Source organism: Streptomyces sp. NPDC060000 (assembly GCF_042737375.1).
GTDB lineage: Bacteria > Actinomycetota > Actinomycetes > Streptomycetales > Streptomycetaceae > Streptomyces.
Map to the genome: position 1 here is coordinate 78,182 of NZ_JBHWUU010000014.1, position 45,095 is coordinate 123,276.

Here is a 45,095-nt window from a genome sequence, read left to right on the forward strand (position 1 = left end):
CGTCAGGCCGTTCGGCACCCGAACCCGCACCAGCGGCCGCAGCCCCCGAACCCGGCATCATCGGCATCATCGGCATCCCCGACGCACCGACACCATCCGCCTCACCCGACACACCGGCCGACGGCACCGACACCGACGGCACCCCGCCCGACTCCACGTCCGGCAGCACGGCACCCGCACCCGTCAGACCGGCCCCACCCGACGGCGCACCCGCAACCGGAGCGACGTCGTCGAGCGACCCTGTGGAGGCGCCTCCGGCCCACGGCACCACACCCTCACCACCCAACAGACCCGCCGCGTCAGGCCGTTCGGCACCCGAACCCGCACCAGCGGCCGCAGCCCCCGAACCCGGCATCATCGGCATCATCGGCATCCCCGACGCACCGACACCACCCGCCGAACCGGCGGAGGCCTCCGGGAGGCCAGGGGAGGAGACGAGGCTGGAGCTCGGCATCGAGGACAGGGACGAGTCGGCCGGCGCACTGCTGAGGCCGGTGGGCAGACCGGACACTCCGGTGCCGGAGAGGTCGGCTGCGCCGATGTCCGGGAGCCCGGTGGTGCCGGTGCCCGAGAGACCGGTTGACGTGGTTCCGGGAAGGTCCGGCAGCGACGCGCCTCCGGTCCAGGCCTCGGGCAGCTCACTCAGTCCCTGGCCGGTGTTCGACGAACCGCTGCCACCGGTGGACGTCGACGGCAGGGCTCCCAGCGCGCCCGTGGGGACCACACCGCCCATGGAACCGGCGCCCGCCGCCCCGGTGGACGGGTTGAGGACTTCGTCCAGCCCGGGATTCAGTGCTCCCGAGTAGGGATCGATCGTCGCTGCGGCCCCACTCCCCCCGCCGGCGCTCAGGTCGGGCGTGGCCGCCGCGCCGGTGAAGGGATCCGCGCTGCCCCCCGCACCTCCGGAGCCCAGGCTTGCCAGGTCCGGCGTACCAGTACCTGTACCGGTCTCACCGCCCGTGCTCAGGTCCGGGGTCGTGATCCCACTCCCCCCGCCGGCGCTCAGGTCGGGCGTGGCCGCGGCGCCGGTGAAGGGATCCGCGCTGCCCCCCGCACCCCCGGAGCCAAGGCCGGCCAGGTCCGGCGTACCGGAACCGGTTCCCTCGCCCGTGCTGAGGTCCGGCGTCCCCGTACCACCGGTGAACGGCGCCGCACTGCCGGTACCTCCGCCTTCCCCTCCACCGGCACCGCCGTCCAGGCTCGACAGATCCGGAGAGCCGGTTCCGCCGCCACCGCCGCCGCCGGTGCTCAGATCGGGACCGCCCGTGCCGCCCGAACCACCGCTTCCCTGCGTCCCGTCGGAACCGTCGCCCGAGCTGCCCGGGTCCTTGGTGGGTGACACGACGGGCTTGGGCTGCACCCGGCCCAGGGTCTGACCGACCTGGGCGTAGTTCGACGCGAGCTGCTTCAGCTGGGCCCGCATGTCGTTGGTCATCATCTCCACGAGCTCGGGCTTCTGACCGATCGGCATGAGCCCGTTCGCCATGGGTTTGACACCCAGCCGGGCCGCCTGGTTGGCATACCAGGCGTCGATGGCATGGATGTTGGCCTGGGCGACGGTCAGCGCGTTGGCGCTCCAGACGAGATTCTGCCCGACCGAACTGCCGGTGGACCCGCCGCCGAGGGCTTCGGCGTTGGCGGCCACCTGCTTGGAGAAGGTCGTCATGGTGTCCATGAAGGTGTCCGCCGCGGCGCCCTGCCACGGGGCACCGCTCCCCCCTGCCAGCGCCTTGGACTGTGCGGCGAGGCTCTGGCCGACCATCGTGAGGACTTGCTGGACGTACTGGAAGTCGTTCGCCGCCTCCACCAGGCTCTGCGGGTTGGCCGTACCGGAGGCACGCGCGTCGCCGCCGGCGCCCGGCGTCAGATTCGAACCGCCGGTGATGGCGGCCATGATCTGCTTCCAGTCCCAGCTGTCGTAGTCGGACGGGGAGCCCTGGACGCTGGGGTCCGCGTAGATCCCGGAGTCGTCCTGGTGGAATCCACCTTGGTTGTAGTCGGGCATAAGCCTGCGCTCTCGTCTGAAGCCTCGGCCTCCGGGACGACACGTCAACGATCGCGGAAGGACCGGGCACGGAATTCATGACGCGTGCACCGCTGTCGGCGGTATTGGGAAGTTCCGATACCGCCGACAGCGGTGTGGTCCGCGACTAACTTCCGGTACCTGTACCGGTACCTGTACCGGAACCTGAACCGGAACCTGAACCGGTACCTGAACCGGTACCTGAACCGGTACCTGAACCACTGGTCGAGACGGTGCCGCCGCTGTCGTTGGCCAGTCTCTGGAAGTCCGCCGACGCGTCACTCAGCATCCCCTGGAGATCACTCGTCTTCATTTTGGCAAGATCATCCACAGAGGTGTATTTTTTGCTCATCAGCTGCGCGCCACGACTGATGTCCGCCAGCCCCTCGGCGAGGTCGGCGAGTACGTTGTAGTACCGCTGCTGGAGACCGCCGCCACCGTTGGGTCCCGAGGTCTGGGACCGCAGTTGGTAGGCGTCGTAGAAGGCACCCGGCTGCACGGTGGTTCCCGAGCCGGCCGCCATCCGTTCCCGCGCCGCGACGATCGTCGGCACGAGGGATTCGATGTTCTTCGCGAACAGGTCCAGGGACGCGGTGTCCACCACCTCCCTGCCGCTGCCCCCGCCCGCGCCCTTGGGCACCGATGGCGGGTCCGGCACACTGCCCCCCGCCGGCGCGTCGGGGACGTCCGGCCGGTGAACGCTCGTCGGGTCCCACGCCTGCGGGGTGACAGTGTCCGGAGTGGAGGGATCTACGGGAGTCACCGGAACCTCGGCCATGGTTACCTGCCCCAGAGCTGAGTGCCGTACTTGACCGCGCCCGCGTACTCCTCACGGCATTGCGCCGCCGCGATCTGAGCATCCTTCGCCAGACGCTCCATCTCCGCGGTGGCCGTGTTCCACTCGGTCTTGTGCGCGTCGAACAACTCCTTGACGGAGCTCTGCCATTCGCTGAGTGCCGAGGTGTTGCCCGAGGCGAACTCCTGGTTCAGGGTGCTGATTTCGTTCTGAACCGTCGTCAGCTGTTCCAGCACCTCGTTGAAGGCCGCCCAGTTGATCGTGTAAGTCGGCATGCGTTTCCTCCTGTTCAGATGATGCGCGGTGCCGTGCGGGTCATCCCCGGTCGCCCGCGCGAATTCGGCGGGTGAGGGCTAGAAACCCACGAGTCCGACGGGCTGCGCCATCGTGGCCCCGACCTGCGCCGTCGTACCGGTCGTCGACTCATGGGTGGTGGAGAGCTGCTGCCCGTTGGCGACGATGCGCTCGTGCATCTGGTCGAGAACGTTCCCCACGACCTTGTAGTTCTCCAGCCAGGCGTTGAGCGCGTTGGTGAAGTTGACGCCGGCCTGCCCCTGCCAGCCCTGCTCCGCCTGCTGGGCCAGGCCCGTCATGGTCTGGTAGGACGCGCGGTGATTCTCCAGAGTCTGCAGATGGACATTCGCAGACTGATTCATCCCTCCGAGGTCTACGGCCTCAATCCCGGAAGCTGTCGACATGTGGTTCTCCTTTGTGTGGATTTGCCGGATCAATGGGCTTTCGCTCTGTACGTCTTATCCTGCCCCTCCCCCTGATGGGCCGACAGCGCAACGGCTCTGTCCTGCCCGCTGTGACACGCCCCCTGCCCTTGCGCCCCGGATCACGCCACCGCCACCGCGCCGGCCCGGTCCGGGTCCGGTTCCTCCAGCAGGGCGGGCAGGTCCGCGGGTCCGATCACCCGGGAAGCGGCCGCGTCGGCCAACTGGTCCGCGCTCCAGTGGGCGCCGAAGGCCCCGCTGCGCGGCGGGGTTTCGGCGAAGCGTTCCGCGAGGGCGTCGACGACCCCGTCCGTCACCTCGAACCCGGTCGCCGTCAACCGCCGGACCGCCAGCCGCGCCAACTCCCGCGGTGTGTACGGAGCGAAGTCCAGGCGGGCCGCGAAGCACTCCGCCAGCCGGCCCCCCGGCGGGACGACCAGCAGGTCGGCCAGCAGCTGCGGATCCGCGGACAGGGCCAGCGCCGTGTCGGGACGGCGCGGAACCGAGTCGGCGAGGGCCGTGACGAGGGCGGTGCGCTCCGCGGCCGGCCGCTGGGTGAAGAACTGGTCGAGTTCGAGCAGCAGCAGGCCGCCGGCCGCCTCGTCGAGCAGCCCCGACAGGTATGCCTCGGCCTGGCCGGGCCAGCGGGCCGGCATGACCGACAGCTGGGCCCGGTGCACCGTGCCGGTCGGCAGGACGCCCGACTCGGCGAGGGCCCTGGCGTAGAGCACCGCGACCGCGTCGCGACCGCTGCCCTCCAGGCCCGCGAACACCAGGTTGGCCGCACCGGCCGCCGGGCCGCCGGCCCGGCGCGCGGCCGCCAGGGCTGCCAGGCGGACCTCCAATGCCTGCCGTACCTCGTCGAGGCCGATCAGGGCGGCGATCCGCGCGGCTCCGGCGCTCTGGGGCGAGCCGCCACCCGGGACGTCGTCCGAGGCGGACTCGGAGGCGTCGGCCTGGGCCGGCGGGGTCGGTTCGGCGACCGTCTCCACGTCCGCCTCGGTGAGCCGGCTCAACTCGGAGTCCTTGCCCGGGGCACCGACGGCCAGGCGCGACGCCTGCTTGCTGATCATCGTCTCGAAGAGCTGGCGCGCGACCCGGCCGTTGCCGAACGTGGGTCCCTTGGGGATGCGGTCGAAGTACCGGCTCACCCCTTCCAGGGCGCCCTCGGTCAGCTCGTAGTAGTGCTTGCCGCACAACCCCAGCACGATGGTGACCAGTTCGTCCACCGTGTAGTTGGGAAACGCCACAGTCCGTGAGAAGCGGGACGCCATACCCGGGTTGGAGGCCAGGAACTGGTCCATCTGAGCGGAGTAGCCCGCCACGATGACCACGATCTCGTCCCGGTGGTCCTCCATCAGCTTCATCAGGGTCTCGACGGCCTCTTGGCCGAAGTCCGGGCCGGTGCCCTTCGACTGGTTGGTCAGCGTGTACGCCTCGTCGATGAACAGCACGCCGCCGAGCCCCCGGTTGAAGACCTCGGTGGTCTTGATGGCGGTGCCGCCGATGATCTGCGCGACCAGGTCGGCGCGGGACACCTCGACGATGTGGCCCTTGCTCAGGATGCCGAGCTCGGCGAGCACCGCGCCGTACAGCCGGGCCACCGTGGTCTTTCCCGTGCCGGGCGGGCCGGCGAACACCAGGTGACGGCTCATCGGAGGCATGGGCAGGCCCATCTCCTCGCGGCGGCGGGTCATCTTGTTGAGGTTGATGAGGCCGGTGACCTCCTGCTTGACGCTCTCCAGCCCGACCAGCGCGTCCAGTTCGGCCAGCGGTCCGGTCCCGGTGTGCCGGGCGACCGGCGGCCGCCGGCCCGTGCCGGCCTCGCCCGTGGTCTGCGACTGGTCGGGCTCCCAGTGTGGGACGCCGTCCCCTTCCCCCGGGGAGTCCACCGGCGTGTCCGCGCCGCTGACGTTGACGACGGTGAGGCGGGACCCGGGACGCATCCGGTGAAGTGCCTGACCGCCGTTGTCGCGGATCTCGCAGTCCTGGACGCGGACCGGTTCCTCGGTGTTGACACGGATACCGTCACCCGCGTTGTCGAACACCACGCAGTTGTCCAGCTCGGCCCGCGAAGTCGCCTGAAGGTGCACCCCATGACCGCGGGCACCGTGCACCCGGCAGCCGACGGCCCTGACGTTGCCTCCGCCGGCCACCCGCACGCCGTCCGTGTCGGACCCGGTGACCTCCGTGTCCTTCAGGTCCAACTCCGCGTCTGCGCCGACGAGGACACCGGAGTCCCGTACCACGCAGGCCTCGGCGACGGCCGTCGCGCCGGTCAGCGCCAGGCCGGGCCCGTCGGCGGCGCTCACCCGCAGGTCGTGGAGCCGGCCGCCGGCGCCGGCGCTCAGCTCGACCGCCGCACCGGCCCGCTCGGTCGACACCTCCGACCCGCGCACGCTCAGACGCGCCCTGTCCTTCGCCAGGACGCCGGCGGAACCGGCGGAGACCGTCAGCCGCTCGGCCTCGACCGAGGCACCGTCGGTGGCCACCAGACCGCGGTCGGTACCGCGCACCGTGAGTGTCCGCAGCACCGGCCGGCTGCCGCCGTCCACCAGGACGCCGATCGGCGCGCCGGTGATCTCGCAGTTCTCCAGGAGCGGGCTCGACGCCTCGGTGATCCGCAGCCCGGTCCGGGCCGCACCGGACAGCGAGCAGCCGCGCAGCGTGGGCTCCGAACCGCCGGCGATCAGGACGGACTCTCCGCCCGATCCGGTGAAGGAGCAGTCGGTCAGGGTGGTTTCGGCGCCGCTGGTCAGATAGGCGTCGAGTCCGGCGCTGCCGGACACGGCGACCTTGCGCAGCTCCAGGCGGCCGGTCTGCTCGGCCACCACGGCCGGCTGGGCGCTGCCGGTGATCAGCGTGTCCTCGACCACGCAGTGGGCCTGCCCGTTGACGCAGACGCCGTTGCCGCCGGCGCCGTCGAGCCGGCAGTCGCGCATCGTCAGCCGTCCGCGTTCGGCGACCACCACCGCGGACGAGAGTGTCCGGCCGATCGTGGTGCCCTCCACCACGTTGGCGCCGGCGGAGGTCACCACGATCCCGGCTCCGCCGGGAGCGGTCACCTGGCAGGAACGGGCGATGAGGGTGCCCTGGTGCCAGGCGAGGATGCCGGCCCAGGCCTCGCCGGAGATCGCGCACTCCTCCAGGGCGGCCTCGCCACGGCGCACCTCGACGACCGGGGTCTGCTCGCCGCCTCCCTCCAGTACGAGCCCGGTCAGCCGGGCCGCCTCGGCGTCGACCACGACGGCGCTCGCCGTGCCGCCGTCGACGCGGACACCGAGGGACCCGGCGGCCAGCGTGACGACGCGGTCGATGACCAGGGCCTCCCGGTAGGTACCCGGGGAGATGGTGATCAGCGCGCCGTCGACGGCCGCGGCCAGGGCCGCGCCGATCGTAGGGTAGGGGGCCGAACCGTCCTGGGCGACCAGCAAGATCTGCCGGCTCATGGTGTTGTCCTCTTTCCGGGAGTGGTGCCTGGAGTGTCCGGGGCGGCGTGGCCGGAGCCGACCATCAGTCCCGGCGGGCAGCCGAACCGGCCAGCACTCGCGTCCGGGATCTTCCGCGCGGACTCCGGCTCGACCGCCCGCCAGACCCGTTCGGCCTGGTCCAGCCCGGACAGGGCGATCTCGTCCAGTGGTGTCCGCTCGGTGTCGACCCGTCCGTCTGCACCGACCTCCGAAGGGGACAGTTCGCGCAGCAGCACTCTTCGGCGCGCGCCGTCCCGGGCGGCCAGCACCTTGAAGCTGGTGCCGGGCAGGAACAGCACGCGGTCGGGCAGGTCGGGGTCGAGCAGCGCGGTCCGGCGGGCGGTCATGGACCAGATGAGGAAGTCGACGTCGCCGGGCAGGGCGGGCGCGGCGTCGGTCAGGGCCCATCCGAACGCCCACTCGGTGACCAGCCGACGGTGCGCGTACCAGGCCCACTCTGCCTCGTCGAGGGTGGCGCGCAGCAGGGTGGCGCCCCGGTAGGAGGGCAGTCGGCGCAGCCCGGCGGTGACACAGCGGGCGAGCGGCACATGCGGTCCGACGTCGGCGCCGCGGACGGCCCGGTCGAGCAGGGCCCCGTCTCCGCGCAGGTAGAGCCGGGCCGCCACCAGGTCGGTGACGGCGTCCTCGGTGGAGGTCTGTCCGGTGCCGCGCAGTCCCGGCGACTGCGACAGCACCCGGGTCACCGCGCCGGCACCGTCGTTGTACTGCTGCCGGAAGGAACTGCGCAGCCACTCGCGTTCCCGGGCGATGCCCTTGCGTGGCGGGAGCGCACAGGCGGCGGGAGACGGCACCGGCTGCGGCCGCGGTCCGCGTCCGGGTGCGGGTTCCGGCCCGGTGTCGGCGTCGGCCGTTCTCGGCGCCGGCGCCGCCTGCGCCGCTCGCGGTGCGACCGGTGCGGGGGTGGACGGCGGCCTACGACCCGCGTCGGTGCGGTCCCCGGCGACCTGGGCACCGCCCGTCGGTGCGGCGCCTGCGGGGGCCGGAGCGGACACCAGTCTCAGCGACGGCATGGTCGGCCTCGGCGGGGCGGGGTCCGGGACGTCAGGCGTACCGCCGTCCCGGCCGGACTCGGACGCCGGGCCGGGGCTGCCGCCGGCGAACGGCGGGGCGGCGCCGACCTCCGACGGGGCCGCCCCGGCGTCCGGTGCGCTCCCGGCGGTGCCGTACGGCTCAGCCGGAGAACCCTCGTCCGGGGACGGCCGCTCCCGCGGGACGCGCGTGCCGGGCTCCGCCGCACCGGTCTCCGTCGCGGCGGAGCCCGAGACCTCCTGGATCGATGCGCCGAACGCGATCGCCGGCGACACCTGTCCCCGTGGCGCCACGAACCCGGCGGACGGTCCGCCGAGCGTGGCCGGTTCGGGCGTCTCCGGGTGCGCCGTGGCCTGCGCCGTGGTGGTGCCGCCCCCCGGTCGTACGCCGGATGGCGTCTCCTGCGGGCGCGGAACCGCCGTGGCGGTCACGTCGGCCGGGCGGACCCGCCCCGCGTCCGGCTCGGGCACCGGCGCGCGGGTGCCATGGCCCGGATGGGACGCGGCCGCGACCAGGGGAGCGGGCACCTCGGACCCGAACGCCGTGGCGCCCGTGTCGGGTTCGGCCGACGTGGACGGCTCGGCCGGCACCGCGAGCGTCAGGGCCGCCGGCGCGGGAGCCCGGGTCGCCCGGGCCATCTGCGGGGCGGGGATCAGCCTGGCGAGGCCGCGGGTCACCGGGTCCATACGGCACAGCAGGCTCTCGGCCAGTTCGCGCATCCGCACGGCGGCACGTGACACCGTGCCGAAGACAAGCTGGAAGTGCCGGGGGTCGACGGCGGCCGAGCGGATGAGTTCGGCGTCGGCGGGCTCGTCGGGAGGGCGTATCCACAACCCGCTGGGCACGACCTCCAGTACCGCGTCGTCGGCGTACCGATAGACGCCGGGAGCGATCTGGGGGATGCCGTCCACCACCGGACGGTGGCTGAGCACGGAGGGAGCGGTCGCCCGTCCCCCGGTCATCCGGGCCGGGAGGTATTGCAGTTCCCGTGCGAAGGCGGCCCAGCCGAGCGCCCCGTCGGCGTCGAGGGCGTGGACCTCGGGCGGCTCCCAGGGGGCGCGGGGCACCGGCAGTCCGTTGTAGAGCACCACCGGGGAGCCGAGCCGATCGGCCAGTGCCTGGCCCGGCACGCCATCCTCCGGCACGGCCAGCGGCCCATAGGGCACGAACCGCACCTGGGAACGGGCGCCGGGCAGCACCGACTCCCAGAACCGGGAGACGTCGTCGAGCGGCACGGCTCCCGCCCCCGGGTGGCCGAGGACGACGGTGAGCAGATCGCGTTGGCAGGCCAGCCGGGCTTCCAGCCGCGCGCGGTGGTGTGTGAGCCGGACCTCCTGTTCGGTGAAACGCAGCCACACCCCGCTCGGCAGCGGATCGGCCACCACCCGTTCGCTGGTGCTCCAGGGCTGGTCGGCCACCGAGAACTCCCAGCTGGGCTGGGGGAATCGGCGGGACACCGGAACGGCGGGCCGGCGCGGCTGAAGCCGTACCCATCCGGATCCGCCGTCGACGGGATCGACGGGAACGTAGAGGACTCCGCCGGCCGCCGGGACCACGGCGCCGTCGTGTACCAGCACCGTGCGGTCGAGCCGGTCGGCCAGCCACTGTCCGACCGGCAGCATTCCGCCCGGCAGCCGGCGGCCGACCACCAGCCGGTATCCACCCGTGCGCCGGCCGAGCAGGCGGGCCAGTTCCGTCCAGGTGGCGTCGGTGGCGTCGGCCGGCAGATCGAGGACCACCAGGTGGTGCTCGGGGTCCGCGGGCAGTCCCCGGGCGAAGGCAAGGGCCTGTTGGTCCAGCCCGCCCTTGAGGTTGACCAGCAGAGCGTCGCCGGCCCGGTGGCTCTCCAGGTCCAGTGCCTCCGCGGCGCGACGGGGTTTCAGTCCGAGTGCCATATCAGTGGCCCTTCGACGCGGCGCCGGACGGAGAGGCGGAGCGGGCCGGGGAGATCGGCACGGCCGTGAGGGCACGCGCCCGGGACAGCGGCGGGCCGGTGGGCAGCAGGTCGAGAACGGCCCGCGGGACCGGCCGGACCTGACCGCTGCCGTACCCGAGCGCCGAAAGGGCGCTGTCGTCCACGAGCGGGTATTTCACCCCCAGTTCGGTCACCAGGTAGTACTGCCGGGCGACGCCCTGTGACGGCAGCGGAAGGGCCTCGACCAGCAGCCCCTTTCCCACCGGGACGGCGGCCGGGCCCGCGGCGGCGGGCGGTGCCGGTTCCAGCGTCACCGAAGTACGCACCGTGGTGCCGGCCGTCCGCTGCCGCAGGCACACCGTCCGGTCCCCCGGCCGGACGACCGGGCCGGACAGGAAGTCGGGCAGCCGGTGCAGCAGCGAACGGTCCTTGGAGCCGGGAGCCGCGGCGACGTCGGCGCGGCTCACCTGTCGCGGTGCGGCCTGGCCGGGGCCGGTGGCCAGCAGCGCGAACTCGGTGCGGCTCAGCGGGGCGAGGCCGTCGTCGCGCAGGACGTAGTACTGGGCCGGACCGGTGCCGTCGGCGGCGGTGGAGAACACCTGGCCGACCCGGGTCGGCTCCCCCCCGATCTGCGGACCCGGACTGTCGCGGCCGGGCACGGACGCCGGGCCGGCGGTCGGCCCGGCGGGCAGCGCGGCCAGCCAGTTCTTCGAGGCGGCGACCGGGTCCTGGCCGTCCAGTTCCAGCGCCACCAGCGCGGAGCGGCCGTCCAGGCGGTACCGGGTGCCGTTCCACAGCAGGTACGCGGTGCCCTCACCGTCGCGCAGCAGAATCCGGCGGCCCGCCGAGGAGCGTTCGGCGGCGGACTCCTCGGTCGGCGCGAAGTCGATCGTCTCACCGCTGTTGTGGCCCGGCGTCAGGCACCGGGAGAAATCCCCGGTGAGCAGTGCCGTGGCCTGCGGCACGTAGTCCGGTGCCCCCGCGATACCGACCTCGGTCCCGCGCCGCACCCCGGTGAGGGAGTTGCGGGAGACGGTGTGCACGGTGGTGCCGTCCTGTGAACCGGCGGCGCCGAGCAGCGCGGAGGCATAGTTCGCCACCGGGTGCAGCACGCCGTCGAGATAGAGGAAGCGGGTCCCGGTCTCCTTCTCCACCACGATGGCGTTCGGTTTGGCCCAGGCCGTGTTGCCGCCGGGCTTGATCAGGCCGTAGATGCCGAACCCGGCGCAGACCAGCAGGGCGAGGACGATCCCGATGACCACGCCGACGACGCCGCGTCGGGCCGGCGGCTCCCCCGTCGCGTGTTCTCCGGACACCAGCGCGGCGGCCAGCCGTCCCGTGGCGAACTGATACGCGTGGACATGGTCACGACGGCTTTGCACGAGTTCCCCTCAGCCGGCCAGAGACCGGAAGTACCAGTAGACGTGCAGGAGTTGGAGGAGCAGCGGTACCAGGGCGATCGCGGTGACCAATTCCAGGATGTCGGCCGTGTGACCCCAGATCGGCAGCAGCCGGGTCGACGGCAGCCGCTGGGCGGCGAGCAGCAGCAGCCCCGCGGCGGCCAGCAGGACGACGGTGAGACAGGCCTGGGCACCGGGACCGCCGGACGCCAGCAGCCAGACCGCGGCCAGCGTCAGTCCCAGCGTGCCGGCCAGGGCCAGCGCCACCCGCTGCGCGGCCTCGGTGACGCTGCGGGAGCGCAGGGTCACCGCGGCGCCCAGGACCAGGGCGAGCAGCCACTCGGTCCATCCGCCGCGGCGGGTCAGCAGCAACAGGTCCACCGCGTACACCGCGGAGGCCGCGATGGTGAAGACGGTGAGGTAGGCGTCGGCGGCGACGACCCGCCGTTCGACGTCCTGCCGGGTACGCGGCTCCACGTCCTCCTGGAGTTCCTCGGCGTTGCGGGGCAGTTGCGGCACACGCAGCCCGGCCAGACGGAGCACGAGGCGCGGCGCCACCGCGCTGAGGACGAACATCGTGACCGCGACCACCGTGGCGGAGGTGAGAGCGTCCCAGCCGAGGCTGACCGACAGGAAGGCGCCGAGTTCGGCGGCGAGCGTGGCGGTGAGCAGGGCGCCGAACAACCGGACGGGTACCCTCCCGGCAACGAGCGGCACGATGGCCGCGGCGGCCGCGCAGGCGGCACCGAGCAGCAGTTCGTGCCGGTCGGGGGCGGTGAGCGCGGCCGCCCCGCGGGAGGCGGTCAGTCCGGCCAGGGCGGCGAACGCCCAGCCTGCCGTCCCGGTGACCGGAGCGGCCGCCGGGCCGGCCGTGCCGGAACGGCTGACGACGGCGGATCCGACCAGCAGGGCCACCGCGACCGTACCGAACTGGGCGGTGACCAGCGAGCCGGTCCCGTAGGCCAGGACGACCGCGGCCAGCGTGGCCAGGGTCAGACAGCCGAGGCCGGTGAACAGCCGCCCGGTCAGCTCGGGCCGCCAGCGGTCGGGACGGGCGCCGACGACGGTGGACACGCCGTCGGCCAGATCGTCGAAGATCATCGGCGGCAGCACCTCGTCGGCCCGGCGCAGGTACAGCACCTCGCCGTCGCGCAGCCCGAGGGCTTCGGGGGTGGAGGCGGGTTCCAGCGGCTCCTCCCCCAGCCGTTGCAGCACGTACCCGCCGTCGGAGCCGTCGTCCGGGTCGAGCCGGGACGCCAGCACCGGCAGCAGGGCGCTCACCGTGATGGTGGCCGGTACGCCCAGATCGGCGCTGCGCTCCGGTCCGACGACGGTGATCCGGCAGACGGTCGTGGAATCCAGGCCGGACATGATGCCGGAGGTGGTCATGGCGCTCCTGTGCGGGACGGGCTGTGCCGGAGGGGCAGTGCGAGAGGGGCGGCGGGCCGGTCATCCCTCGCCCACCAGACCGGTCTGGACGAGCCGGATCCCGCGCCGGGTGACCAGCTGGGCACGGCCGGGTACCAGGATGCGGGGTTTGGCCTCGCCGATGAACTTGCCCTCCTCCTTGGGGTAGGAGAGCAGCAGGGCCGGGTTGCCCAGCTCCCACAGCCTGCGCAGCATCGGGTCCATCATCGCCCGCATCGCCCCCGAGCTGGACCGGGCGAGCACCATGTGCATGCCGATGTTGGCGCCCTGGGCCAGCAGCGGTACGAGGGGCGCGGTCGGGCTGTCCATCGGGCTGCTGACGAACAGGTCGTAGTCGTCGACGAGGAGGAACAGCCGCGGCCCCTCCCACCAGTCCCGCTGGGCCAGGTTCTCGGGGGACACGTCGGCGCCGGGCAGTCGCTTGCTCATCGACACCACGGTGCTGACCGCGAGTTCCTTCAGTCCCGCGCTGTCGACGGCGTAACCGACGCGGTACTCCTCGGGGACCGCCGCCAGCAGTTCCCGGTCGGGGTCGCCGAGCAGGATGCGTGCCTCCTCCGGCCGGAAGCGGGAGGTGATGGCACGGGCCATCAGACGCAGCAGGTTGCTCTTTCCGGTCTCGCCGTCGCCGAAGACCATCAGGTTGGGGGTGGCAGCGAAGTCGTGCCACACCGGCTGCAGGCGCTGTTCGTCCCAGCCGAGACAGACCCGCAGGTCTCCCTCGGCGTCCGGCAGCCGTTCGACCGGCAGTCTGCTGGGCAGCAGGCGGACGCCCGGCGCGGTGCGGCCGGTCCAGAAGGTCCCGATCTCGGCCGCGGCGACCTTGGTCGCCGCGGTGAGATCACCGGTGGCCGACGAGCTGTCCAGCCGGGGCAGCGCCGACAGGAAGTGATGGCCGGAGCTGGTCAGGCCGCGGCCGGGCTGCTGCGGGACGCCGGCGGCCTGGCGGGAGCCGACCTCGGACTCCATGGAGTCGCCCAGCCGCAGTTCGAATTTGGTGCCGAGCAGATCCCGCAGTTTGGGCCGGATCTCCGACCAGCGCACCGCCGAGGCCACCAGGTGGATACCGAAGGAGAGGCCGCGTGCCGCGATCGCCGTGATGCGGTCGTCGAGTTCCTCGTAGTCCTGACGCAGCGTTCCCCAGCCGTCGACCACCAGGAAGACATCGCCGTACGGGTCGTCGAGGGTGCCGGAGCTGCGCATCTCGCGGTAGGCGGCCATGGACTCCACGCCCCGCTCGGTGAAGATCTGCTCGCGGCGCTCCAGCACCTGCGCGATCTCCTCGATGCTGCGCAGCACCTTGTCGCGCTCCAGCCGGGTGGCGACCGACCCCACATGGGGCAGCCCGGCGATCGAGACCAGGCCGCCGCCACCGAGGTCCAGACAGTAGAACTGGACCTCGTCGGGGGTGTGGGTCAGCGCGAGCGACATCATCAGCGTGCGCAGCAGCGCCGACTTGCCGGTCTGCGGCGCGCCGGCCACCCCGACGTGTCCGCCGGCTCCGGACAGGTCCGCCACCAGCAGTTCGCGCACCTGTTCGTGCGGCCGGTCGACCATGCCCAGCGGCACCCGCAGGCCGCTCAGTGAAGAGGACTCCGCGGCGGTCATACCGCGCACCGGGTCGGGCACGATACCGGGCAGCAACTGGTCGAGGCTGGGCGACTCGGCCAGCGGCGGCAGCCAGACCTGTCGGGCGGGCGGCCCCGCTTCCGCCAGCCGGTCGATGAGCACCTCCAGCAGGCTCTCCCCGCTCTCCGACGGCCGGCTGGGCGCGGGCTCGGGCCGTTCCTCGGCCGGTGCCACCGGATCTTGCGCCTGCGCGGCGGCGGGGCGCTGGTCCAGGCCGAACAGCACGATCTCCCGGGCCGCCTCCTCGTCGTGCCGCCCTGCCTCTTGGTCGTCGGGGCTCTCCGGGCAGGGGCCCGACACATAGGCGGCCTTGAACCGCACCAGATTGGTGGTGTCCACCCGCAGGAAGCCGTTGCCGGGGACGGGCGGCAGTTCGTAGGCCCCGGCGACGCCGATGACGCTGCGCGACTCCATGGAGGAGAACGTGCGCAGCGCGACGCGGTACGACAGATGTCCCTCGACGCGGTGGATGCGCCCTTCGTCGAGTCGCTGCGAGGCCAGCAGCAGGTGCACACCGAGGCTGCGTCCCACCCGGCCGATGGTCACAAACAGTTCGGTGAACTCGGGCTTGCCGGCGAGCAGTTCGGAGAACTCGTCGACGATGACGAGCAGCGAGGGCAGCGGCGGCAGCGGCGCACCGCCCAGTCTGGCCTTCTCGTACTCGTAGAGCGAGGAGTAGCCACTGGCGCGCAGCAGCTCCTGACGGCGGATGAGCTCGCCGTCGATGGAGTCCTGCATACGGTCCACCAGCGGCAGTTCGTCGGCCAGGTTGGTGATCACGGCGGAGGTGTGCGGCAGCCGTTCCATGTTCAGGAAGGTGGCGCCTCCCTTGAAGTCCACCAGGACGAAGTTGAGTACCTCGGAGGAGTGGGTGGTGGCCAGGCCGATGACCAGGGTGCGCAGCAGCTCGCTCTTGCCGGAGCCGGTGGCGCCGATCAGCAGGCCGTGCGGTCCCATGCCGGTCTGCGCGGACTCCTTGAGGTCCAGTTCGACGACCTCGCCGTCCTCGGTGACGCCGATGGGTACCCGCAGACGGGTGCTCTGGTCGAGGCGCCGACGCCACATGGCGGCCACGTCGAAGGCGCGCGGGTCGCGGATACCGAGCAGGGCGGTGAGTTCGAAGTCGGACTCGAAGGGGTTGTCGGTCAGGTCGATGACGCCGCTGGTGCGCATCGGAGCGAGCGACCGGGCCAGGTCCTCGGCCTCCCGCCGGCTCAGTGCGTCCGCCCCGGCCCCGGCCGAGGCGTCCCCGACCGGGAACGAGACCTGTCCGTTCTCCGTCGTCAACCGGAGCACGTCCGCCCCGCCGTGCATGGCACCGGTGACGTCCAGCAGGACGACGTTGCGCAGTCCGGCGCCCAGCAGCCGGGAGCCCGGCGGGATCCGGGTGCGGTGGGCGACGACCACCACGAGGGGTTCGACGGCGCTGGGGGTGGTGTGCGGATCGTGGTCGGGCCGGTCGAGGACGTCCGGGCCGAGCAGGTCGGTGAACTCGGCAAGGTCGGTGGCGATCAGCCGCAGCGGGCCTGCCTGGTCCCGCTCCCGCGGGTGGGCGTTGTGCGGCAGCCACTTCACCCACTCCCACTCCACCCGGCCGGTGTCGTCGGTCAGCACCGCGACCCGCAGCTCGTCGGGCGAGTGCAAGGTGACCAGTTGCCCCAGCATGGCCCGCACCAGATCCAGCGCGTGCCGGACATCGCCGGCGAACTCCACGCTGGTGAAACTGCGCAGAGCGACCGGGATCGGCATGCCGGGCACCGTCTGGAAGGCCGCGGTGAACCGGCGCAGGGAGATCGCGGTGAGCGGGTCGAGGTCCTCGACGGGCTTGGTCTCCGGGGGAACGAGTTCGAGGGCGGCACGGCGGACGCCGAGCCCGATGCGCACCTTGGCGAAGTCCTCGTGGGCTGAGCGGCGTTCCCACACCCGGGAGGAGCGCACGACGGACCACAGCTGCTCCGGCGGCGGGTTGTCCCACACCGCCGCTGCCAACTGGGCGGCGGCCGCCTGCCGGGCCTGGACCCGAAGCTGTGCCAGGTAGCGGAGGTAGTCACGGCGTTCGGCGCGCATCCGGCGTTTGCGGTCCAGACCCGCCCGGCCGATCTGCCCCATGCTCATGGACATCATCCCGACACCCATCATTCCGGACATCAGGTACGTGGACGTCGAACTGCCGACGGTGAACATCAGCGCCATCGCGCCGAATCCGATGCCCATCGGCAGTACGACCATGACGGAGCCGAGGTCGGCCGCGGCCGGTTCACCGAGGACAGGCGGCTGGGCCAGTTCGATGCGGCCCTCGGGCACCTCCGGTCCTGACACACGCGGCGGGCGTTTGACAACCACGGTGTTCATCAGGTGCATCTCCAGCCGGCGACAAGCCTCTTGGTAGGCGAACTTAGGACGGTGGGCCGGCGCACGCCAGAACGGGTCCGGCTCACTGCCTGCACGGACAGGGGGTCTGCCCGAACTCCCGGCCCGGGCAGGCGGATGTCTCCGCCTGGACGTCCGGGCCGCGACGACGCGGTGCCGGCCGGCGTCGGGGGCGTCGGGACCGGCCGTCTCGCCGGCGCGGCGTCACAGGGCCGTGCGGGTGGACCACAGCACCGCTTGGCCGTACTGGATGATCACATTGCCGTCGGCGCGGAGGACGAGTCGGGCGCCGTCGTGGCCGTCGGTGCGCGAGGACCAGGCGGTCCGCATGTTCCGGGTGTATACGACCAGGTTGCCGTCGGCCTGGAAGACCGTCTTGGCGCCCTGCCCGGCGGTCCCCGACCACCACAGCCGGTGGCCCTTCTTGTCATACAGCACCAGATCGCCGTCACCCTGGAAGGCCAGGACGACTGAGCCGGTGGACCAGGTCTGACCTGGTTCCAGCACGCTCGTGCCGTGCACGACGGTGCTGGACCGGTGCTGCGCCGTGGCGGTGGAGCGCGAGGCGGTGGACTGCGGGGAGAGAACGCGGGGCGAGGGGGTGGCGGAGTCCGCGGCGGCCACGTCCTCCACTGAAGAGGCGGCCGCGCTCGCGGTGCCACCGGTGCGGTGCGACGCGCCGGCGCTCGGCCCGGACGTCGGACCTGACCCGGGACCCGGCGAGGGCGAGGCGCTACTGCCGCCGGAGCGGTACTCGTAGCGCAGCGAGTACTCCTCCGCGGGGCGGGCCGCTCCGGACCGGTGCGCCGGTGCGGGGTCGTCCGGCATCAGGGCCGGTATCGCCACCAGCAGCAGGACGCCGAGCCCGACGGTTCCGGCCAGCACGGGTCTGGTGAGGCTGACGCGGCCCGGGAACGACTCCGTCTGCGGGTCCTCGGCGCTGTCGCCCGCCCCCGCATCCGTCGCTTCCCCGTCGCCGGGCCGGGTCACCGTCTCCCGGCTGCGCCGCACGGCGGCCAACGCCCGTGACGCCGCGGGCGTCGCCGAACCTCCGGCGGCTCCGCGCGTCCCGGCCGCCGGTTGTGATGTGCCCGGCGAGCGGAGCGTGGCCCGCGATGCGGTGCCGAGTTCCCCGGCGTTGTCCAACGAGGCCATCTGCCAGGGAAGTTCACGTTCCCACACCGTTCCTGCCGTCGGCTGCCCGGCTGTCTGCGCGGGAGATCCGGCGTCAGGATCCTGCTGTGTCACGTGTGAGCCTCTCCCAGTCGTGAAGCGCGTCAGGACGGCCGGCGGTGATGTGCGTCGTACGGGAAGGGTGGGAACTCCGGCTGTCCCAGGTCGTCGGGCGCGGCGCTCGTCCTCGGTCGCCGAGAATACGCACGGGCGGATACGAGTACGCGTGGCCCTTCGGGCGACGCGCCGTGCGGCGCCTGTCCCGCCGTGATCGTAGAACCGGGCAGGGCGACCGGCAGGCCACGGCCGGACGCTGTGCCCGGACGATCGCGAGCACTGCACTTTTCGACGCGCACTCTCACAGGATTCCCGTCCGGATCGTGTGCGAGACGGCGTGCGTGCGGTCACGCAGGCCTAACCGCTCGACCACGGTGTGGATGACGTTTTTGATCAGGCGCTCGGAGTGGCACCGAGGCCAGGATGGTGCGGCGTGGGGCGTTCGGGGCCGCGTCAGGCCCCCGTACCACCGCGCCAGTCCCTCAACGCCCGAGTGAGTTCACGCACGGCCGCCCGGTCGAGTTCCCCATCCCGCTGTGTCGTCTCCGGGTCGATCTCGCGCATCATGACGACACCCGGGATGTCCGGTGCGGCTTCGAGTACCCGGAACCGGGAGCCGGGCAGAAACAGCACCCGGTCCGGAGACAGGGGGTCGAGGAGGTCCGTACGGCGACCGCGCACCGACCAGATGAGGAAGTCGGTGTTACCCGGATCGTCGCGGGGGCCCCGCACCGAGGCCTCGCACACATCGGCGTCGACCAGCAGCGGCTGCCCGGCGTACCACTGCCGCATCGCCTCGTCGAGCGTCGCCCGCAGACCTGTCGCCCCGTGGTGCACAGGGAGCAACCGCAGCCCCCTGCCCAGCAGTTCGCGGTCGGGAGGTTCCGGGACGCGGTCAGCCGTCTGCGTCCCGGGGCCGTCCGGCCCTTCGCCTCCCGCCAGTCGGCGGAGGACGGCCGCGAGACCGGCGACGGCGTCCGGATCAGGACGGCCCGCGGTGAGTTCGGGATGCCTGCGCAGTACCTCGGCCGCGAGGGACACGAGGCCCTGGTGTCCGACGCCCGGGGCGGTGTGCGGCCGCACCTGGCCGGCCCCCTCGCCGCTCGGTACCGGGCCGGAGCCACCCGGGACCAGGGAGCGGCCGACGACGCCGGGAAGCGGGCCGGACCGGTCAGGGGAAGGAGGACGCGCCGCCTGCGGGACAGCTGCAGCACCTGTCCGGCCGGAGGCCGGAACAGCGGGGCGGCAGACACCCACGCGTACCGCTCCGCGCAGTTCGGGCGGGAAGCGACGCACCAGGTCATCCGCGAGACGCCTGAGCCGGGGCAGTGCCTCCGGGCATTGGGCATCGCACAGGATCCGCTCGTGACCGGGGTGCGGGTCGGCGGTCCTTACTTCGGCCGCATGCGGAGGGTCCTGCGGCCGGCGTACCCACAGGCCACTGCGCACCACCTCGACGACCACGTCCTCCGTGAGGAGGTGAGTCCCGGGACCGATCTCCGGGAGGTCTCCGAGCGGCCACCGGTGCACCGCGGCGAACGAGGGCCGCGGTGACCCCGTGCCGGTCGGGGGCATGTGGGTGAACTCGTGTGCCCGCAGCGGACGACCCGGCGATCCGTCATCCCCCACCAGCAGTACGTCACCGGAGTCGTCGCCTTGCTGCGGCATTCCGTTGTACAGGCGCACGGGTTGGCCGAGCACCTGGGCGAGCACGTCCCCGAAGTTCCTCCCCCCGCTCAGACGAGTGGGCCCGTAGCACACGAGTCGCACGGCCTGCCGCACGTGCGGGGCCAGGGTCTCCCAGAAGCGGGCGACGTCCGCCAGCGGCAGTGCGGCCGACCCGGGAACCCCGACCACCATGGTGATCAGCTCGGAGGAGACCCCCAACCGGGCGGAAAGACGCGTCCGGTGGTCGTGCTGAGCGGCGTTCTCCTCCGCCGGACGCAGCCACACGCCGGCCGGGAGGGGTTCCGCGACGGCCGCCGCGCTCAGCCGCCAGGGCCGACCGGGGAGGGCGGACTCCCACGCCGGTTTCGGGAATCGCCTGGAGTCGAACGCCTCCGGTGCTCCGGGTACGCAGCGCACCCAGCCAGGTCCGTGATCCGCGGCGATGAACAGCCCTCCGCCGGAGGTCGGCAACGGGGTCCCGTCCGCCACGATCACCGTCCGGTCCAACCGGCCGGCGAGCCGTCGGGCCACGAAGGCGGCTCCGAGACGAGGAGGCCGGCCGAACACGAGCCTCAGGCCCTTCCTTCCGGGCGGAACCTCCCGTGTCATGTGATCGAGCGTCACATCGTCCGCCCCGTCCGGCAGGTCGACCACCAGGACGGAGCACTCGGGGTCGCGGGCAAGGCCCGCGGCGAATGTCAGGGCACGCGGATCAACAGGGCCGGCAGGGGAGATCAGCCATGCCTCGCCCGCGCGGTGGGCCGTGAACTGCGGGCTCCTGACACCGCTCCGCCCTGCACCGTCCGAGGAGGGCGCAGAGGTTTCGTCGCGAACCGCTGCCCCGGGCGCCGGCGGTGTCGGTACCCGGCCTGCGACGGAGGACGGTGCCGCCGTCCCGCCGCTGTGCAGGGAGGCGGGATGAGAGGCCTCAGGGACAGCCGGCCGTCGGCCGTACCGGGCCGGCGTTCGGGCCGCCTCCGCACGAGGGGCGGTGGGCCGGCTCCCGGCGCCCGCCATGCCCGGACCCGCGGACGGTGTCGACCATGGGCCGGCCGCCGCGCCTGCCTGACTGCCGCTCATGCCTTGCTTCTCCGTGAGAGAGAGGCGATCCCCCCGCCGTGGAGCGGGGGGGCGACCAACCGATGCACGCAGGGCCCGGCGATCGACTCTGGGAACACGTTCCCCCACCAGTGCACTACGGCCTGTCCCCGCCGCGCCACACCAACCGGCGATGTACGCCGTGCGGGCACGGATCACGCCCTTTCGTGCAAGACGTGGGCCATCCGGGAGCCGCCGCCGAGCAGCCGATCGCCCGATGCCGATCGGCCACCGGTCCGAGCACCAGTGCTCTGGAGCGCGAACGGGCGGCGCTGCCCCGCGCGCAAAGGATGACAAGATGTGTGGCGTCTGCCTCGCACCTCGTGACCGGCAGGGGTGGTGCGCATGGAAGCAAGGAAGTACGTCGTGGCCGAACCATTGAAGGACGTCCCGCGGATACGCCGCGCGTGCGCGGTGGCCGTGGCTCGGCACGGGGGCTAGGCGCCACATCGTGCACTCGTTCGAACCGAATATTCCCCCCGTGGGCCGACAGGCCGAGATCGCCCGCCTTCTTCAGACCGTCGAGGGCCGTGGCGAGCCGCGGATGCTGATCCTGCTCGGCGAGGCCGGCACGGGCAAGTCGCGGCTGCTGAAGGTCGGCGTCGACCACGCGCGGGACGGCGGAGCGCTCGTGCTGGCGTGCCAGGGCACGGAGGCCGAGTCACGGCAGTCCTTCGCCTCCCTGCACCAGTTGCTCCTGCCCCTTCTGCCCGAGGTCGCCACGCTGGCCGACCATCTGGGCAAGGCCCTCAGGACGGCGTTCGGCATCGCCCCCGCGGAGGGGCCGTCCGACCCCATGCTGCTGCGTGTCGCGGTCCTGACGCTGCTGACCGAAGTCTCCCGCCGGCAGCGTGTTCTGCTGACGATCGACGACGTCCAGTACTTCGACCGGGACTCCCTCGACGTGCTCGGCTTCGTGATGCGCCGTCTCAACGCCGTCGACGTGCGGGTGTTGCTGGCGGCACGCGGGCAGACTCCCCCCGACGGGGTTCCACAGACCCTGCCCACCGTGCTGTTGGGGCCGCTGACCGAACGGGACGCGGTCGAACTCGTGGACGCCCAGCCGCACGTTCCCACCGGCCGGACACGGATCGAACTGCTGCGGCAGGCCGGCGGAAACCCGCTGGCCATCATCGAACTGTGCCGCGCCGCGGGATCGGGCGGCGCGGGCGTACTGCCCGGCGGCGGGCTGCCGCAGACCGAGCGCATCCAGGAGCTGTACGCCGCCCGCCTGCGCGGCCTGCCGGGGATGACCCAGCGGTTGATCCTCTATGCGGCGGCGTCGCAGTACGAGGACCTCGACACGATCATGGCGGCGGCGGGCGCCGGGCCGGACCTCTGGGCGTGGGCCTCGGCCGAGGAGGCCGGCCTCGTGACCGTCATGGACGGGCGGGTCGTCTTCCGCCACCCGCTGGCACGCACGGGCTCCTACCACGCGGCGCCGGCCTATCTCCGGCAGCAGGCGCACCGGGACCTGGCGGCCGCGCTCACGGCCGACCCGGCCCGGCGCGCCTGGCACCTGGCCGCAGCGTGCGTCGGTCACGACGAGTCCGTGGCGGCGGCCCTGGAGGACACCGCCGAACTCGCCGAAAGGCGCGGCGGGTTCTTCGCGGCGGGCGAGGCCCTGCAACGGTCCGCCGAGTGCAGCCCCGCGACCGCCGACCGGGCGCGACGCTACGCGAAGGCGCTACGAGCCGCCCAGAACGCCGGCGACCCCTCGTGGGTCGGCGAACTCTACGACAGGATCACCACGCTCACCGAGGACCGGGACCTGCTGGGCATGGCGGCCTGCGCCGCGGGCATGGCCCTGTCGCTGTCCGGTCGCCAACGCGAGGCGTTCCAGGTGCTGATGAGCGCGCTGGAGCCGAATCCGCCCGGGGACGCCATGACGGTGGTCGCGCTGGCCAGCGTCCTTCAGGCAGTCGCCTTCCAGTCGGGCCTGCCCGAGGTCAGGCGCCCGATATCCGCGCTGCTGCACGGAGTGGAGGACGGGAACCGCGGCACCGCCTACGCCGAGCTGAAGACGACCGATGCCAGTCAGTCGGTGCTGGCCGTGACCCTTGCCGGGGCCGACCCGAGCGAAGCCACCGAGTTGTTGCGGAGGATCCGCCGACGGCCTGGCTCACCGGCCCCGACGCTCGACATCGCGGAGATAACCCGGGGCGTCGCCGTCGGCGGGTTGGCCTTCTACGCCGACGAGTCCGATCTGTGCGTGGAGTCCCTGCGCCGGGTCCACCCCGTGCTCAGCGCGTACGGCGCCATGGGCTCCGCCGCGCCCACGCTCGTCCCGATGGCCGTGACGCTGATCGACACCGGACGGTGGGCGGAGGCCGACCAGCACCTGGAGATGACGGGGACGCTGGCGGCGGTGCACAAGTGGCGGCATCTGCAGATCGACGTCGAGGCGTTGCAGGCGACCCTGCGGGCCCTGCGCGGCGAGCCCGCAGCCATGCCGGCGGACCAGGCATGGACGGCGGTCGCGCTGCAGGAGAACCGCGCCACCCACGCATGGCTCCTGCGGGCCGCCGGTACTGTGGCGATGGCGGCCGGCGACTTCGACGCCGCGTTCCGGCACTTCCGGTCCCTGTTCGGCGAGGACGGCACGGCGCTGCACTACTTCATGTCCCCCCGGTCGATCGCCGATCTCGCCGCGGCCGCCCAGCGGACGGGCCGCCAGGGGGAGGCGACACACGTCCTCGGGGCGGTGCGCACCGCGTTGGGAGAGCGCCCGACGACCCGGATGACGCTGCTGATGCACCACGCCGCCGCGCTGACCGGCGCCCCGAAGGACGCCGAACACCACTTCCGGCTCGCCACGGTGAACCCGGTGGGCGATCAGTGGCCGCTGGCCCGGGCGCAGGCGCGGCTCCACTACGCGCAGTGGCTGCGCCGACGGCGGCGCCCCCTGGACGCCCGCCCGCTCCTGGCCACAGCGCTGGAGACGTTCACCCGGCTCGGCGCGTCCGGCTCGGCCGAGGAGGCCCGCGCCGAGTTGCGGGCGAGCGGCGTGGCCAGCGCCCCCGCCCAGGCCGACCCGCTGGCGGAACTGACCGCCCAGCAGCGCCAGATCGTGAGGCTGGCGGCACGAGGGCTGCGCAACCGGGAGATAGCGGAGCACCTGATGCTCTCCCCGCGCACGGTCAGCTCCCACCTCTACAACGTGTATCCGAAGCTGGGTGTCAGCAGCCGCAACCAGCTCCGCGACCTGCTGGACGATCTGTGATCCCACGACGGGTCGCACTGGCGGGACCGCTCCCCCGGTGTCACCGCGACCCCTTCGGGTAGGAGAGGGCGGTGATCTTCTGACGGACGGCCGATCGTGACGAGGGAAGGAAACGTGCACCGTTGAATTCCGAACCCGCAGAGGGCCGACGCGGGTCAGAACGCCCTGCCGTCGTCCTCGATCCCGTCGTGCAGCGGCTCGTCGACGCCTCCGCCGACCCGCCCTACCTGCACCAGCTCGGACCGGCCGACGGACGGCAGGCGCTGCTGGAGATCCAGGGTCACCCGTCCGAAGGCTGCGGGCTGGAGGCCGAGTACCGGGTGGCGCCGGTGGGTCCCCGCGGGCTCGTCGGCTTCTGGTTGTTCCGGCCGACGCGGCCGACAGGGCCGCTTCCTGTCGTCGTCTACCTGCACGGCGGACGGTGGATGCTGGGTGACGCCCGCACCCACGCGCGTCTGATAGGGGAGCTGTCCGCCATGAGTGGCGCGGCCTTCGTGGTGCCCGAGTTCACCCGTGCCCCGGAGGCCCGTTACCCGGTCGCGCTGGAGGAGTCGTACGCACTCCTGACGTCGGTGGTGGAGCAGGCCGACGATCTGGGTCTGGACGGCCGCAGGCTGGCGCTGGCCGGCGACTGCACGGGCGCGACAATGGCCACGGCGCTCACCATGATGGCCAAGCAGCGGGGCGGCCCGCACATCCGCGCACAGGTGCTGTACTACCCGATGACCGATCCGCACTCCACCACCCCGTCGCGGGACGAGTTCGGTTCCGGCTACCTGCTGCCGCGTGAGGCTCTGGACTGGTATTGGCGTCAGTACACCAAAGACGCGTGCGCACTGGCCGAGCCGACGGCCTCGCCGATGCGTGCGACCACGGCGGACCTCGCGGGGCTGCCTCCCGCCCTGATCGTGACGGCGGAGGCGGACGTCGTACGGGACGAGGGCGAGCAGTACGCCCGAATGCTGCGGCAGGCCGGGGTCCCGGTGACCGCCGCCCGTTACCTGGGGACCGTGCACGACTTCGTGTCCCTGAGCTTTCTTCAGGACAGCCCGCCGACCGTGGCGGCGATCGAACAGGGCGGCCACTTCCTCAACAGGGTTCTCGCCGACCGGCGTTGAACGGCAGGCTCGACGGACGTCGCGGACGCTGACGAAGTGAACTGTTCGACTGCCGCCGCAGAAGGACCGTCAAATTACTGATGCGTCCGGAGCGGGCTGCTTGCGAGGGTGAGGGGCGTGAGGCCGCCGTCGGTGGCACGTCCTGCACAGGGCGCGAGCATCCCGGCGCTCGGGCCGAAACGGAACGGTCCGTCTGGCCCATCGCCCGGGACCCACATCGAATTGGTCCTCGGATGCGCCGGAAGCCACGTCCGTCCTCTTTCCCGGGAGTTCATAGCGAGACAGCCGCTTCCCCTTCCTCGAGAACCCTCCAGCCTTCAACGGCGCGGCCGACTCCTTCCTCTCCGAAGGCCCCGAAAGGCCGGACGAGCGACCCACGAAGGCAGCCCTGAGAACCGGATGAGAAAAAACCACACCGAAGGCGAGCAACGGGAAAACAAAATGGTCCGGTCGATCACCTTGTCCATGTCGGAAACTCCAGAGCAGGCAAGTATAGAAATGACCCCCGGAAACAAATCCGATCCTTTCATAAGTTTGTCGTGGCCCGCCGGAGGCGACCACAGATATCTATATCTGGGCGTCAACCTGTCCGACCTGACATTGCCTCTCCATCCGGGCTCCAGCCATGTCATGAGTCCGGGCGACCTCATCATTCTGGGCACTTTGACGCCCCCCGGTCACTTCGCCGAGGAACTGGCCTTCTTCCGAGTTCCGTGCTTCCTCCTCGACGTATCGGAAGAAGCGCTGCGCCGCAATTCTGTTATCCACGTCGGCAGCAGGACCGGCTTGGCAGAACTTGTCTCCCGATTCCTGTCGGCCCTCGCAAAGGCATCACGGTCCCAGGATTCAACGGTCGGCAGACGGCTCGCCCTGAACACCGCAGATCTCGTCGCGCTGCTGCTGAGCGAGATCCAGGAGAACAGCGTCGGCAAGTTCACGAATCCGGGTCGTGAGCTGCTGCTGCGCATCCAGTCCCATATCCAGGAAAATCTCACCGACAGCGGCATGTCGCCGGAATCGATAGCCCGGGCGCACCACATCTCGGTGCGTTATCTCCATAAGCTCTTCCAGAGCGACGGCACCACCGTCGGTGCATGGATCAGACAGCAACGACTTTCCGTTTGCCGCCTCGAGCTCCGCCGTCGGCGCCATAGCGTGGCCGTGGTGGCACAGTCCTGGGGCTTCACCAGCCCCTCCCATTTCAGCCGAATCTTCCGGCAGACCTACGGCCTGTCTCCGACAGAGTGGCAGGACTCGGTGCTCTGAAGGTCCGTTCACGAGTGAGCCACACCGAACCAGGATCACCGCACACCGTCCGAAGTCCAGTGGTGCACTGCTGGGCCATTCCCCGGGCAGCGATACGACATCCGCCCCCTGTTCGCCGCCGTAGCGTAGGGCGTGAAGGCGCCAGTACCCCAGCCGCCCGAGGCTCCTCGGGAAATCTCTTCCCCTCTCTGCTTCCGTCCTCAGGAGATCCGCATGTCTGATGTCACCGCGCCGGTCGAACCCGTGCTCGAGCCCGCTGCGGCGGCGTTCGCGGAAGCCACGGCGAATCCGCCCTATCTGTTCGACCTCGGCCCGGTCGAGGGCCGAGTAGCGGTCGACGAGGTGCAGTCCGGAGAGACCGACAGGCCTGCCGTCGACGAGGAGTGGGTCGCCTTGGCCGACGGCCCCACCGGGCAGGTGCGAGCACGCGTCGTCCGGCCCGCCGGAGTCACCGGCGCCCTGCCGGTGATCCTGTACATCCATGGCGCCGGCTGGGTGTTCGGCAACGCCCACACCCACGACCGACTCGTGAGGGAACTGGCCGTCGGCGTCGGCGCTGCGGTCGTCTTCCCCGAGTACGACCTCTCGCCCGAGGCCCGCTACCCGGTCGCCATCGAGCAGAACTACGCGGTCGCGCGGTGGGTCGTCGCACAGGGCGCGGCCAGAAGTCTGGACACCACCCGGATCGCCGTGGCCGGCGACTCCGTGGGCGGCAACATGGCGGCCGCGCTGACCTTGATGGCGAAGCAGCGCGGGGACGTCCCGCTCGTCCACCAGATCCTCTTCTACCCCGTGACGGACGCCTCCTTCGACACCGGCTCCTACCACCAGTTCGCCGAGGGCTTCTTCCTGCGCCGCGATGCGATGCAGTGGTTCTGGGACCAGTACACGACCGACGAGGCCGAGCGCGCCCAGATCACCGCGTCCCCGCTGCGCGCCACCACCGAGCAGCTGACCGGCCTGCCTCCGGCCCTGGTCATCACGGGCGAGGCCGACGTACTGCGCGACGAGGGCGAGGCCTACGCCAACAGGCTCCGCGAAGCCGGCGTGCCCGTCACCGCGGTCCGATACCAGGGCATCATCCACGACTTCGTGATGCTCGACGCCCTGCGCGGTACCCACGCCGCCGAGGCCGCCATCAACCAGGCCGTCACCGCTCTCCGTACCGCCTTCGGCATCTGAGCCCGAGAGAGAAGGCGCACATGCCGAGCCCCACCGTCGTCCTGGTGCACGGCGCGTCAGCGGACGCCGCCGGCCGGATCGGAGTCATCGACGAGTTCCAGCGTGGCGGTGTCGCCGTCATCGCGCCGCCGAATCCGCTGCGCGGCCTTTCCACGGACGCAGCCTACGTCGCCTCGGCGGCCGCGCAGATCGACGGGCCCGTCGTCCTTGCCGGCCACTCCTACGGTGGCGCGCCGATCACGGTCGCCGGGACAACCGAGAACGTCGTAGGGCTGGTCCCCACAGCCGCCTGCGTCCCTGAAGAAGGCGAAACCAGCGGCGAACTGCGGGACCGCTTCGCCGCCTCCCCGCTGGTGGACAACCTCGAGATCGACGGAGCCTCGCACGCCGTGCCGCTCTCCCCGCCCAAGGCCGTCGCACAGACCGTCTTCGACGCCGTACACGCCGCCGCCTGATTGCTCCGGCCTGTCGTCGAAGTCTCTGCGCTGCCCGCCCGGACAAGTTCCGACCAGGGCCCTTCCAGTCGACGCGGTGGACGGCAGTCGCGGTGCCCACCCCTGCCGGCGAACGGCGTTCCGTGGGCGTAACTGCACAGCAGGAGGGCCGCGTCGGCGCCATAGGAACCCCGCATGCCCGAGTGCACGTGCACGCGCTTCCCGGAAGCACCAGCAAGGCTCACCGTCCAAAACCAACCGATCACCTTCTGATCAATCCAGAAATGGAGTTTCCCATGACCCGATTTTCCTCTGCCGTGCTCGTGCAGCACCGCGGCCGAAGCGCCATGGCAACCGCAACCGTCGCAGCGATCCTCACGGGGATCGTGAGTCTCTCGGGAACGGCGGAGGCGAGGAACACGGCGTCGGGGCCGGCCCGGCAGAAGCCGACGATCGTCCTGGAGCACGGAGCGTTCGCCGACGCGTCCAGTTGGACCGGTGTCATCGAGCGACTGACCCGCGCGGGCTATCCGGTGGTGGCCGCGGCCAACCCGCTGCGAGGCCCAGCCGCTGACGCCGCGTACCTGCGCAGTGTCCTCGACCGGGTCGCCGGCCCCGTGATCCTCGTGGGTCACTCCTACGGTGGCACCGTGATGAGCGAGGCGGCGGTGGGCCGGGAGAAGAAGGTGAAGGCACTTGTCTACGTCGCCGCGTTCCTCCCTGACCAGGGGGAGACCTCGCTGGGACTGTCGAACAAGTTCCCCGGCAGCACGCTCGGCAACGCCGTCGAAGCGGTGCCGTACGCCCTGCCGGACGGCGGAAGCGGGAACGACCTGTACATCAAGTCCGACAAGTTCCGCGCCCAGTTCGCCGCGGACGTGCCCCGCGGGCAGTCGGCGATCATGGCCGCCACCCAGCGGCCCATCGCCGCCTCCGCTCTGGAGGAGCCGTCCGTCGGCGCCGCGTGGAAGAGCATCCCGACGTGGTCCCTGATCGCCACTCAGGACTTCAACATCCCGCCGGCCGCACAGCGATTCATGTCGAAGCGGGCCCACGCCCACACCGTCGAGGTCAAGGCGTCCCACGCCGTCGCGGTGTCCCACCCGGACGCGGTCGCCCGGGTCGTCAGGCAGGCAGCGGACTCCACCACTCGCTGACCCGGTCGGCCGTCGCCCCTCGCCCACGCGCGCGGGCGACGGCCCGGCGACGTCCTCTCCAGACCGAACGCGTCCGGGCACGCCGTACGCGTTCTTGCCGGTGTCGGCATACCAGCCGCCGCCGGCCTCGTCGCCGAACGCGGCGGTACGAACAGGAAGACTCACTTCCCTTCCGTGCACCTCCCGTCCCGGACGCCCCCACGGGACAACGGCTGTTCCTAGAGTCTCCGACGGCGCGAACGGCGCGAACGGCGCCTGTGGCTGTGCCCGTGCTCCTGTGTCCTTCACAGCCCCGGGGAGAAGCGACTCGATGAACATCATGAGCGTCACCGACGCAATGCCGCGCACGGATCCGATTCGGGTGCAGCCGAAACCCAGCGCCGTCGCGCGGGTCGTGCACACCGGCGGCATCGGGATCGCCCGGGACCGGCTGCGGGTGCGGAGCGGGTACGGCGACCGGTATCGCGGGGCGCTGGCCGTCGCGGCACGGGCGCTGCCCGCGAGCCGCGGACCGCGGACCGGCCGCCACGACGACCGGTTCCGCGTGCTCGCCGATCTGGCGGCGGTCCACCTCTATCTGACCGGCGGCTGGGCCGAGCTCGACGACGCGCTGCCCCGGGGAACGGCGGGCGCGCATCTGCCGCTCGCCCGCTGTGTCGCCTCGGGTCTGCACCGGCTGCGGTCCTACCGCGGGCCCGCGGTCGCGCGGGCCCGGGTGGACGGCCCGGCGGCGGACTGGTACCGGGAGAACCGGTTCGTCACCGAGCGGGGTTTCTGGACCGCGTCGGCGTCGACGGCCGCGCTCCGGGAGGGCGGACCGGGGTTCGTCGTCTGGTCGTTGACCGGTCGCCGTACCGCGACGGTCGATCCGTACGCCGACGACCGGCTGGCCTTCCTCCCCGGCACCCGGTTCAAGGTGCTGCGGGTGACCGAGGGGCGGTGGCCCACCGTGCTGATGCGGGAGCTGTTTGCCGAAGAACCGGGTACGGGCCCTGACCGGCCCGGTGGTTCCGGGCGCGGACACACGCCGTGGCTCGACGAAACCACGCTGTCCGAGCTGGAGCGGGTGGTAGGCGGTCCGGGCGCGGAGGGGGTGGCGGTGCCCGTGCCCGCCTTATGGGCGGACCCCTACGGCAGAGGGCCGACCGCGCGGCTTCCCGGACTGATGGTGGGAGAGGCATGAGCGACCTGGAAGAGACACCGGAAGAGGTGCGGGCCGCTGTCCGGGAAGCCTGGGGGGCCGGCTGCCAGGACCGGCGCCGCGATGTCCTCGGTCCGCCACGGCACGAGGGCGACCCGCAACCACCCGGTCCCCTGCGGCAACCGTGCGGCCTCTTCCCGGATCCTCCTTCCCCGGACCTTCGGCGGACCGAGCACTGACCGCACCGGCCACCTCCACGAGCGGGGCGATCAGGACGGACAGCGCGGGCACACGGTCCAGCTCAACTCTTTTGCTGTGAAGGGGAGTTCGAGCGAGCTGACCCCGGCCCAGGGATCACGTCCGGCAAGCGGCCTGCGGCTCGGCTGCTCCGCCGGCCGGGGCCCGTGTCGCGGTGACCCCAACCCCCGTTCCTTGGTGCAGGGTTCGTGCCCGTACGGCCCCTCTGCCGCCGGTACGGGCGGGCCTCGGCGCGCGGGTCCCTAGCCTGGGCTTCGTGCTGCCGACCGAGCGGCGCCGGTCACCCCGCGTCGGCATGTCCGGTCAGCGTTCTCACCAGCCGCCCCCTGGAGCCCGATGTCATGGCCGCCCACCGTGTTCTTGTTTCCACCGGGGCCGCACGGCCGCCTCTCGGGGCGCGGCGCCCCTGGGTGGGCCGGGCGTCGCGCGCGGCGGCTCCCGAGGGGCTGCTTCCGACGCCTCCCGACGACCGGGAGAAGTACTCCTACGTCGTGCGCCGCACCTGGCTGCTCAGCTTCGCCTCGTTCCTCGGGTTCGTATGCGTGCTCTACAGCCAGATCGACTCGGCCCGGCACGGCCCGTGGATCTGGATCTTCACTCCGGTCCTGCTGCTGTCCGCACTGAGCTTCGTGATCTCGTTCAGGCTGGATCTCTTCACACCCGACTTCGATCTCAAGGCCCACCGCGAACTGGTGCGCTCCTGGGCGCCGTGGGAGTACCCGTCGGTCGATGTCCTGCTGCCGGTGTGCGGCGAGCCGATCGCGGTGTTGCACAACACCTGGACGCACCTGCAGCGGCTGGCCGAGTCCTACCCCGGGCGGCTCACCACCCTCGTCCTCGACGACTCCGACAGTCCGGAGGTCGCCTCCATGGCGGACGACTTCGGTTTCCGCTATCTGGTGCGGCCCAACCGCGGCTGGTTCAAGAAGGCCGGCAACCTGCGGTACGGCTTCGAGCGCTCCGACGGGGAGTTCATCCTCATCCTGGACGCCGACTTCGCCCCCCGGGCCGACCTCCTCGATGAGCTGCTGCCGTACATGGACGCCGACCCGGACGCCGGAATCGTGCAGTCCCCCCAGTTCTTCCGCGTCCTGGACCAGCAGAACTGGATCGAGCGCGGCGCCGGCGCCGTTCAGGAATTGTTCTACCGCTCGGTTCAGGTCTCCCGGCAGCGAAGCGACGGTTCCATCTGTGTCGGCTCGTGCGCCGTCTACCGGCGCACCGCGCTCGCCGAGGTCGGCGGCACCAGCCTGATCGAGCACTCCGAGGACATGCACACCGGATTCGATCTGCGGGCGCGTGGCTGGGACCTCCGGTACGTGCCCCTCGCGCTCGCCACCGGTCTGTGCCCGGACACCATCGGCGCCTACTACAGCCAGCAGTACCGCTGGTGCATGGCCTCCATGAGCATGCTGGGAAGCCTGGAGAACTTCTGGCGGGTGAGGATGCGTTTCGTCACCCGCCTCTGCTACGTCTCCGGGTTCGTCTACTACATCGAGTCCGCCCTGATGATCTTCACCGGCCCGCTGATCGTGTGCGTGCTGCTGCTGTTCTTCCCCGAGCAGGTCAAGTTCACCGACATGTGGCTGCTCCTGCCCGGCGTGGTCTACGTCGTCGTCGTGTACCCGCTGTGGCACCGCAGCCCGTACCGCCTGGAGGCATGGGCGACCCGGGTCCTCTACAGCTGGTCCCATGTGTTCGCCGTCTGGGACGTGCTGCGACGCCGCGCCATGGGCTGGCAGCCCACCGGTTCCACAGGTGCGCGCAGGAACGACACCCGGCGCCTGTGGATCGGGATCTGGGGCTGGACCGTACCGGTCACCGCGCTGTGGATCGGCGCCGCCGTGTGGCGAATGGACACGATGGTGCCCGAGGACTTCGCCCTGCCGCTCGGCTCCGGCCTGTTCTACGCCGCGGCCGTGCTCCGCCTCCTCGTCCTGCCCCGTCCCGAGGAGCCCACGGCGGCGGGCGGCTCCCCCGTGCCGGACTTCGCCGCGGCCGGCGGGGCCTCCGTATGACCGCCGTCGCGCGCCGGACCGCGTTGCTGGGTACGCTCGCCGCCGCGGCCTCGTCGGCGGGCTGCGCCCCCAGCCGCACGGCGCCGATCGGGGCCGGCGGACAGGGCCCCCTCGTACGGACCGCACCGTACGTGCCGTTCGACGTCACCTGGATGATCCGGCCCGCGCACGACCGGAAGTACCTCGGAGCCGCCTTCGCCGGGAGCACCGTGTCACCGGGCGTCCTCGACGGCTGGGCCGGGAAGGCCGGCAAGGCACCCAACCTGCTCTCCTACCACCTCACCTGGGGCGACGGCTTCCCGACGGGCGAAACCCTGGCGGTCTGGAGACGCAGGATGCTGCCGTACGTCGCCTGGGAGCCCTGGAGGTCGACGCTCCGTGACATCTCCGGGGGCCGTGACGACGACTACATCCGGCGCACCGCGCGCACCGTGCGCGACCTCAACGTGCCGGTCGCCGTCGGTTTCGCGCCCCGGATGAACGGCGACCGGTACCCGTGGGGGACCCGTAAGGCCGCCCCCGCCCCGCCCGCGGAGTTCGTCGGCGCGTGGCGGCACATCCACGATCTCTTCCAGGACACGGGGGTGTCCAACGTCATCTGGGTCTGGAGCCCCACGGTGGACGTCCCGGTCCCGCCGGTGCGGTTGCGGCGGTACTACCCGGGTGACGCCTACGTGGACTGGCTGGGCCTCGTCGGCCACTACACCAGGACCGGCCCGCACAGGTTCGACACCCTCTTCGCCCCCGCCATCAGGAAGGTCCGGGCCTTCACCCGGAATCCCGTGCTCATCGCCGAGACCGCCGCGGAGCCCGGTACCCGCAAACCGGCGGACATCAAGGACCTGGTGCGTGGGGTGGCCGCCCACCGGGACGTGGTCGGCTTCGTCTGGCTGGACGTGGACAAGGAGACGGACTGGCGGATCGACAGCAGCCCCCAGGCGCTGGCGGCCTTCCGGCGCGGGGTCGCCGACCCGCGCTTCGGCTTCGACGTGAGGCACCCGTGACGACCGCGGAGGATCCGGTGGTCGCCTTCCCCGGCCGTCCCGCCGACGCCCCCGGAACGCCCTCGCACTCTCCGGCCGTCCACCAGGGGCGGAGGCCGGTGCTGGGGCCGGAGGGGCCCGCGGGCGGGCATGAGACGGAGCACTCGGGTCGGCCACCGCGGCATCCGACCGGGCCGCACCCGGCCGTGGACGGGGACGACGGCGGGCGGTTCGACTCCGAGTCGACCCTGCGGCTGCGGGTGCTGCCCGCCCCGGGCCCGGAGCCCGCGCCCGGGTACACCTTCGACGAGATCACCCGGGCGGACTGGGTGCTCGGGCCGGTTCCCGGCAGAGGCTGGGCCGCCGAGACGGGTTCCCGCCGGACCCGGGTCAGCCGCGCCCTGCTGGCCTGCCTGCTGCTGGTGCAGGCAGTTCTGTCCCTGCGCCTGCACAACACCGCCTTCGAGGACGAGGCGCTGTACGTCTACGCCGGGCACGCCGTGATCGACCACCTGTTCCACGGCGTTCCCGACTACGGCGGTTTCAGCACCTACTTCTCCGGCTCGCCCACCCTCTACCCCGTGCTCGCCGCCTGGGTGGACTCCGTCGGGGGACTGACCGCGGTGCGGGTGATGAGCCTGGCCTTCATGCTGGGCGCCACCACCCTGCTCTACTCTTTCACCCGCATGCTCTTCAACGAGCGCACGGCGCTCTGCGCGGCGGGCGTCTTCGCCGTCACCCAGTCGACGCTGTTCCTGGGCCACTTCGCGACCTACGACGCACTGGCGATCCTCCTGCTCGCGCTGAGCGCCTGGGCCGTCGTCCGGGTCGCCGCCGGCCACTGGGCGCTGCCGCTGGCCGCGGTGCCGGCGGCGGGCCTCGCGACCGGAGTGAAGTACGCGTCCGCGTTGTTCCTGCCCACCCTCGCGGCCCTGCTGGTACTGGCCGCCCTCCGGCGGCTCGGCGGGCGTCAGGCACTCCTGCGCGGTGCGGTGTTCACCGCCGGCGTGACGGTACTGCTCGGCATCGGCGTGGCCACCACCGACTACCTGCAGGCGATCCGGAGCACCACCACCGACCGGGCGCACGGCACCACGTCGGTCCTCGCCATGGCCTGGGACTGCTCCCGGTGGGGCGGCCTGCTCTTCGCCCTGGCCTGCCTCGGCACCTGGCTGTACGCGCGCCGCGACCGGCTGGGCGAGGTGCCGGGGCAGCGCCGGACGGGTCCGGGGACCGGATGGCGCCTGGCCCTGGGAGTCGTTCTCACCGGCACCGCGCTGCTGGCCCCCGCCTACCAGATCCATCTGCAGACCAGCGTCTCGCTCAACAAGCACATCGGGTACGGCCTGCTGTTCGCCGCCCCGATGGCGGGTGTGGGCGTCAGCCGTCTGATGGGGGCGCACTTCCGGTTTCCCCAACTGGCCATCGCCGTAGGGGTGCTGGCCCTGACGCTCGGCATGTCGCAGTCGGCCCAGAACTACGGCATCTGGCCCAACGGCACGTATCTGATGCCCGAACTGGCGAAGAACGTGCGGCCGGGGCAGAAGTGGCTGGGCCAGCCGCACGAGGCGCCCGTGTACTACCTCAGCCGCGAGGGGCTCACCGACTACACCTTGTGGACCTCGGTCTACTACATCGACTACACAGGACGTCAGGGCCGTCATCTCATGGGTGCGGACGGCTACCGGGCGGCGATCGACGACGGCTGGTTCGACGGCGTCGTGCTGGACTGGTCCGACCAGCCGGGAGACATCCAGGCCCTGGTCCGCGGCGAGATGCGGACCAGCGGCAGATACCGGCTGGCGAGCGCCCTGGTGTACCGCACCTCCGTGGGCACGGGCCATTTCGAGATCTGGCTCCCCATCCCCTCCGCACAGCCGCGCTGACGGGCGACCGACGACGGTCCGCCGTATCCGTGCCCGTCCGGGCCGAATCCCGGCCCGGACGGGCACAGCTGCCCCGCAGGGCGGGCTTCGGCCGTCTCGGCCGTGGCCGGTCTCCATATCATCGGCCCGGACGCCACTCCGTAGGGCCGAGGGGTTCGGCACGGACGAGCGGAACCCCAGCACGACTACGGAGATACCGCGCATGAATCACAGCCAGGTGACCGGACCGGTCAGGCCCCGGCCCTCGTCTCCCGGTGCCGCGGGCGGCGGGCCCGACGCCCGCCGCCAGCGCCGGCCGCTCTCCCGGGGCATCCGCGTCCAGGCCGCCGGCACGCTCCCCCACGACAGTTCCACGCCGTGGCGGACCGGGACTTGACCTCCAGAAGCAGGGGGAGCAGCGGTGGGGTCGGCAGGAAACGGCCGTGGCTGCCGCCGAAGACCCGCTCCGCACCACCGGCCGAGCGGCACGAAGCGCCGTCGCCCCAGTGGCGGGAAGAGCCGTCGGCCGAGCTGGCGGTGCAACGCGTCGGCAGCGCATGGCTGGTGCGCCCGGCCATCGGCCCCGACCGGCGGTCCCTGCTGTTCGCCGCCGGCCTGGCAGCGGACCCCGAGTACGCGGTCGTCGTGGTGGATCTCCTGCCGGAAACGGCACTGGCCGCGGTGGAGGAGGCCGTGACACACGCGGTGCCCGCGGGACCTCGTGGCCTGCGGGTGGTGTTCGGCAGACCTCCGTCGCAGGGACCGGCCGCGGCGGGCCGCTGGCTGGCCGGGCGGCTGGGGCAGGACGTGCTCGTGCCGGACGGTGTGCTGCTCCCGTCCGCCGGGGGCGCCCTGTTCATCGGGGCGGACCGGGGCCGCGGCTGGGTGCTCTGCCCACCTGAGGGCCAGGAACGGTACGTGTCCCGCCGCTTCCCCCGGCCCGCCTGGGACGAGACCCTGCCGGACCGTCCCTGGCCGGTGGGGAAGTCCGCCGTGGCCGAACCGGTGAGCGCCGGGGTGTGGCTCCGTCCGGCGAGCGAGGACGCCGCCCAGCACCGCCACCGCCGGTACCTGGCCGCCCGCCTGCGCTGCCGGAGCGACGCGGCCACCGTGGTCATCGGCACTCCCGATGCCCCCGCACTGGCGCCGGAGGACATCGCCCGCTTCTGGCAGGACCTCCCCAAGGACGCCAGAACCACGATGCGCGTCGTGCTGTACGGGCAGCCGCGGACGCCCGGCGGCCGTCCTTTCGGCGAGACTCTCGCCACCGTGACCGGCGAACCGGTGCACGTGTACAACGGCTTCCCCACCAGCGACCCGCTGGTCGGCCGCGCACCGCTCGCCGACGTCCTGTTCATGGAGCGGGACGGGACGCCGGGCCGCCCCGTCTTCGCCCGTGAGTACCTCCAACTGCCCCCGGAGCCGGGAGGACCGTCCGACCCGCCGCTCGCGGTCGACCACCGCTGGCCCCTCGACCACCTGCCGATGCTCCGCCGGGGCCTGTACCGCGGCGGGCCCGGCGTGGCCCTGGAGGTGCTCCCCTGGGGCCTGTGGATACGCCCCTCCGCCGAACCGTCGTACGCCGACGAGGTGCGCGCCGCCGCCCCCGACCCCCACCACGAACTGATCCTGTGCGACGACAGCGTGCAGCGGACGCTGCCCCGGCTGCGGCAGCTCGCCGAGGACGTCGTCCGGAGCCTGCCCCCGGAGACGGGTCTGCTGGTACGGGTGCTGACCGCGGACCGGCCGTGGGGGGTCCCGGCCGCCCGCCCCGGGGCGGAGGCCCCGCCCCTGGTTCCCGGTGAACTTCCGCCCGCCGGGGGCGGGTCGGGGCCCGCGCAGGCCGCTACGGAGCCGACGAGACCGACGACCGGCCCGCTCAGCGGTTCCGACTCCGGTTCCGGTTCCGGTTCCGGTTCCGGTTCCGCGAAGGACACCGCCATCGTCGCTCTCGCCCTCCAGCAGAAACCGGGGCTGGGCAGGAACCATCCGCCCGAGGCCGTCCTGGCGGGACTCCTCGCGGCTCGTCTCCAACTGACCGTGCACGGCCGGGGAACCGGCCGGGAACACGAGAACCCCGGCGTCGAGGAGCCCGGCGGCGGGATGCCGGCGCCGACCGCGTCAGCCCTGGACGGACTGTCCATGCTGCCCGTGCACGACGGTGTGGTGGCGCTGCGCACCGACCTCGCCGAGGCGGAGACGCGGTGGTACGACGCACACCGTCAGGTCGTCGAGCACGGCGTGTGCTCGGCGTCCATCACCGGGAATCCCGGGAGAGCGGGCAACACCGACATGGTGGTCCGCTCGGTCACCGGCCGCCGCACGGCCCTGCTGGAACCGGAGCTGCCGGACCGGGTGCTGTTCCCGCCGGGGACGCGGTTCGAGATCCTGGATGTCCGGGCTCGGCGCGGCGAGCGTACGGTCGTGATGATGCGGGAGCTTCCGGCCCGGTCCCCGGGGGGCGCGGGAGGCGGTCCGGTCCGGGGGGTCGTGCGGGAGCTCGAAGAGGCCCTGCGTGTCTGGCGCGCGGACGAGGAGAGCGGTCTCGAGCGGTCCGGGACACCGGACCCGTTCGCCCGGCCGCCCGGCCTGGGGAGCCCGGCCCCTGCCCTGGCCCCTGCCCAGGCGCCGGCGCTGGCCCAGGCGCCGGACGGATCCGGCGCCGGGGACCGACCGGCCGTGCTCAGTGAGCGGTTCCGCTGACCCACAGAGTCGTGCCGTCCTGCCGGATCACCACGTTGCCGTCGTCCTGGAGGACCAGCTCGGCACCGTCGTGCCCCGCGGTTCCGGACGACCAGGCCGTCTGGTCGTCCTCGGTGTAGACGACGAGGTGGCCGTCGGCCTGGAAGACCGTCTTGTAGCCCCGGCCCTCGGTGTGGGAGGACCAGCGGACCGTGCCGTTCTCGTCGGTGATGACCAGGTTGCCGTCCTCCTGCATGGACAGGCCGGCCCGGTCCGACACGATCGAATCGCCGGTCTCCAGGACACGGGTGGCCTGGACGACCAGGCCGCCCGCGTCCGGCACCGTCTCAACGGCCGATGGAGCCTGCGGAGTACCCTCGGCCGGCCCCGCGGGCGTGGACATGGTGGAGGCGGGAGAGGCCGCCGGAGAACCGGGGACCGGCGGGGTCTCGGCGCGCACCGCGGCCGCCGGTGCCGGAGTGGTGCGCGTGGTCGCCCCGCCGTCTCCGGTGGCGGTCCCGGCGAGTTGCACCGGCGCGGGCGAGGTCGAGTAGTTTCCCGCACCGCCGGCCACGGGGTGGCTATGCGGGGACGGCGGAGCGCCACCGGCGAGGACTGTCGGAGCATGCGGGGAGGAGGGGGGCGCCGACGAGACCTGGGGGTGCGGGGCGCGGATGCCGGGCCCCTGGTAGGGCTTGCCGGGAGAGACGCTGATGCCGGAGGCCGACGGGGCGGGGGGCGAGGACGGGGAAGGCGCGGAGGACGAGGAGGAGGGCAGGGAGGGAGAGGTGGTCTCGGGGGTGGGGCGGGCCGTGACGTCGATGGTGAAGTCCGGGTCGGCCGCCAGCGGCGAGGGGGACTTCTGGCCGGAGGACTCGAAGTCGGTCTCGTGGTCCTTGTCGTTGTGGCTGTTGTTCAGCGCCAGCGGCAACGCGACCAGCACCGCTCCGGCGACCGCCGCCGCGGCCAGTATCGGCCGTGCGCCGGACTTGGCGTTGCCTGCGGGCGCCGCGCCTTCCGCCGTGGCACCCTCCGCGCCGGATCCCCCTCCGGCGGGCCTGCGCCGATGGCCTCGCTCCGGCCGGTCGCCGGATCGCGGTCCCTCGTCCGAGCGGCGCGCGGCCGCGTTCCGCGATTCGGTGTCCGCCCCGCCACGAGCCGTCCGTGCGGTCGTCCCCGAATCTCCGCGCTGCGGCTCCTGAGTGCCGGGTGCGGTGGGGGCCGGGAAGGCGGAGGGTGGGGCGGACAGGACCACGGCCCGCCGCATCCTCAACTGCTCGGTGGCTTCCGGAGGCGCCCCGCGCCTCGGCGTCCTGCGATCGGCGGACATGTTCTTTCTCCTCTGTTCTGCTCTGCTGTGCTCTGCTGTGGGGTGGGTGCGTCCGGCACGGCGGCGCCGGTCGACGTGATCAAGCGCGGTCGTTCCCGTCGCCGAGCCGAGGGGCCAGCTGTCCGACGAGCCGGGGCGGCCACGCCGCGGCGGCGTCGGCCGCCGGTGCCCGGTCCGCCGCCTGGGTGAGCGCTGCCAGGGCGGCCCTGTCCTGAGCCTCGTGCTGACCCGAACGTGCGGCGGGGTCGCCCTCGGCCACCTCGCGCAGCAGTACCGTCATGGCTCGGGGCCGCCCCTGCGTCCCGAGGACCCTGAAGCGCGTCCCGGGAGCGAAGACGACCTCCTCGCCCTTCGCCGCCGCGGGAGCCGAGGCGAACAGGCCGCGCGCCCGCCGCCCGGTCACCGACCAGATGAGGTACCGGTCGGCGGTCGGCCAGGGGGCCCCGTCCAGTGCCAGCGTGCCGACCGGCCCCGCCTCGCACAGTTCGCTCCCGGGGGACGGCGTCCCCGCATCCGGCGGGAGGACTCCCGCGTCGCGGACGACGACCCCCCGGTACGACGGGAGCCATCGGAGACCGGATGCCAGACAGGACAGATAGGGAAGCGCGTCGTCCGCCCCCGCTGCCAGCCGCCGCTCCAGCCAGATCCAGCTCAGCGGGCCGTCGTCGAGGGTGAGGAAACAGCGCACCGCGATCAGATCCGCGTGCGTCTCCTCGTTCTGGCTGTGTGAGCGCAGCCCCGGCACCACCATCAACGTCCGGGCGATCGCGGCCTGTTGCTGCCACCACCGCTCACCGGCCAGGGCCTGGAGCGCCCTCCGGTCGGAAGGGCTGCTCCGGTGCCGCGGATTGACGCGGACGGGCAGGGCGGCCCGGCGCGCCGGGGCGGCGGGGGCGAGCGGACGTTCCTGGGCGGTGGCCCGGGCGGGCGCGGGCGTGGGTGCCGGCACTGGCTCGGGCGCGGGTGGCGGCAGCGGAGGTGTCATGGACGACAACGAAGACACCGGAGACATCGGAGATGCCGGAGCGGTGGCCGTGCTTGTCGCGGGAGCGGGAGCGGGAGCGGGGACGGCGATGCCAGTCTCGGTACCGATACCGGTGCTGGGGTTGGGGCTGGGGTTGGGGCTGGGGCTGGGGCTGGGGCTGGCGCCGGCCGGATCCTGCGCCGGAGTCTCGCGCGAAACCTTCCAGGGAACCGGAACGGAACGGCCGCGCGGCCCTCCCACCGAACGGGTCGCGGCGCGTGCCTCGGCGAAGCCCGGCGGGACCGGTGCTCTCCTCGTGGCGAAGGCGGGCACGGCCGGGGCGTCGAGCACCGGCGCGGGCGGGCTGTCGAGCACCGGCTCGGGCGGGGCGGCCACGCGCCGGACCCGTACGCTCATCGGCGAGGTGTGCCAGGGGGCCTCGGCGGCGGAAGCGTCCGCGTACGGCGCAGCCTGGCCCGCGGTACGCGGCAGCGCCGGCTCGGATCGCTCCTCTGCCGGGCCGTCCGAGATCGGGTCGGCCGACGTGTCCCGGTATTCCAGGCCGAGCCCCCGTCGTTCGGCGACGCCTCGCAGCAGACGCCGTCCCTGTGCGCCGCACCGCCCGAGCACATGAAGCGTCGTCCGCGCCCGCACGGACGGCTCCAGTCCGCCCATCAGCGTGTCGAGCACCGGCCACAGCCCGTCGTCGAGCCGCTGCCCCGGCGCACCGACATGCACCATCGTCGTGTCGTGGGAGAGTGCCCATCCGGACGCCTCCGGGGGCACACCGCCGTGGGAACCCACCCACAGTCCCGCACGGGTGACGGCGACCTGCCACACGGCGTCCAGCAGCAGCACTCCGTTCTCGGAGGTGGCGGCCAGTCCGGCGACGGGCGGTCGCCACCGCAGAACGCGCGGTGCCGGGGCGGGCCCGTCGTGCCCCGGGAGACAGGTGACGGCTTCCACGTAGGGCCGCCACGACGGTTCGCCGTCCGCTCCGACCAGCACCACGGCCCAGTCGGCCGTGCCGTCCGCCCGCTCCAGCAGGGCGGGAACTCCGCTCACTACCTCCACCTCGGTGCCGAGCAGTTCGGCAGTCTCCTGGCCGGTGTTCAGGAGGTCACGCCCGTCCCCGGGGACGAGGCGGGCGGTGGCGCCGGCTCGCGAGGGCAGGAGGGCCAGCAGTTCGGCCAGCGCCTTCGCGGAGACCGGGGGCGTGCCGGGAGTGCCGACCACGACGGCGAGCCGCTGTTCGTCCATGGGGATCGAGGCGCCGACGGCCCGTTCGGCATCCGGCACCGGTCCCGCCGTCCGGATCAGCACCCCCGCCGGCACGGGCTCGACCACATGCCCGCCGACCGCGTCGGGCGCCAGGCCTGCCGCCGCGTCCTCCCAGCTCGGCACGGGATGACGCAGCCCGAGCGGCCGGGGGGCCAGGCCGGGGGTGAAGCGCCACCAGCCGCCTGGTTCGGCGGAGGTGAAGAGCGACCCGTCGGAGGCGACCAGCACGGGACCTGCGGGGGCGACGACCTCCATCCCCCAGGTGTCGCGGACACGCCTGGCGGGAGCCGGGCGCCCCGGGAGATCGGCTCCCGCACCCGACCACAACAGCCGCACGCCGGTGATCCCCGACCGGCGGCACTCGTCCAGCATCTGCCCGAGCTGCTTCCACACGCCCTCGGAGTACGGGAGGCTCGCGGCGATCACCACGGTCGCCTGGTCCCGCTCACCGTCACGCAGAGCGTCGACCGTTTCGGCGAGCCGCGCCGACTCGTCGGCGTCGGCCGCGAGCAGATAGACGGGTCCGGACCGGCGCGAACGGTCCGCACCGCCGAATCGGGGAACGAGCGTCCGCAGGGGGCGGAGGCCGGTCGTCCATCGCCTCACAGACCACCGGCCGACACGGTCGTACGCCTGCCGGCGGTATGCCTGCCGGCGGTATGCCTTCCGGCGGTATGCCTTCCGGCGGTATGCCTTCCGGCGGTAGGCCTGCCGGCTTCCGGAGCCCCGGCCGCCGCCCGGATCGCCCCCGCCCCCGCCCCCGCGCCGGCACCGGCACTTCGTCGGCCGGCTCCTGCGGAGCGCTCCGCTCCGGTGGGCCGGTCAAGGGTCTCGCTCATGCCCTTCTCACTGGTCGCCGTGTCTCCCGTCCCCTGCTGCGCTTCCCGGGAAAGACATGCCGCCCGGCACTGTCATCGCAGCAGGCCGGGGCGGCGGACGGCAAGGCGCCCGGTCCAGCAGTGCCCCTTCAACGGCGGCTCGTGCACGAGTGGACATCGCCTCCCGGCGGTGCCCGCCAAGTGACCGAAGAGGCGGACTGAGTGGCTCGCCGGGCAGAGCCCCCGGCGGATCGCCGTCGTGCCCTTCCACTTCTTCAATGATCGGCGCGGCGTTCCGAGCCGAGAACCGATTCACCACACATGAGACTGATCAGGAGATTGCGTGTCAATCCGGAACCGGATCATCGCGGGCGGTGCTGTCGCCCTGGTGACGGTCATCTTGGGGGGTGTGTCCCTGGCGCTGGCCGACAACCCGGTCAGTACCCGGACCATCTCCGGTCAGATGACGTACTACAACGACAGCGGGTACGGCGCGTGCGGAAGCGTGGTCGACGCGGCCCAACAGGATCTCGTCGCCGTGTCGCACGAGTGGTGGACGTCCGCCGACCCCAACCAGGACCGGCTGTGCCGGGGCGTCGACGTCCAGGTGACGTACAACGGCAAAACGATCACGGTGCCCGTCAAGGACATGTGTCCCTCCTGCGCCGCCGACCACCTGGACCTCAGCCAGACCGCGTTCCAGAAACTCGCGCCCCTGGAGAAGGGCCTCGTCAAGGGCATCACCTGGAAGTTCGTCACCGACGGCGGCGACACCATCGAACCCCCGTCCCCCTCGCCCGAACCGGAGGGCGGCAAGGTGCCGCCGTCGGGCGGATCGGGCGGTTCGAGTTGGCCGGTGCGGTATGCGGCTCCGTATGTGGAGACGTGGGGGTCGCCCGAGGGTCTGGCGAAGGCGCGTGAGGCGGGTCTGCGGTATGCGACGCTGGCGTTCGTGCTGGACGGTGGGGGCTGCAAGGCCACGTTCAACGGGAATACGCCGGTGACGGATCAGGGGTGGGTGTCGGCGGTGGAGGGTCTGCGGGCGTCGGGGGGTGAGGTGATCGCGTCGTTCGGCGGGGCGTCGGGTACGGAGCTGGGGCAGGGCTGCACCTCGGTTCCGGCGTTGCAGGAGCAGTACCGCACGGTGGTGGACGCGTTGGATCTGTCGCGGCTGGATTTCGACATCGAGGGTGCGGCGCTGGCGGACAGTGCGGCCAATCACCGTCGTAACCAGGCGTTGGCGGGGTTGCAGCAGCAGTACGAGGCGGCGGGTCACCGGCTGGATGTGCAGTTCACGCTGCCGTCGGGGACGCGGGGTCTGGAAGCGGGGGGTGTGGCGTTGCTGCGGGACGCGCAGAGTGCGGGGCTGCGGGTGTCGCTGGTGAACATCATGACGATGGACTACGGGTCCGCGGTCAAGGACATGGGGCAGGCCGCGATCGACGCGGCGACGGGTCTGCATGATCAGCTGGGGCAGATCTGGACGTCGAAGTCGTCGCAGGAGTTGTGGGCGATGGAGGGCAACACGCCGATGATCGGGGTGAACGACACGGCGGGTGAGGTGTTCACCACCGGTGATGCGGAGCGGGTGGCGAAGTTCGCGGTGGACAAGGGGATCCAGCAGTTGTCGTTCTGGGCGGTGGGCCGTGACAAGGCCTGTCCCGAGGCGGGGAAGCTCTCCGATTCCTGCAGTGGTACCGAGCAGAGCGAGCACCAGTTCCTGGACATCTTCAACACCGTCACCACCACAACCCCCGGCACGGAACACGGCACTGAGCCGGTCGACGGACAGGTGAGGAGCAGCGGCACGCCGACACCCACGGCCGACGCGACTCCCGACGCCCCGAACAGCGGCGGCGGCAGCGGTGGCAGTGGCAGTGGCAGCAGCGGTATCGACTTGTCGGTCTGGCAGTTGCAGCAACCGGTCGGCTCCCCGGGATCCCCTACCACCATCGCCTCTTCCCGGCTCCAGGGCGGTTACCGGGACTCCTACCTCTACACGGACGGCGACGGTGCCCTGACCTTCTGGTCGCCCGAGAAGGGTGTCACCACGCCCAACTCCAAGTACGCCCGCTCGGAGCTCCGGGAGGTGAACCGGGACGGCAGCAGCGCCAACTGGTCGCTCGGCGGCACCCACCGGATGAGTGTGACCCTGCGGGTGGTGTCCGTGACGTCCAACGTGTGCGTCGGACAGATCCACCTGGGTGAGGGGGGCTCGTCCACCAAGCCGCTGCTGGAGCTGTACTACCGCTCCAACGGCGACATCGTCCTGGGCACCGAGAACTCCCCGGCGGGCGGCCAGACGCTGCACACGGTGGGACATGTCCCGGTCGGCGAGAAGTGGAGCTACACCCTCGGCGTCTCCGGTGGCGACACCATCGACGTGACGGTCAACGGGAGCACCACCCACTACCCCATCGCCTCGTCCTTCCAGTCGTACAAGCAGTACTTCAAGGCCGGGGCCTACAACCAGTCCGCGTCGGACAGCAGCACCAACGGAGCCCGGGTCGCCTTCTACGCGCTGACCGTCTCCCACAGCTGATCCGCGGCACACACCGAGCCGCAACACGACGGGTAGGGCC

At 72.2% G+C, this 45,095-nt stretch carries 24 protein-coding genes and 2 pseudogenes; 13 read left to right on the forward strand and 13 right to left on the reverse strand.

All coding sequences use genetic code 11. From position 1 onward, the window contains the following. From ACFWBB_RS10520 to ACFWBB_RS10570, 11 genes are all read right to left on the reverse strand, one after another. Positions 1-2,005: WXG100 family type VII secretion target (locus ACFWBB_RS10520; RefSeq protein ID WP_385269227.1), on the reverse strand; the 2,005-nt coding region annotated here is incomplete at its 3' end. 145 nt (positions 2,006-2,150) lie between these two features. Further along, positions 2,151-2,801: a hypothetical protein gene (locus ACFWBB_RS10525; protein WP_385269229.1), complete on the reverse strand. Its 651-nt coding sequence runs from the start codon at positions 2,799-2,801 to the stop codon at positions 2,151-2,153. A gap of 2 nt (positions 2,802-2,803) precedes the next feature. After that, positions 2,804-3,094, reverse strand: coding sequence for a hypothetical protein (locus tag ACFWBB_RS10530; RefSeq protein ID WP_385269231.1), 291 nt, complete (start codon positions 3,092-3,094; stop codon positions 2,804-2,806). Positions 3,095-3,172: 78 nt separating this feature from the next. Further along, positions 3,173-3,475 carry a hypothetical protein gene (locus ACFWBB_RS10535; RefSeq protein WP_385269233.1) on the reverse strand — a complete coding sequence of 101 codons (303 nt, stop codon included), beginning with the start codon at positions 3,473-3,475 and terminating at the stop codon, positions 3,173-3,175. Positions 3,476-3,657: 182 nt separating this feature from the next. Further along, complete coding sequence (locus ACFWBB_RS10540) at positions 3,658-6,984, reverse strand: right-handed parallel beta-helix repeat-containing protein (protein ID WP_385269235.1); 3,327 nt, start codon at positions 6,982-6,984, stop codon at positions 3,658-3,660. After that, positions 6,981-9,950 (reverse strand): hypothetical protein, encoded by a 2,970-nt coding sequence (locus ACFWBB_RS10545; protein ID WP_385269237.1) that lies wholly within the window; start codon positions 9,948-9,950, stop codon positions 6,981-6,983. The genes ACFWBB_RS10540 and ACFWBB_RS10545 overlap by 4 nt, the downstream gene beginning before the upstream one ends. Position 9,951: 1 nt before the next feature. After that, positions 9,952-11,352 (reverse strand): type VII secretion protein EccB, encoded by a 1,401-nt coding sequence (gene eccB / locus ACFWBB_RS10550; protein ID WP_385269239.1) that lies wholly within the window; start codon positions 11,350-11,352, stop codon positions 9,952-9,954. 9 nt (positions 11,353-11,361) lie between these two features. After that, entirely contained in the window at positions 11,362-12,759 is a 1,398-nt protein-coding gene (eccD, locus tag ACFWBB_RS10555) for a type VII secretion integral membrane protein EccD (RefSeq protein ID WP_385269241.1), read from the reverse strand. Between the two features lie 60 nt (positions 12,760-12,819). After that, positions 12,820-16,779, reverse strand: coding sequence for a type VII secretion protein EccCa (gene eccCa, locus ACFWBB_RS10560; protein ID WP_385269243.1), 3,960 nt, complete (start codon positions 16,777-16,779; stop codon positions 12,820-12,822). A gap of 222 nt (positions 16,780-17,001) precedes the next feature. Continuing rightward, entirely contained in the window at positions 17,002-18,045 is a 1,044-nt protein-coding gene (locus ACFWBB_RS10565) for a hypothetical protein (protein WP_385269245.1), read from the reverse strand. Between the two features lie 435 nt (positions 18,046-18,480). Then, positions 18,481-20,304 (reverse strand): hypothetical protein, encoded by a 1,824-nt coding sequence (locus ACFWBB_RS10570; RefSeq protein ID WP_385269247.1) that lies wholly within the window; start codon positions 20,302-20,304, stop codon positions 18,481-18,483. Positions 20,305-21,274: 970 nt separating this feature from the next. On the opposite strand from ACFWBB_RS10570, the gene ACFWBB_RS10575 reads away from it, so the two are divergent. The 11 genes and pseudogenes from ACFWBB_RS10575 (at position 21,275) to ACFWBB_RS10625 (ending at position 38,141) form a co-directional block, all read left to right on the forward strand. Next, positions 21,275-24,016, forward strand: coding sequence for an AAA family ATPase (locus ACFWBB_RS10575; RefSeq protein ID WP_385269249.1), 2,742 nt, complete (start codon positions 21,275-21,277; stop codon positions 24,014-24,016). Positions 24,017-24,138: 122 nt separating this feature from the next. After that, positions 24,139-25,134 (forward strand): alpha/beta hydrolase, encoded by a 996-nt coding sequence (locus ACFWBB_RS10580; protein WP_385269251.1) that lies wholly within the window; start codon positions 24,139-24,141, stop codon positions 25,132-25,134. A 399-nt stretch (positions 25,135-25,533) separates the two neighbouring features. Continuing rightward, the gene (locus ACFWBB_RS10585; protein WP_385269253.1) at positions 25,534-26,400 is read left to right on the forward strand and encodes a helix-turn-helix transcriptional regulator; all 867 of its coding nucleotides are present in this window, start codon (positions 25,534-25,536) and stop codon (positions 26,398-26,400) included. Positions 26,401-26,613: 213 nt separating this feature from the next. Next, entirely contained in the window at positions 26,614-27,582 is a 969-nt protein-coding gene (locus ACFWBB_RS10590; protein WP_385269255.1) for an alpha/beta hydrolase, read from the forward strand. A 20-nt stretch (positions 27,583-27,602) separates the two neighbouring features. After that, positions 27,603-28,031: pseudogene (locus ACFWBB_RS10595) on the forward strand (alpha/beta fold hydrolase); the annotation flags it as partial. Positions 28,032-28,363: 332 nt separating this feature from the next. After that, positions 28,364-29,173 (forward strand): alpha/beta fold hydrolase, encoded by an 810-nt coding sequence (locus tag ACFWBB_RS10600; protein ID WP_385269277.1) that lies wholly within the window; start codon positions 28,364-28,366, stop codon positions 29,171-29,173. Positions 29,174-29,483: 310 nt separating this feature from the next. Then, positions 29,484-30,356: a hypothetical protein gene (locus ACFWBB_RS10605; RefSeq protein WP_385269257.1), complete on the forward strand. Its 873-nt coding sequence runs from the start codon at positions 29,484-29,486 to the stop codon at positions 30,354-30,356. Positions 30,357-30,913: 557 nt separating this feature from the next. Beyond that, positions 30,914-32,590 carry a glycosyltransferase family 2 protein gene (locus ACFWBB_RS10610; protein ID WP_385269259.1) on the forward strand — a complete coding sequence of 559 codons (1,677 nt, stop codon included), beginning with the start codon at positions 30,914-30,916 and terminating at the stop codon, positions 32,588-32,590. Further along, positions 32,587-33,594, forward strand: coding sequence for a glycoside hydrolase family 26 protein (locus tag ACFWBB_RS10615; protein WP_385269261.1), 1,008 nt, complete (start codon positions 32,587-32,589; stop codon positions 33,592-33,594). Before ACFWBB_RS10610 ends, ACFWBB_RS10615 begins: the two co-directional genes overlap by 4 nt. Further along, positions 33,591-35,459, forward strand: coding sequence for an ArnT family glycosyltransferase (locus tag ACFWBB_RS10620; protein WP_385269263.1), 1,869 nt, complete (start codon positions 33,591-33,593; stop codon positions 35,457-35,459). The genes ACFWBB_RS10615 and ACFWBB_RS10620 overlap by 4 nt, the downstream gene beginning before the upstream one ends. Before the next feature lie 372 nt (positions 35,460-35,831). Continuing rightward, complete coding sequence (locus tag ACFWBB_RS10625; protein ID WP_385269265.1) at positions 35,832-38,141, forward strand: hypothetical protein; 2,310 nt, start codon at positions 35,832-35,834, stop codon at positions 38,139-38,141. Here the strand turns inward: ACFWBB_RS10625 and ACFWBB_RS10630 are convergent. Together ACFWBB_RS10630 and ACFWBB_RS10635 are read right to left on the reverse strand one after the other, a co-directional pair. Then, positions 38,122-39,450 carry a hypothetical protein gene (locus ACFWBB_RS10630; RefSeq protein ID WP_385269267.1) on the reverse strand — a complete coding sequence of 443 codons (1,329 nt, stop codon included), beginning with the start codon at positions 39,448-39,450 and terminating at the stop codon, positions 38,122-38,124. The genes ACFWBB_RS10625 and ACFWBB_RS10630 overlap by 20 nt on opposite strands. Before the next feature lie 79 nt (positions 39,451-39,529). Beyond that, complete coding sequence (locus ACFWBB_RS10635; protein ID WP_385269269.1) at positions 39,530-42,301, reverse strand: hypothetical protein; 2,772 nt, start codon at positions 42,299-42,301, stop codon at positions 39,530-39,532. Positions 42,302-42,856: 555 nt separating this feature from the next. Here ACFWBB_RS10635 and ACFWBB_RS10640 point away from each other — a divergent pair. Then, a pseudogene (locus ACFWBB_RS10640) lies at positions 42,857-43,237 on the forward strand (cysteine/serine endopeptidase inhibitor); the annotation flags it as partial. 1,068 nt (positions 43,238-44,305) lie between these two features. Continuing rightward, positions 44,306-45,055 (forward strand): polysaccharide lyase family 7 protein, encoded by a 750-nt coding sequence (locus tag ACFWBB_RS10645; protein WP_385269279.1) that lies wholly within the window; start codon positions 44,306-44,308, stop codon positions 45,053-45,055. Positions 45,056-45,095: the final 40 nt, after the last annotated feature.

Bases quoted from the DNA above. Each gene is read 5' to 3' on its own strand.
- ACFWBB_RS10525 (WP_385269229.1), bottom strand. From the start codon at position 2,801: ATGGCCGAGGTTCCGGTGACTCCCGTAGATCCCTCCACTCCGGACACT.
- ACFWBB_RS10530 (WP_385269231.1), bottom strand. From the start codon at position 3,094: ATGCCGACTTACACGATCAACTGGGCGGCCTTCAACGAGGTGCTGGAA.
- ACFWBB_RS10535 (WP_385269233.1), bottom strand. From the start codon at position 3,475: ATGAATCAGTCTGCGAATGTCCATCTGCAGACTCTGGAGAATCACCGC.
- ACFWBB_RS10540 (WP_385269235.1), bottom strand. From the start codon at position 6,984: ATGAGCCGGCAGATCTTGCTGGTCGCCCAGGACGGTTCGGCCCCCTAC.
- ACFWBB_RS10545 (WP_385269237.1), bottom strand. From the start codon at position 9,950: ATGGCACTCGGACTGAAACCCCGTCGCGCCGCGGAGGCACTGGACCTG.
- eccD (WP_385269241.1), bottom strand. From the start codon at position 12,759: ATGACCACCTCCGGCATCATGTCCGGCCTGGATTCCACGACCGTCTGC.
- eccCa (WP_385269243.1), bottom strand. From the start codon at position 16,779: ATGAACACCGTGGTTGTCAAACGCCCGCCGCGTGTGTCAGGACCGGAG.
- ACFWBB_RS10570 (WP_385269247.1), bottom strand. From the start codon at position 20,304: ATGACACGGGAGGTTCCGCCCGGAAGGAAGGGCCTGAGGCTCGTGTTC.
- ACFWBB_RS10585 (WP_385269253.1), top strand. From the start codon at position 25,534: ATGAGAAAAAACCACACCGAAGGCGAGCAACGGGAAAACAAAATGGTC.
- ACFWBB_RS10590 (WP_385269255.1), top strand. From the start codon at position 26,614: ATGTCTGATGTCACCGCGCCGGTCGAACCCGTGCTCGAGCCCGCTGCG.
- ACFWBB_RS10600 (WP_385269277.1), top strand. From the start codon at position 28,364: ATGGCAACCGCAACCGTCGCAGCGATCCTCACGGGGATCGTGAGTCTC.
- ACFWBB_RS10605 (WP_385269257.1), top strand. From the start codon at position 29,484: ATGAACATCATGAGCGTCACCGACGCAATGCCGCGCACGGATCCGATT.
- ACFWBB_RS10610 (WP_385269259.1), top strand. From the start codon at position 30,914: ATGGCCGCCCACCGTGTTCTTGTTTCCACCGGGGCCGCACGGCCGCCT.
- ACFWBB_RS10615 (WP_385269261.1), top strand. From the start codon at position 32,587: ATGACCGCCGTCGCGCGCCGGACCGCGTTGCTGGGTACGCTCGCCGCC.
- ACFWBB_RS10630 (WP_385269267.1), bottom strand. From the start codon at position 39,450: ATGTCCGCCGATCGCAGGACGCCGAGGCGCGGGGCGCCTCCGGAAGCC.